The 57,223-nt window shown below is 56.5% G+C and carries 54 protein-coding genes, 2 tRNA genes and 1 rRNA gene (1 of these 57 cut by a window edge); 27 read left to right on the plus strand and 30 right to left on the minus strand.

The window, feature by feature from the left end; genetic code table 11:
• Positions 1-3 precede the first annotated feature (3 nt).
• The 3 genes from rrf to dkgB all read left to right on the plus strand — a co-directional run bounded on the left by rrf (position 4) and on the right by dkgB (position 1,221).
• Positions 4-119 (plus strand): 5S ribosomal RNA (rrf, locus tag MKS11_RS21615).
• Between the two features lie 57 nt (positions 120-176).
• Positions 177-253: transfer RNA gene (locus tag MKS11_RS21620), tRNA-Asp, on the plus strand.
• Between the two features lie 164 nt (positions 254-417).
• Complete coding sequence (gene dkgB / locus MKS11_RS21625) at positions 418-1,221, plus strand: 2,5-didehydrogluconate reductase DkgB (RefSeq protein ID WP_087771497.1); 804 nt, start codon at positions 418-420, stop codon at positions 1,219-1,221.
• A 32-nt stretch (positions 1,222-1,253) separates the two neighbouring features.
• Here dkgB and yafC read toward each other — a convergent pair whose 3' ends face one another.
• Positions 1,254-2,159: a DNA-binding transcriptional regulator YafC gene (gene yafC, locus MKS11_RS21630; RefSeq protein WP_004204612.1), complete on the minus strand. Its 906-nt coding sequence runs from the start codon at positions 2,157-2,159 to the stop codon at positions 1,254-1,256.
• Positions 2,160-2,263: 104 nt separating this feature from the next.
• Between yafC and MKS11_RS21635 the strand changes: the two genes are divergently transcribed.
• The 3 genes from MKS11_RS21635 (at position 2,264) to MKS11_RS21645 (ending at position 5,214) form a co-directional block, all read left to right on the plus strand.
• Positions 2,264-3,454 (plus strand): MFS transporter, encoded by a 1,191-nt coding sequence (locus tag MKS11_RS21635; RefSeq protein WP_043521489.1) that lies wholly within the window; start codon positions 2,264-2,266, stop codon positions 3,452-3,454.
• 102 nt (positions 3,455-3,556) lie between these two features.
• Entirely contained in the window at positions 3,557-4,354 is a 798-nt protein-coding gene (locus MKS11_RS21640; RefSeq protein ID WP_074194120.1) for an endonuclease/exonuclease/phosphatase family protein, read from the plus strand.
• A gap of 89 nt (positions 4,355-4,443) precedes the next feature.
• Positions 4,444-5,214 (plus strand): class I SAM-dependent methyltransferase, encoded by a 771-nt coding sequence (locus MKS11_RS21645; protein ID WP_064183779.1) that lies wholly within the window; start codon positions 4,444-4,446, stop codon positions 5,212-5,214.
• 59 nt (positions 5,215-5,273) lie between these two features.
• Here MKS11_RS21645 and mltD read toward each other — a convergent pair whose 3' ends face one another.
• On the minus strand, positions 5,274-6,641 hold the full coding sequence (mltD, locus tag MKS11_RS21650) for a murein transglycosylase D (protein ID WP_087771496.1): 1,368 nt from the start codon (positions 6,639-6,641) through the stop codon (positions 5,274-5,276).
• 71 nt (positions 6,642-6,712) lie between these two features.
• Entirely contained in the window at positions 6,713-7,468 is a 756-nt protein-coding gene (gene gloB, locus MKS11_RS21655) for a hydroxyacylglutathione hydrolase (protein WP_284109689.1), read from the minus strand.
• A 32-nt stretch (positions 7,469-7,500) separates the two neighbouring features.
• Between gloB and MKS11_RS21660 the strand changes: the two genes are divergently transcribed.
• Positions 7,501-8,223 carry a class I SAM-dependent methyltransferase gene (locus MKS11_RS21660; protein ID WP_012968892.1) on the plus strand — a complete coding sequence of 241 codons (723 nt, stop codon included), beginning with the start codon at positions 7,501-7,503 and terminating at the stop codon, positions 8,221-8,223.
• Here the strand turns inward: MKS11_RS21660 and rnhA are convergent.
• The gene (gene rnhA / locus MKS11_RS21665; protein WP_004204620.1) at positions 8,220-8,687 is read right to left on the minus strand and encodes a ribonuclease HI; all 468 of its coding nucleotides are present in this window, start codon (positions 8,685-8,687) and stop codon (positions 8,220-8,222) included. The genes MKS11_RS21660 and rnhA overlap by 4 nt on opposite strands.
• A 64-nt stretch (positions 8,688-8,751) precedes the next feature.
• Between rnhA and dnaQ the strand changes: the two genes are divergently transcribed.
• Both dnaQ and MKS11_RS21675 read left to right on the plus strand, forming a co-directional pair.
• Entirely contained in the window at positions 8,752-9,483 is a 732-nt protein-coding gene (gene dnaQ / locus MKS11_RS21670) for a DNA polymerase III subunit epsilon (RefSeq protein ID WP_004204621.1), read from the plus strand.
• A gap of 133 nt (positions 9,484-9,616) precedes the next feature.
• A tRNA-Asp gene (locus tag MKS11_RS21675) sits at positions 9,617-9,693 on the plus strand.
• Between the two features lie 59 nt (positions 9,694-9,752).
• Here MKS11_RS21675 and MKS11_RS21680 read toward each other — a convergent pair.
• On the minus strand, positions 9,753-10,634 hold the full coding sequence (locus MKS11_RS21680) for a LysR family transcriptional regulator (RefSeq protein ID WP_012968890.1): 882 nt from the start codon (positions 10,632-10,634) through the stop codon (positions 9,753-9,755).
• A gap of 103 nt (positions 10,635-10,737) precedes the next feature.
• Here MKS11_RS21680 and eamB point away from each other — a divergent pair, with 103 nt between their 5' ends.
• A complete protein-coding gene (gene eamB, locus MKS11_RS21685; RefSeq protein WP_004204623.1) occupies positions 10,738-11,328 on the plus strand; it encodes a cysteine/O-acetylserine transporter in 591 nt (196 codons plus the stop codon).
• 28 nt (positions 11,329-11,356) lie between these two features.
• Here the strand turns inward: eamB and MKS11_RS21690 are convergent, their stop codons facing one another.
• From MKS11_RS21690 to fadE, 3 genes are all read right to left on the minus strand, one after another.
• The gene (locus MKS11_RS21690) at positions 11,357-12,457 is read right to left on the minus strand and encodes an AI-2E family transporter (protein WP_284109690.1); all 1,101 of its coding nucleotides are present in this window, start codon (positions 12,455-12,457) and stop codon (positions 11,357-11,359) included.
• A 249-nt stretch (positions 12,458-12,706) separates the two neighbouring features.
• The gene (locus MKS11_RS21695; protein ID WP_004204628.1) at positions 12,707-13,477 is read right to left on the minus strand and encodes an amidohydrolase; all 771 of its coding nucleotides are present in this window, start codon (positions 13,475-13,477) and stop codon (positions 12,707-12,709) included.
• A 178-nt stretch (positions 13,478-13,655) separates the two neighbouring features.
• Positions 13,656-16,100, minus strand: a complete 2,445-nt coding sequence (gene fadE, locus MKS11_RS21700; RefSeq protein ID WP_023319786.1) for an acyl-CoA dehydrogenase FadE — start codon at positions 16,098-16,100, stop codon at positions 13,656-13,658.
• A gap of 239 nt (positions 16,101-16,339) precedes the next feature.
• Between fadE and lpcA the strand changes: the two genes are divergently transcribed.
• Together lpcA and MKS11_RS21710 are read left to right on the plus strand one after the other, a co-directional pair.
• A complete protein-coding gene (gene lpcA, locus MKS11_RS21705; protein ID WP_004145825.1) occupies positions 16,340-16,921 on the plus strand; it encodes a D-sedoheptulose 7-phosphate isomerase in 582 nt (193 codons plus the stop codon).
• A 74-nt stretch (positions 16,922-16,995) separates the two neighbouring features.
• Positions 16,996-17,763, plus strand: coding sequence for a class II glutamine amidotransferase (locus MKS11_RS21710; RefSeq protein WP_004204630.1), 768 nt, complete (start codon positions 16,996-16,998; stop codon positions 17,761-17,763).
• Here MKS11_RS21710 and dpaA read toward each other — a convergent pair.
• Positions 17,734-18,474: a peptidoglycan meso-diaminopimelic acid protein amidase gene (dpaA, locus tag MKS11_RS21715; protein WP_002889699.1), complete on the minus strand. Its 741-nt coding sequence runs from the start codon at positions 18,472-18,474 to the stop codon at positions 17,734-17,736. The genes MKS11_RS21710 and dpaA overlap by 30 nt on opposite strands.
• Positions 18,475-18,885: 411 nt before the next feature.
• On the opposite strand from dpaA, the gene MKS11_RS21720 reads away from it, so the two are divergent.
• Genes MKS11_RS21720 through nqrM form a run of 7 tightly spaced genes read left to right on the plus strand, consistent with a single transcriptional unit; the run spans position 18,886 to position 24,946 of the window.
• Positions 18,886-20,229 (plus strand): Na(+)-translocating NADH-quinone reductase subunit A, encoded by a 1,344-nt coding sequence (locus MKS11_RS21720; protein ID WP_064188071.1) that lies wholly within the window; start codon positions 18,886-18,888, stop codon positions 20,227-20,229.
• Positions 20,230-20,232: 3 nt separating this feature from the next.
• Positions 20,233-21,471 (plus strand): NADH:ubiquinone reductase (Na(+)-transporting) subunit B, encoded by a 1,239-nt coding sequence (locus MKS11_RS21725; RefSeq protein ID WP_064188070.1) that lies wholly within the window; start codon positions 20,233-20,235, stop codon positions 21,469-21,471.
• Positions 21,464-22,258 carry a Na(+)-translocating NADH-quinone reductase subunit C gene (locus MKS11_RS21730; protein WP_023319788.1) on the plus strand — a complete coding sequence of 265 codons (795 nt, stop codon included), beginning with the start codon at positions 21,464-21,466 and terminating at the stop codon, positions 22,256-22,258. Before MKS11_RS21725 ends, MKS11_RS21730 begins: the two co-directional genes overlap by 8 nt.
• Entirely contained in the window at positions 22,251-22,889 is a 639-nt protein-coding gene (locus tag MKS11_RS21735; RefSeq protein WP_002889716.1) for an NADH:ubiquinone reductase (Na(+)-transporting) subunit D, read from the plus strand. Before MKS11_RS21730 ends, MKS11_RS21735 begins: the two co-directional genes overlap by 8 nt.
• Before the next feature lie 6 nt (positions 22,890-22,895).
• On the plus strand, positions 22,896-23,492 hold the full coding sequence (gene nqrE / locus MKS11_RS21740; RefSeq protein WP_004177335.1) for an NADH:ubiquinone reductase (Na(+)-transporting) subunit E: 597 nt from the start codon (positions 22,896-22,898) through the stop codon (positions 23,490-23,492).
• Positions 23,493-23,504: 12 nt separating this feature from the next.
• Entirely contained in the window at positions 23,505-24,728 is a 1,224-nt protein-coding gene (gene nqrF, locus MKS11_RS21745; protein WP_004204637.1) for an NADH:ubiquinone reductase (Na(+)-transporting) subunit F, read from the plus strand.
• 2 nt (positions 24,729-24,730) lie between these two features.
• Positions 24,731-24,946 carry a (Na+)-NQR maturation NqrM gene (gene nqrM, locus MKS11_RS21750; protein WP_004204638.1) on the plus strand — a complete coding sequence of 72 codons (216 nt, stop codon included), beginning with the start codon at positions 24,731-24,733 and terminating at the stop codon, positions 24,944-24,946.
• 147 nt (positions 24,947-25,093) lie between these two features.
• Here the strand turns inward: nqrM and MKS11_RS21755 are convergent, their stop codons facing one another.
• Complete coding sequence (locus MKS11_RS21755; protein ID WP_087771494.1) at positions 25,094-25,954, minus strand: glycerophosphodiester phosphodiesterase family protein; 861 nt, start codon at positions 25,952-25,954, stop codon at positions 25,094-25,096.
• A gap of 159 nt (positions 25,955-26,113) precedes the next feature.
• Between MKS11_RS21755 and dinB the strand changes: the two genes are divergently transcribed.
• Together dinB and MKS11_RS21765 are read left to right on the plus strand one after the other, a co-directional pair.
• Positions 26,114-27,169 carry a DNA polymerase IV gene (gene dinB, locus MKS11_RS21760; RefSeq protein ID WP_004204641.1) on the plus strand — a complete coding sequence of 352 codons (1,056 nt, stop codon included), beginning with the start codon at positions 26,114-26,116 and terminating at the stop codon, positions 27,167-27,169.
• Between the two features lie 2 nt (positions 27,170-27,171).
• Positions 27,172-27,618: a GNAT family N-acetyltransferase gene (locus tag MKS11_RS21765; RefSeq protein ID WP_023319792.1), complete on the plus strand. Its 447-nt coding sequence runs from the start codon at positions 27,172-27,174 to the stop codon at positions 27,616-27,618.
• A gap of 48 nt (positions 27,619-27,666) precedes the next feature.
• On the opposite strand, the gene pepD is transcribed toward MKS11_RS21765, so the two are convergent.
• Positions 27,667-29,124 (minus strand): cytosol nonspecific dipeptidase, encoded by a 1,458-nt coding sequence (gene pepD, locus MKS11_RS21770; RefSeq protein WP_042937963.1) that lies wholly within the window; start codon positions 29,122-29,124, stop codon positions 27,667-27,669.
• A 257-nt stretch (positions 29,125-29,381) separates the two neighbouring features.
• On the opposite strand from pepD, the gene gpt reads away from it, so the two are divergent.
• From gpt to crl, 3 genes are all read left to right on the plus strand, one after another.
• Complete coding sequence (gene gpt, locus MKS11_RS21775) at positions 29,382-29,840, plus strand: xanthine phosphoribosyltransferase (RefSeq protein ID WP_002889733.1); 459 nt, start codon at positions 29,382-29,384, stop codon at positions 29,838-29,840.
• 105 nt (positions 29,841-29,945) lie between these two features.
• Positions 29,946-31,190: an esterase FrsA gene (gene frsA / locus MKS11_RS21780; RefSeq protein WP_004204644.1), complete on the plus strand. Its 1,245-nt coding sequence runs from the start codon at positions 29,946-29,948 to the stop codon at positions 31,188-31,190.
• Between the two features lie 57 nt (positions 31,191-31,247).
• A complete protein-coding gene (gene crl / locus MKS11_RS21785) occupies positions 31,248-31,646 on the plus strand; it encodes a sigma factor-binding protein Crl (RefSeq protein WP_002889793.1) in 399 nt (132 codons plus the stop codon).
• Positions 31,647-31,743: 97 nt separating this feature from the next.
• On the opposite strand, the gene csiR is transcribed toward crl, so the two are convergent.
• From csiR to glaH, 6 genes are all read right to left on the minus strand, one after another.
• Positions 31,744-32,436, minus strand: a complete 693-nt coding sequence (gene csiR / locus MKS11_RS21790) for a DNA-binding transcriptional regulator CsiR (protein ID WP_004204660.1) — start codon at positions 32,434-32,436, stop codon at positions 31,744-31,746.
• A 45-nt stretch (positions 32,437-32,481) separates the two neighbouring features.
• Positions 32,482-33,882, minus strand: coding sequence for a GABA permease (gene gabP / locus MKS11_RS21795; RefSeq protein WP_004204661.1), 1,401 nt, complete (start codon positions 33,880-33,882; stop codon positions 32,482-32,484).
• 135 nt (positions 33,883-34,017) lie between these two features.
• On the minus strand, positions 34,018-35,301 hold the full coding sequence (gene gabT / locus MKS11_RS21800; protein WP_284109691.1) for a 4-aminobutyrate--2-oxoglutarate transaminase: 1,284 nt from the start codon (positions 35,299-35,301) through the stop codon (positions 34,018-34,020).
• 12 nt (positions 35,302-35,313) lie between these two features.
• Positions 35,314-36,762, minus strand: coding sequence for an NADP-dependent succinate-semialdehyde dehydrogenase (gene gabD, locus MKS11_RS21805; RefSeq protein WP_043521477.1), 1,449 nt, complete (start codon positions 36,760-36,762; stop codon positions 35,314-35,316).
• Between the two features lie 23 nt (positions 36,763-36,785).
• Positions 36,786-38,054 (minus strand): L-2-hydroxyglutarate oxidase, encoded by a 1,269-nt coding sequence (gene lhgO, locus MKS11_RS21810; protein ID WP_065878132.1) that lies wholly within the window; start codon positions 38,052-38,054, stop codon positions 36,786-36,788.
• A 27-nt stretch (positions 38,055-38,081) separates the two neighbouring features.
• A complete protein-coding gene (gene glaH / locus MKS11_RS21815) occupies positions 38,082-39,059 on the minus strand; it encodes a glutarate dioxygenase GlaH (protein WP_025999352.1) in 978 nt (325 codons plus the stop codon).
• 462 nt (positions 39,060-39,521) lie between these two features.
• Here glaH and MKS11_RS21820 point away from each other — a divergent pair, with 462 nt between their 5' ends.
• Positions 39,522-39,779: a YjhX family toxin gene (locus MKS11_RS21820; RefSeq protein ID WP_002889848.1), complete on the plus strand. Its 258-nt coding sequence runs from the start codon at positions 39,522-39,524 to the stop codon at positions 39,777-39,779.
• Positions 39,780-39,836: 57 nt separating this feature from the next.
• Positions 39,837-40,586 (plus strand): cyclopropane-fatty-acyl-phospholipid synthase family protein, encoded by a 750-nt coding sequence (locus tag MKS11_RS21825; protein ID WP_087771492.1) that lies wholly within the window; start codon positions 39,837-39,839, stop codon positions 40,584-40,586.
• A 40-nt stretch (positions 40,587-40,626) separates the two neighbouring features.
• Here the strand turns inward: MKS11_RS21825 and MKS11_RS21830 are convergent, their stop codons facing one another.
• The 12 genes from MKS11_RS21830 to MKS11_RS21885 all read right to left on the minus strand — a co-directional run bounded on the left by MKS11_RS21830 (position 40,627) and on the right by MKS11_RS21885 (position 53,375).
• Positions 40,627-41,265, minus strand: coding sequence for a glutathione S-transferase family protein (locus MKS11_RS21830; protein WP_042937970.1), 639 nt, complete (start codon positions 41,263-41,265; stop codon positions 40,627-40,629).
• Positions 41,266-41,482: 217 nt separating this feature from the next.
• Positions 41,483-42,745 (minus strand): PTS galactitol transporter subunit IIC, encoded by a 1,263-nt coding sequence (locus MKS11_RS21835; RefSeq protein WP_004204671.1) that lies wholly within the window; start codon positions 42,743-42,745, stop codon positions 41,483-41,485.
• 88 nt (positions 42,746-42,833) lie between these two features.
• Positions 42,834-43,829: a 2-hydroxyacid dehydrogenase gene (locus tag MKS11_RS21840; RefSeq protein ID WP_053810735.1), complete on the minus strand. Its 996-nt coding sequence runs from the start codon at positions 43,827-43,829 to the stop codon at positions 42,834-42,836.
• Between the two features lie 16 nt (positions 43,830-43,845).
• A complete protein-coding gene (locus MKS11_RS21845; RefSeq protein WP_004204674.1) occupies positions 43,846-44,607 on the minus strand; it encodes an SDR family NAD(P)-dependent oxidoreductase in 762 nt (253 codons plus the stop codon).
• Positions 44,608-44,618: 11 nt separating this feature from the next.
• Positions 44,619-46,157, minus strand: a complete 1,539-nt coding sequence (locus tag MKS11_RS21850; RefSeq protein WP_040215249.1) for an FGGY-family carbohydrate kinase — start codon at positions 46,155-46,157, stop codon at positions 44,619-44,621.
• Positions 46,158-46,177: 20 nt separating this feature from the next.
• Positions 46,178-46,729 carry a glycerol-3-phosphate responsive antiterminator gene (locus MKS11_RS21855; RefSeq protein WP_002889866.1) on the minus strand — a complete coding sequence of 184 codons (552 nt, stop codon included), beginning with the start codon at positions 46,727-46,729 and terminating at the stop codon, positions 46,178-46,180.
• Between the two features lie 14 nt (positions 46,730-46,743).
• On the minus strand, positions 46,744-47,535 hold the full coding sequence (locus MKS11_RS21860; RefSeq protein WP_032455606.1) for a class I fructose-bisphosphate aldolase: 792 nt from the start codon (positions 47,533-47,535) through the stop codon (positions 46,744-46,746).
• Between the two features lie 510 nt (positions 47,536-48,045).
• A complete protein-coding gene (locus MKS11_RS21865) occupies positions 48,046-48,297 on the minus strand; it encodes a zinc ribbon domain-containing protein (protein ID WP_064190037.1) in 252 nt (83 codons plus the stop codon).
• A 176-nt stretch (positions 48,298-48,473) separates the two neighbouring features.
• The gene (gene lpdA / locus MKS11_RS21870) at positions 48,474-49,871 is read right to left on the minus strand and encodes a dihydrolipoyl dehydrogenase (protein ID WP_087771491.1); all 1,398 of its coding nucleotides are present in this window, start codon (positions 49,869-49,871) and stop codon (positions 48,474-48,476) included.
• Entirely contained in the window at positions 49,861-51,381 is a 1,521-nt protein-coding gene (locus tag MKS11_RS21875) for a 2-oxo acid dehydrogenase subunit E2 (protein ID WP_087771490.1), read from the minus strand. Before MKS11_RS21875 ends, lpdA begins: the two co-directional genes overlap by 11 nt.
• Before the next feature lie 3 nt (positions 51,382-51,384).
• Entirely contained in the window at positions 51,385-52,404 is a 1,020-nt protein-coding gene (locus MKS11_RS21880) for an alpha-ketoacid dehydrogenase subunit beta (protein ID WP_044521157.1), read from the minus strand.
• Positions 52,405-52,415: 11 nt separating this feature from the next.
• Positions 52,416-53,375 (minus strand): thiamine pyrophosphate-dependent dehydrogenase E1 component subunit alpha, encoded by a 960-nt coding sequence (locus tag MKS11_RS21885; protein WP_017901009.1) that lies wholly within the window; start codon positions 53,373-53,375, stop codon positions 52,416-52,418.
• 254 nt (positions 53,376-53,629) lie between these two features.
• Between MKS11_RS21885 and MKS11_RS21890 the strand changes: the two genes are divergently transcribed.
• Complete coding sequence (locus MKS11_RS21890) at positions 53,630-56,395, plus strand: LuxR C-terminal-related transcriptional regulator (RefSeq protein ID WP_064190040.1); 2,766 nt, start codon at positions 53,630-53,632, stop codon at positions 56,393-56,395.
• Positions 56,396-56,933: 538 nt separating this feature from the next.
• On the opposite strand, the gene MKS11_RS21895 is transcribed toward MKS11_RS21890, so the two are convergent.
• Positions 56,934-57,223, minus strand: partial view of a primase-helicase zinc-binding domain-containing protein gene (locus tag MKS11_RS21895; protein WP_210177931.1) — the end only. The gene runs 2,044 nt beyond the window's last position; only the last 290 of its 2,334 coding nucleotides appear in the window; the start codon falls outside the window, past its right edge — the gene reads right to left on this strand; the stop codon is at positions 56,934-56,936.

The raw sequence follows: 57,223 nt of genomic DNA on the forward strand, positions 1-57,223 counted from the left end.
TTGCCTGGCGGCACTAGCGCGGTGGTCCCACCTGACCCCATGCCGAACTCAGAAGTGAAACGCCGTAGCGCCGATGGTAGTGTGGGGTCTCCCCATGTGAGAGTAGGGAACTGCCAGGCATCAAATTGCAGTAAGCCGGGGTGACAACCGGTGGTCATAAAGCGAAAAAATTCGGTGGAGCGGTAGTTCAGTCGGTTAGAATACCTGCCTGTCACGCAGGGGGTCGCGGGTTCGAGTCCCGTCCGTTCCGCCACTTAATAAGAGCCCTGAGCATTTGCTCAGGGCTTTTTTGTTTCATCTGTTCCCGATTATTGCTAAACCAGCAAAAATCCTCTGCATTAATCGCTCTTTTTCCCCTCCACACCATCCGCCATAATTTCATCCGTTAACCGAAATGAACAAATAACGAGGAAAAACATGGCAATCCCTGCATTTGGTCTTGGCACCTTCCGTCTGAAAGATGATGTTGTTATCGCATCCGTAAAAACCGCGCTGGAGCTGGGCTATCGTACTATCGACACCGCGCAAATCTATGACAACGAAGCCGCGGTGGGTCAGGCTATCGCTGAGAGCGGCGTGCCGCGTGATGAGTTGTTCATCACGACCAAAATCTGGATCGAGAACCTGAGCAAAGACAAACTCATCGCCAGCCTGCAAGAGAGCATGCAGAAGCTGCGCACTGACTATGTTGATCTGACGCTGATCCACTGGCCGTCACCGAACGATGCGGTGGCTGTTGAAGAGTTTATGGCCGCTCTGATGGAAGCGAAGACGCTCGGCCTGACCCGTCAGATCGGTATCTCCAACTTCACTATTCCACTGATGGAGCGCGCGATTGCCGCCGTTGGCGCTGAAAACATTGCTACCAATCAGATTGAACTCTCGCCGTATCTGCAAAACCGTAAAGTCGTCGATTGGGCGCGTGAGCACGGTATCCATATCACCTCTTATATGACCCTGGCCTACGGTAAGGCACTGAAAGATGAGGTGATTGCCCGTATCGCGGCGAAACATAATGCGACACCGGCGCAGGTTATCCTGGCATGGGCGATGGGCGAGGGGTACGCGGTAATCCCGTCCTCGACGAAGCGTGAGAACCTGGCCAGCAACCTGAAGGCGTTGGATCTGCAGCTGGATGATGAATATCGCCAGGCGATCGCTGCGCTGGATTGCAACGATCGGCTGGTGAGCCCGGAAGGTCTGGCGCCGCAGTGGGATTAATCTCCCGCTTCCGGCATGCCTATCAGAGGGTACTACGACAGCTCCTTCGGGAGCTGTTTTACGTGTTCGCTTAGAAAATCAATAAACGCCCTGATACGTGTACTGACGGCTCTGTCGCTGTAGTACACCGCACTGAAGGGCATCTCCACCGGCAAGCGTTTGTCGGCCAGTAGTTCAACAAACTCCCCGCTGGCTATCTCTTTATCCACCATATAATCCGACAGACAGGCAATACCGTTGCCGGTCAGACACAGTTGTTTGAGGGTTTCCCCACTGTTTGATGACACCGCCGCCTCAATCTCTAACAACTGACCATCGCAACAGGAGACTGGCCAGGTGTTCAGAGAGACGGGTTCAGTGAAGCCCAGACACTGATGTTGTTTCAGATCTGACGGATGCTGCGGCACACCGTAGCGCGAGACATACGCTGGCGAGGCGACGATCTTACGATAGCTGGTGAACAGCGGTCGGGCGCGCAGGCTGGAATCCGTTAAGGTTCCGGCCCGTATCGCTACATCCACTTTCCGTTCAATCAGGTTAATAAACGTCTCTGAAGAGACGAGCGACAGCGTCATTTCCGGGTAACGCTCGCGAAACGGCTTCACCAGCGGCATGAGAAAATGCAGCATCACCGGCGTCGCGGCATCCACCCGCAGCAAGCCCCGCGGCGTCGTGCGCGTTTCCAGCAGGTCATTTTCTGCCGCCGCCATCTCCTGCAATACCACCTGCATCCGCCGAAAATAGCGCTCGCCTTCCTCTGTCAGACTGAGCTGGCGGGTGGTCCGATTAAGCAGGCTGACACCAAGCTTTGATTCGAGCTTTTTGACTGCCCGGCTGACGGCAGAGTTGGCCTGACCCAGCTGTTCGGCTGCCCGGCTGAAACTCCCGCTTTCCACTACCGCCACAAAGATGGCGATCTCCTCGGATGTGGCTCTCATTATTGCACCTGTAGCAAAATTCTATTGATACTTTGATAGTTTTTGTTATTTATACAACCCTTCATACTACGTGTCATCTTAATCCTGATGCTACGGAGTAAATTATGCCACTGGCGCTATTTGCCTTAACCATCGGTGCCTTTGCAATTGGCACCACTGAATTCGTGATTGTCGGCCTGGTCCCGACGATTGCCCAACAACTCTCTATCTCTCTACCTTCTGCGGGACTGCTGGTCTCTATCTACGCGCTGGGCGTGGCGATCGGCGCCCCGGTGCTGACGGCATTAACCGGGCGTATGCCGCGTAAACAGCTGCTGCTGGCGTTGATGGTCCTGTTTACGGCGGGTAATGTGCTGGCCTGGCAGGCTCCAGGCTATGAAACGCTGATCCTGGCGCGCCTGCTGACCGGCCTGGCGCACGGCGTGTTCTTCTCTATTGGCTCGACAATCGCCACCAGCCTGGTGGCAAAAGAGAAAGCAGCCTCGGCCATCGCCATTATGTTCGGCGGCCTGACGGTCGCGCTGGTGACCGGCGTTCCCTTTGGCACCTTTATTGGCCAGCATTTCGGCTGGCGGGAAACCTTCCTCGCGGTATCGATTCTCGGGGTGATTGCGCTAATCAGCAGTCTGATTCTGGTGCCGAATAATATTCCGGGCCGCGCCAGCGCCAGCCTGCGCGATCAGCTTAAAGTCTTAACCCATCCGCGCCTGCTGATGATCTATGCCATTACCGCGCTGGGCTATGGCGGCGTGTTTACCGCTTTTACCTTCCTTGCGCCGATGATGCAGGAGCTGGCCGGCTTCAGCCCCTCAGCGGTGAGCTGGATCCTGCTGGGCTATGGCGTCTCGGTGGCTATCGGCAACGTATGGGGCGGCAAACTGGCCGATAAGCATGGCGCCGTCTCCGCGCTGAAGTTTATCTTCGCCGCGCTGGTTGTGCTGCTGCTGGTGTTCCAGCTGACCGCCAGCGTTCACTATGCCGCGCTGGCAACGGTGCTGGTGATGGGCGTTTTCGCCTTCGGCAACGTGCCGGGTCTGCAGGTCTATGTGGTGCAAAAAGCAGAGCAGTATACCCCGGGGGCTGTCGACATCGCTTCCGGTCTGAATATCGCCGCCTTCAACGTCGGCATCGCGCTGGGATCGATCGTCGGCGGACAGACGGTCGAGCGGTACGGTCTGGCGCAGACGCCGTGGATTGGCGCGGTGATTGTGCTGGTCGCTTTGCTGTTGGTGGTTCTGAGCGGGCGTTTAGATAAATTGCCGCGCCGTTCGGCAGCGCTTTCTCCCGAAGGCTAAGGGTTTCTCGCAAATTGCATTGAAAGTGTATGGGAAAATCCCTATAACAGAAGAACCAGTCGTCGTCGGGCTGGTTTCTGTTATCGAGGATTAATGCCCAAATTGCGAAAGAACACCTACGCCATGCGCTATGTCGCCGGACAACCTGCGGAGAGAATATTGCCTCCGGGGGCGTTTGCGGGCGTGAGTCCGGTTTATTCCGCCGGCACGCCGTTAAGCAGCGATGAGAAGATCCGCGTGCTGGTGTGGAATATCTTCAAGCAGCAGCGTGCAGAGTGGCAGTCGGTCCTCAAAAATTTCGGCAAAGATGCGCATTTGGTCCTGTTGCAGGAGGCGCAAACCACCCCAGAACTGGTCAGGTTCGCGACTTCAAACTATCTGGCCGCCGATCAGGTGCCGGCGCTGGTGCTGCCCCAGCATCCTTCCGGCGTGATGACGCTGGCCTCCGCTCACCCCATCTATTGCTGTCCGCTGCGCGAGCGCGAGCCTATTTTGCGATTGCCGAAATCGGCCTTAGTGACCGTCTATCCGCTGCCCGATGCGCGGTTGTTAATGGTGGTCAATATCCATGCCGTCAACTTTAGCCTTGGCGTCGATGTCTACAGCAAGCAGTTGCTGCCGATCGGCGATCAGATTGCCCATCACAGCGGGCCGGTGATTATGGCCGGGGACTTCAATGCCTGGAGCCGGCCGCGAATGAACGCGCTGTACCGCTTTGCACGCGAGATGTCGCTGCGTGAAGTTCGTTTCTCTGACGACCAGCGCCGTCGCGCGTTTGGTCGCCCGCTCGATTTTGTGTTCTACCGTGGGTTAAGCGTGCACGATGCTTCCGTGCTGGTAACCCGCGCCTCCGACCACAACCCGCTACTAGTCGAATTCAGTCCCGGCAAGCCTGATTAATTTAAGGTTGGTCAGGCCTGCCATGGGGCAGGCCTGTGCATGCATAGTGCTGCCTTTTATTACTCAAAAAACCGTAAGGACAAGACAACATGACAACACGCTCTCACCATGACAACGTTGAAAAGCAGTTCGGCTCCCAGGCCAGCGCCTATCTGACCAGCGCCGTACATGCCTCTGGTCGCGATCTGCAGCGGCTGGCGGAACGTCTGGCTGATTTTCCGCAGGCGAAAGTGCTGGATATGGGCTGCGGGGCAGGGCACGCCAGCTTTACCGCGGCGGGACAGGTTGCCGAGGTTACCGCCTATGATTTATCGAGCCAGATGCTGGAAGTGGTTACCGCGGCGGCAAAAGAGAAAGGCTTTAGCAATATCGTGACCCAGCAGGGGTATGCTGAAACGCTGCCGTTCGCTGATGCCAGCTTTGATGTGGTGATTAGCCGCTACTCCGCGCATCACTGGCATGATGTCGGCCAGGCGCTGCGTGAGGTGAAACGTGTTCTCAAGCCGGGCGGGGTGATGATCGTGATGGACGTGATGTCGCCGGGCCATGCGGTGCGTGATGTCTGGCTGCAGACCGTGGAAGCCCTGCGCGATACCTCGCACGTGCGTAATTATTCCAGCGGCGAGTGGCTGACGCTGGCGACGGAGGCGGGGCTGGTGATTAATCGGCTGTTGACCGATCGCCTGCCGCTGGAATTCAGTTCGTGGGTGGCGCGGATGCGTACCCCTGAGCCGCTGGTGGAGGCGATTCGTTTATACCAGCAGAGCGCCTCGGCGGAGGTGAAAGCCTACTTTGAGTTACAGCAGGATGGTTCCTTTACCAGCGATACCATCATGTTTGAAGCGCATAAAGCGGTTTAATACAGACAACAAAAAAGGCACCGGGGGAAGTCGGTGCCTTTTTATCGAACCCTGACGTATCAGGACTCTGGTCGATCGCTGTTTTTCACAAACAGGGTTAGCTGATCGCCAGGCCGCAGATTGTCGGTATCGCTGTTCCAGCGCATGACGTCGCGAATATTAACGCCATGACGTTTGGCGATGCTCGACAGCGAGTCACCTTTGCGAACGCGATAGGTGATGCTATCGCTGTTATTCGCCAGACGCTGCGCGCTGCTGCCGGCGCCGATAACCAGATTTTGTCCAACCTTCAACCCAGAGCCGCGCAGGTTATTCCACTGCTGCAGATCGCGGGTCGTCACACCGAGACGGGAAGCAATCCCGGAAATGGTGTCGCCGGAACGCACCTTATAGCTTCGGATGGTCAGCGGCGTATTATCCGCGAGCTGCGTCGGCTGTACGGCGGCAATGTCGCCAGAGGCCAGCGATTCACGCAGTTGGGCTGCGTGCTTCTGCGGCACCATGACATACTTTGGCCCGCTAGCGCCCAGCGTTGACCCCTTTACGCCGGCGTTGAAGGTCTTCAGCTTGCTGACCGGCATACCGGCCATATCCGCGAGCTGAGAAATCTCAACCGGACTGTCGAGGCGAACGCGCGCCAGCGCACGGCTTTCATCAGCCGTAGGCAACTTTACGCCGTAACGTTTGCTGTTTTTGAGGATGTCGCTCAATGCCAGCATTTTCGGTACGTAGACTTTCGTTTCATGCGGCAGAGACAGCGACCAGAAATCGGTGGGTTTGCCACGCGAACGGTTCGCTTTCACTGCCTTCATGACCCGACCTTCGCCGCTGTTATATGCCGCGACCGTTAACAACCAGTCGCCGTCGAACATTTTGTTCAGACGTTGCATCATGTCCAGCGCCGCGGTTGTCGATGCGACAACGTCACGACGCGCATCGTAACTGCGGGTCTGTTTTAAACCATAATTGCGCCCTGTGCTCGGAATGATCTGCCAGATGCCTGCGGCATTGGCGCCAGACGTCGCGTGTGGGTCAAAAGCGCTCTCCACTATGGGTAGTAATACCAGTTCCATTGGCATGTTACGTTTCTTAACCTGCCCGGCTATCCAGTACATATACGGCTCTGCCCGTAAAGTTACATCGTGGAGATAGCTCTTATTTCTCAAGTACTTCTGTTTTTGCTCGCGAATCCGGGGGTTATCCGGTATTCCCATCTTTAGCTCGTCGCCTATGGAAGTCCACAGATCCTGGTCTTGCGCGTAGAAGGTTCCATCATCTAACCAGCGCGCTTGACTTGTGAACTTGCCTGCTTCCCCTTGACCAGCCGCAGAAAGGCTCTGTGCTCGCTGTTCGACGGTGCCATCGTGCTTAGACGCCTGGCACCCCACCAGCAGGACAGAGGCGAATAATATCGCTCGTGCCTTCATGTGTGTGTCAATAGTTGCTTAAAAGACGACCAAGGATAACGGCGAAGTTAGCCGATGACAAGAATTAAATGTCAGAATTCGTTTTTCTTTGACCTTAACCACGCAAATCGCGCCACAGAGTGTTGCAATTTTGTTTCTTTGTTAATTTTATCAATTAAATCAACATCATTTACGCGTAAAAATAAATTTATACGCCGCTCGTTTTTCAGAATTACGGGTAGTGTCTTTTGTTTTTTTGCACGTAACTCATTAACTTTATGATAGTAATCGTTTATGTCCCTATCATCAGGCAGGATACTCAACGCAAACTTCATATTCGCTAACGTATATTCATGTGCGCAACATATAATGGTTTCTGCAGGAAGGGCGTTAATTTTCATAAATGATTGATACATTTGCTCTGCGGTGCCTTCGAACAGCCTTCCGCAGCCGCCGGAGAACATTGTGTCGCCGCAAAACAGATAAGGTTCGCTGTAGTAACAGATATGTCCTAATGTGTGACCTGGCGTGGAGAAAATGGAAAAATCGTGACCCAGAATTGACAACCGATCGCCATCGTCTACTACCTGAGTAACCCCCTTATCCTGGGTTTCTGCCGGCCCGTAAACCACCAGAGAGGGGAATTTTTCACGTAATTGTTTTACGCCGCCGACGTGATCCTGATGGTGATGGGTCAGTAAAATGGCCTCGGGCTGCCACTGGTTTTCCTCGATTGCCGCCAGAACCGGCGCGGCCTCGCCCGGGTCAACGATGATGCAGCGGCCGTGATTCTCAATGAGAACCCAGATGTAGTTGTCCTGAAACGCGGGAATACTGATAAGATTCATAAATTACCTCTAAAGCGTAGCGGAAGGTGGCAATGAAGCCGGCAAGGATACCTCATACAGTGACAGCGCCTGAGCATTGGTCCAGTATGCCGTGGGGCGAATACTATCGCGAAACGCTTGAACAGCAGATGAAGCCATGGCTGGCTAAATTATATGGCTTTCATCTGCTTAAGATTGGCAATCTGAGCGCGGAAATCAATACCGAAGCTTGCGCCATCTCGCACCAGGTGAATGTCTCGCTGGCGGGAAACCCAATGCAGGTCCGGGCCGACCCGCTGCATTTACCCTTTGCCGAAAAGTCCGTCGACGCCTGCCTGCTGGCGCACACCCTGCCGTGGTGTAGCGATCCGCATCGTCTGCTGCGGGAGGCCGATCGCGTCCTGATCGATGATGGCTGGATGATCCTGACCGGGTTTAATCCGGTCAGCCTGATGGGGTTGCGTAAGCTGGTGCCGCTCCTGCGCAACGGTACGCCGTACAACAGCCGTATGTTTACGCTGATGCGCCAGCTGGACTGGCTGTCGCTGCTCAACTTTGAAGTGCTGCACTATGGGCGTTATCAGGTTTTACCCTGGTCGCGGCATGGCGGCAAACTGCTGAGCACCCATCTGCCAGCGCTGGGCTGTTTGCAATTGATTGTCGCCCGCAAACGGACCATTCCGCTGACGCTCAATCCGATGAAATCCGGTAAAGCGAAAACCCAGCTGCGGCCGGCAGTCGGCGCCACCCGGCAGTGGCGCAAGGGGCAGAATTAGCTCTCCGGCTGGTAGCCGATGTCGTCCTGAGTGGGATGGGAGGCCGCCGCGCGGGCCAGCTCGTCGCAGCGTTCGTTTTCTGGATGGCCGGCGTGGCCCTTCACCCACTCCCATTTGATCTTATGCTGGCCAAGCGCGGCGTCCAGCCGCTGCCAGAGGTCGACATTCTTTACCGGTTTTTTCTCAGCCGTTTTCCAGCCGCGCTTTTTCCAGTTGTGGATCCACTGGGTGATCCCCTGGCGGACATACTGGCTGTCGGTGCTGAGCACCACTTCGCAATGCTCTTTTAACGCTTCGAGAGCGACGATTGCCGCCATCAGTTCCATGCGGTTATTGGTGGTCAGACGGTAGCCGGCGCTGAAGGTCTTTTCGTGCTGGCGGTAGCGCATGATGGCGCCGTAACCGCCGGGTCCTGGATTTCCCAGGCAAGAGCCGTCGGTGAAAATTTCTACCTGTTTGAGCATCTCTGGTAGACTTCCTGTAATTGAAATCGATTTGTAAACGATAAGTCTGACATAAATGACCGCTATGAGCACTGCAATTACGCGCCAGATTGTTCTCGATACCGAAACCACCGGTATGAACCAGATCGGGGCGCACTACGAAGGACACAAGATCATTGAGATCGGCGCCGTGGAGGTGATCAACCGCCGCCTGACCGGTAACAATTTCCACGTCTATCTGAAGCCCGATCGGCTGGTGGATCCGGAGGCGTTCGGCGTGCACGGGATCGCCGATGAATTCCTGCTGGATAAACCCACCTTTGCCGATGTTGCCGATGAATTTATGGATTACATCCGCGGCGCGGAGCTGGTGATCCATAACGCCTCGTTCGATATCGGCTTTATGGATTATGAGTTCGGTAAGCTGAACCGCGGCATTGGAAAAACCGAGACCTTTTGTAAAATCACCGACAGTCTGGCACTGGCGCGGAAAATGTTCCCCGGCAAGCGCAACAGTCTGGATGCGTTATGTTCGCGCTACGAAATAGATAACAGCAAGCGTACTCTGCACGGGGCATTACTCGATGCCCAGATCCTTGCCGATGTCTATTTGATGATGACCGGCGGCCAGACGTCGATGGCGTTCTCTATGGAAGGCGAAAGCCAGCAGCAGGCGGGAGAGATGGGCATTCAGCGCGTCGTCCGCGCCGCCAGCCAGTTACGGGTAGTTTATGCCTCTGATGAAGAACTGGTGAACCATGAATCCCGCCTCGATCTGGTACAAAAGAAAGGCGGAAGCTGCCTGTGGCGTGCCTGATAACCACTAAAATGGATTAAAAGTAGGCGGTTGGGCGATTTTTGCAGCAAACGATTCAAAACGGTAGAAAAAGCGTTGACGGGGTAGAGGGGAATCCGTAATATTCGCCTCGTTCCCAACGGAACAACAACGCGGAGCGGTAGTTCAGTCGGTTAGAATACCTGCCTGTCACGCAGGGGGTCGCGGGTTCGAGTCCCGTCCGTTCCGCCACTATTCAGAAAGCCTGAATCAGCAATGATTCAGGCTTTCGTCGTTTTCGTCGCCGAATTTCAGCGCGCCTCTTGTTCCTCCTGCATACACTGCATGAATACCCGCATCGCAGGACTGATTGCTTTCCCGGCGTGATGGGCGCAGAGCGCATGGATCGTCAGCGGCGTCTCGCTGAACGGCAGCTCGACCAGCGTCCCGCGTTTGAGTTCCTCCTCTACCGCAAAGCGCGGCAGGAAGCTCACCCCAAGATTGCCCGCCACGCACTGTTTGATGCTTTCAATACTCCACAGTTCGATGGTGTTCTCCATGGTAATGCCGCGCTGGCGCAGGGTACTTTCAAAAATCTGCCGGAACACGCACTGGGGCTCGTTGATGATAAAGCTCAATGGGATATGCTGCCGCGGGCGCAGGAAGTCGACCGGCGCCTGATCGACTGACGCGACCAGCGCCAGCGGCTGCGGGCCAAGTTCCATCATGGTGAGTGCATCATCGTTGCCAACCCGGTAAAACACCCCCAGGTCGACTTCGTCAGCGAGCAGCGCATCACGGATGCTGTAGCAATTGAGCGACTGTAGTGACAGGCGGACCTTCGGGGCGCGTTGCTTAAAACGCTGCAGCACCGGCGGCATTTTGTACGCCAGCAGGGTTTCACCAGTGGCGACGCGAAGTTCGCCGCCGGGTTCATCGTCCTGGCGCGCCGCCTGGCGAATCGACGCCATCACTTTGGTCAGATCGTAGACGTGCGGCAGGACATTCTTACCCGCGGCGGTGAGACACATCCGCCGGCCAATTTTCTCAAACAGCGGGATAGCAAGCTCCTGCTCAAGCTGCTGGATATGAAAGGTTACGGTGGACTGGGTGCAGCACAGTTTCTGCGAGGCGCGCAGAAAGGATCCTTCTTCGACAACCGTTTTGAAAGTGATAAAGCGTCGCAGATCCATATTTCCTCTTTATATCGACATTCTCGAATTCAGAATGAAAAAACATTCATTTTTTTAAATTATCAGCTTCGGGTACTGTCTGCCAGTCAAGAGGAGAAAACACGTGACACCTACCCTGATTAGCGCATTTTTAACTTACACCCTGATCACCGCCCTGACGCCCGGGCCGAATAATATTCTGGCGCTGAGCAGCGTCACCGCGCACGGCTTTCGACGGAGCATGCGGGTTCTGGCCGGCATGAGCCTGGGGTTTGTGATCATCATGCTGATTTGTGCCGGGCTGACGTTCACTCTCGTTACCCTGGATGAGGGGATAACCTCCCTGCTACGCTGGGTCGGCGCAGGGTATATCCTGTGGCTGGCCTGGCACATTGCGCGTAGCGACCCGGCCAGCGGTGGGCAGGAGGAGCGGCCTGTCAGCTTCTGGGCCAGCCTGGGGCTGCAGTTTGTGAATGTAAAAATTATCCTGTACGGCATCACGGCCCTGTCGACCTTTGTTCTGCCGGTGACTCGCGAGCCATTCTGGCTGGTGATGATAAGCCTGTTGCTATCAGTAATAGGCGTTGCCGGCAATCTTTGCTGGGCGCTGGCCGGTCATCTGTTTCAGCCGGTGTTCGAACGCCATGGAAGAGGGTTAAATCTGCTGCTGGCGCTGCTGCTGGTCTGGTGCGCGGTACGAATGTTTATGGAATGAATTAAGGGAGCGTAACGCTCCCTTGAGGTTATTTATCCTGCGGCAGAGCGGGTTGCCCTTCATTTACCCAGGTCATGAAGATCCTATAACCGATGGCCAGCAGGGTGGCGCCGAGAAACATACCGAGAATGCCGTTAGAGGCCATTCCGCCGAGGGCGCCCAGCAGCACTACCGGCATTGGCGCGTCGACTCCGCGCCCCAGCAGCAGAGGTTTGAGCACGTTATCGGCCATACCGGCGACGATCAGCAGGATGGTGTAGAAGATATCCATTCCGGTACTGTGGGTGCCGAGACTCCACATTAGCGCAATGGCCGGGGCCGTCACCAGGATCACCGGCACCTGGGCAATGCCGAGGATCAGGGCCAGAATAAAGAAGATCCCGACGGCGGGAATGCTGGCCATCAGCATGATCACGCCGACCAGCAGCGCCTGGATCAATGCCACCCCGATAACGCCCTGGGCGACCGTGCGGATGGTGCTGGTGCACAGGCGGGTGAGGGTCACGCCTTTATTTTCATCGGTAATACGGATGGCAATACGCTGGGCGCTGATGGCGCCCGCGGCGCCCCAGGCCATCATAATGCCCGAGACGATAAACGAAATAATAAAGCCAATCAGTCCGCCGCCCATGCTGGCTAATATGCTGAGGAACTGTTTGGCAATATCGCCGATTTGCGAACGGTAATTGCTGAGCAGTCCCGGGAGATCCACGGAAGCCCGCATCCACAGGGCGCTAAGCCGCTCGCCAACGATCGGTAAAGAGGCAATTCGTGAAGAGGGCGGGGGAATGGTAAAGCTCTGGCTACCCATCTTGTCAATCATGGCGCTGACGCTTTCCGCCAGCGAGGTGATCATTAGCACCGTGGGGATAACAATCAGTAAAATACCTAACAGCACCAGCACCACCGACGCCAGTCCCTGTTTGCCCGCTAACAGTCTGGCAAAATACTGATGTAAAGGATAGAGCGCCACGGCCAGAATCAACGCCCAGAGCATCATATTGACGAAGGGAGAAAAGACGGTAAAACAGAATGAGGCCAGCGCCAGAATAAGACCGAACCGAATAAACATATCGAGAAAGCGGGTGACCAGCCGTTTTTCTATTAACTGAAGATTATTATTATCCATTTTCCATTACGCTCATTAAATATTCATACGCCAACGCTCAGCCGGGTTCAACAAAACAAGCTGGCAATAGAAAACTCATGATTTACAAAGCAGAAGTGAATTGAAAATGATCTCCGCCCGTTTGGTTGTGGGGTCTTTTAATGAGTGTAGAACAGAAATGAAAGGCGCCCTGTAAATATTCTGTTGGGCGCTGCAAGAGGAAATTCCGCTTTCTTTTCCCGCAGAAGGGGGGAAGAAAGCGGAGGGGGATTAATCCAGAGTAAAAGGATCGGCATCGCGCCAGGCGGGGAATTTTTCACGATATTCCTGCAGGGCGCTCAGCGACAGTTCGGCGTCAAGACGAGTGGCCTGATGCGGATCGGCGGTGGCGACAATCTCCCCCTGGGGACTGATAACCCGGCTATCACCGCGGTAATGATGACCGTTGCCGTCGGTGCCGACCCGGTTACAGCCGGCGACGTAGGCCTGGTTCTCAATCGCGCGGGCGACCAGCAGCGACTGCCAGTGCAGAGAGCGCGGCGCCGGCCAGTTCGCCACATACAGCGCCAGATCATAATCGTTAAGGTTACGCGACCATACCGGGAAGCGCAGGTCGTAACAGACCAGCGGCAGGATCCGCCATCCGCGCCATTCAAAGACCACGCGCTTGTCCCCGGCCTCATAGTGATGGTGTTCATCCGCCATACGAAACAGGTGCCGTTTATCATAATGATGAACTGTGCCGTCAGGCTCGACCAGCAGGAAGCGGTTAACGGCCCCGCGCTCAGTTTGCAGCGCGGCGCTGCCGGCGATCAACGCCTGGGTTTGCGCCGCCCGGGCATGCATCCACGCCACCACCTCGGCCTCGGGTAAAGACTGTTTTGCCGCTTCCATCGCAAAGCCGGTGGTAAACATCTCAGGTAAAACAATGATATCGCGCCCGACAATCCCTTCCAGTTGGCGATCAAAATGGCGCAGGTTAGCAGGGCCGTCCATCCAGACCAGCGGTTGTTGCAACAGCGTAATTTTCAGGCCAGGCACAATGGTCAACTCCATTCTCATGAGGGGGTTAGGTTAACTGTAACACCTTATCAGCCTCGCGGCGGTCCGCGGAATATTTTGTTAAAAAAATGCTACTAACAGGAACCACGGGTGAAGGCGAGACGAAAAAAAGGCGGGGAAAATTCCCCGCCCGGCCTGTGATGTGGTTGTTGCTTTATTATGCGGCTTCAACGTTGCGAACTTTTTCCGGCAGCTTTACCGGCTGGGTTGCCAGCTCCTCTGGCGCAAAGTCGTCGACGTTAATGCTGCGCAAGCGACTGTGCTCTGCTCGGGTCAGAATGGCGGCTTCATCCTGATTAATTAAGCCTTTCGCCAGGGCATGGGTGGCCAGTTCGTCGAGACGGGTGAACGGCAGATTTTTACCCAGTTCTTTACAGATACGCTGATGGATAGGATCGGCCGCCATCACTTCCAGCAGCGCCTCTTCCAGCAGGCCGACCGGGTTATGCTCGCTCGGCGTCAGGTACTGACCGCGACCGATGCGGGAGCGGGTGGCGCTGGGCACCTGCAGAATTTTAGCGACTTTATGGTCCAGCTTATCCGACGGCGCATGATGATGACGACCGGTCGGGAAGATGACCAGCCGCATTGCGCCAGCCACCAGACGGTTGGGGAAGTTTTTCAGCAGATCGTCGATGGCCTGCTCGGCCTGATGCAGCGCATCCTGCACCCCCCAGTGAACCAGCGGCAGATCGGCTTCGTTGCGTCCTTCATCGTCATAGCGTTTCAGCACCGCCGAGGCCAGGTACAGCTGGCTTAACACATCCCCCAGACGCGCGGAGATACGTTCGCGACGCTTGAGACTGCCCCCCAGCACCGCCATCGAGACGTCTGACAGCAGCGCCAGGTTCGCGCTCAGGCGGTTCATTTGCTGATAGTAGCGGCGGGTGACGTCGCGGGTCGGCGCGCTGCTGGTGCGTCCGCCGGTCAGGCCCAACCAGAAACTCCGTACTTTGTTGCTGCCGACATGGCCGATATGTTTGAACAGCAGCTTGTCATAGGCGTTCAGGTCGTTGTTCTGCGCGGCGGCCATCTCCTCCAGCACGTACGGATGGCAGCGAATCGCACCCTGACCGAAGATCATCATGCTGCGGGTCAGAATGTTCGCCCCTTCCACGGTGATGGCGATAGGCGCGCCCTGATAGGCCCGGGCGAGGAAGTTGCCTTCGCCCAGCATAATGCCTTTCCCGCCGGTAATATCCATTGCGTCGATAATGGAGCGCTGGCCGCGGTGGGTGCAGTGATATTTCACGATCGCGGAGAGCACCGCCGGTTTCTCGCCGAGCATAATGCCGTAGGTGATAAGCGACGCCGCAGCGTCCATTACATAAGCATTACCGGCAATGCGCGCCAGCGCCTCTTCAATCCCTTCCATTTTACCGATCGAGATTTTGAACTGGCGGCGAATATGGGCGTAAGCCCCGGTAGCCATAGCCACCGATTTCAGGCCGCCGGTGGAGTTGGACGGCAGAGTAATACCGCGTCCCACCGACAGACATTCAACCAGCATGCGCCAGCCCTGACCGGCCATCCCCGGCCCACCAATGATGTAATCGATCGGCACGAAGATATCTTTGCCGCGGGTTGGGCCGTTCTGGAAAGGGACGTTAAGCGGGAAGTGACGACGGCCAATTTCCACGCCCGGGGTGGAGGTCGGGATCAGCGCGCAGGTGATGCCCAGCTCTTCTTCTCCCCCCAGCAGACGATCCGGGTCAGAAAGTTTAAACGCCAGTCCCAGCACGGTGGCGATAGGCGCCAGCGTAATGTAGCGTTTGTTCCATGTCAGGCGCATACCCAGCACCTGCTGGCCCTGCCAGTCACCCATGCAGACCACGCCGGTATCCGGAATGGCGCCGGCGTCAGAGCCCGCTTCCGGGCTAGTGAGAGCGAAGCAGGGGATCTCCTGCCCGCGCGCCAGACGCGGCAGATAATGGTTTTTCTGCTCTTCGGTACCGTAATGCTGCAGCAGCTCGCCCGGCCCCAGTGAGTTCGGGACGCCGACGGTGATCGCCAGAATGCCGGAGACGCCAGAGAGCTTCTGCAGCACCCGCGACTGGGCATAAGCGGAGAACTCAAGCCCGCCATACTCTTTCTTAATGATCATCGCGAAGAAGCGATGCTCTTTCAGATACGCCCACAGCTCCGGCGGCAGATCGGCCATTTCGTGGGTGATGGCGAAGTCGTTGGCCATCCGGCAGGCTTCTTCCACCGGGCCGTCGAGGAAGGCTTGCTCTTCGGCGGTCAGACGCGGCTGCGGATAGTTATGCAGCTTGTGCCAGTCAGGGTTGCCGCGAAACAGATCCCCTTCCCACCAGGTGGTCCCGGCGTCGATGGCTTCTTTTTCCGTACGCGACATCGGCGGCATCACCTTGCGGAAAGCGCGAAACGCCGGTGCGGAAATCATGGATTTACGCATAGGCGCAAAGTTAAACGGCAACAGAATGATCGCCAGCGGCAGCAGCAGCCAGATATTCCACAGACCGGCCGCGCCGAGCGCTGCGGTCCAGGCGAGCAAGATCACGCTGCTGAGCAGCAGGCTGACCCGGTGATAGAAGAGCGCACCGAGTAAAACAACGGTTGCAACAATACTCAAAATCATCATAGAGAAATGCTCCCTGTGCTTGTAGGAGGTCTGACCACTTGTGATGTATTGGTTGTAGTGCATGCTTTTTTATTTAGCAATGTGTTTACAAAATAATTACAACCTTGCTCACATTGTTGTATGCAAAAGCGGCACATAAAATCAAAAGGGCGGGGGATAACGCTGCCTGCTGCTTCTCGCTTCGGCGGCTATCCGGTACACTGCCAGGGTTATTCCACTCATACTGAAGGATTATCCTCATGTACCAGGATCTTATTCGTAACGAACTGAACGAAGCCGCGGAAACGCTGGCTAACTTTCTGCAGGACGAAGCCAATATCCATGCTATCCAGCGTGCCGCTGTCCTGCTGGCGGATAGCTTTAAGGCGGGTGGTAAAGTGCTGTCCTGCGGTAACGGCGGTTCCCATTGCGATGCGATGCATTTTGCGGAAGAGCTGACCGGACGTTATCGCGAAAACCGCCCGGGTTATCCGGCCATTGCGATCTCCGACGTCAGCCATCTCTCCTGCGTGAGCAATGATTTTGGCTATGAGTATGTATTCTCCCGCTACGTTGAATCCGTCGGCCGCGCGGGCGATGTGCTGCTTGGCATCTCCACCTCCGGCAACTCCGGCAACGTTATCAAGGCCATAGAAGCCGCGCGGGCGCAGGGGATGAAAGTGATCACCCTGACCGGTAAAGACGGCGGTAAGATGGCCGGGAGCGCCGATGTTGAAATTCGCGTGCCGCACTTTGGCTACGCCGACCGCATTCAGGAGATCCACATCAAAGTGATCCATATCCTGATTATGCTGATCGAAAAAGAGATGGCGAAAGGCTAACAGGCAGGTGAGTGTGTACTGTTGACGGCGGCCTCGCTTCGGCGCCGTCGTGATTTGTGATGGTGAGGTGATCTATGTGCGAACTGCTCGGGATGAGCGCCAATGTGCCAACAGATATCTGTTTTAGCTTTACCGGGCTGGTACAGCGCGGAGGCGGGACGGGGCCGCATAAAGACGGCTGGGGCATCACCTTCTATGAAGGCAAAGGCTGTCGCACATTCAAAGATCCGCAGCCGAGCTTTCAGTCGCCGATCGCGAAACTGGTCCAGGATTACCCGATTAAGTCCTGTTCCGTCGTCGCGCATATCCGCCAGGCCAACCGCGGGATGGTGGCCCTGGAGAATACGCATCCGTTCACCCGCGAGCTGTGGGGGCGCAACTGGACCTACGCGCACAACGGGCAGCTCAAAGGCTATAAATCGCTGAAAACCGGCAATTTCCACCCGGTAGGTGAAACCGACAGTGAAAAGGCCTTCTGCTGGCTGCTGCACCGCTTAACCGAGCGCTACCCGCGTACGCCGGGCAATATGCTGGGCGTATTTAAGTATATCGCCACCCTGGCGGGGGAGCTGCGTGAGAAAGGGGTGTTCAACATGCTGCTATCGGACGGACGCTATGTGATGGCGTTCTGCTCGACCAACCTGCACTGGATCACCCGGCGGGCGCCGTTCGGCGTGGCAAAACTGCTGGACCAGGATGTGGAGATCGACTTTCAACGCGAGACCACACCCAACGATGTGGTCACGGTTATCGCCACACAGCCGCTGACGGCCAATGAGACCTGGCATAAGATCATGCCAGGCGAGTGGGCGTTATTTTGTCTCGGGGAGCGTATAGTTTGAGGCCAGCTGCGGCTGGACAACCTCGTGGCTGAGCGGCTTGCTCACCACATAGCGGCCGTCGGTCACTGATACGACCGGCGGTTTGTGGGTCTGCTGGAAATAATCATAGCCAGGCTTCAGCTGTTTCCAGAAATCCGCATAGTAGGAGTATTTGTGGCGTTCCATATTGGCGTTGGTCATGCGGAACGGATAGATACTCACCTGCACGCTTGGCTGACCGAAGACTAAGGCGCCGGTCACGAACTGGAAGATCTCATCGATCCCGCTGTCGGTCATGGCGTAGCAGCCGACTGATACGCAGTCGCCGTGGATCATCAGGTATTTCCCTTCATAACCATGGGCGCGATCGTAGGCGTTCGGGAAGCCGATATTAATCGCTTTATAGAAGCGACTGTCGGGTTTGAGCTGGCTGCGGGTGACGTTATAGAACCCTTCCGGGCTCTTGAAATCGCCCTGGCGCTGTTTCGGGCCCAGGCCACCGGAGTAGTTGCAGATCCGATAGCTGTCGAGGAGCTGGTAGGTCTCACCCATTTTGACGTAAAGGTCGAGCATGCGCTCTTCTTTAAAGATCTCAATGTAAACCGGTGAACCCATTAATTGCTGCTTATATTCTTTGCTAACCGGCGTCGTCGGGCTGTTGCTGCTGAGCAGCCCGGCAAATGACACGCACGGCAGCAGAAGCATCGCAATAAATAATGCGATTTTGCGCATACTGCTTGTTCCTTGATAAAACAAAATAGCCACATTGCCAGGACGGCAAGAGAGACCCGAAATCAGAGTTTTCTGGATTTAGAGCGCTCACATTAGCATCACGGCATTTTTTCGCAAGGGCGACGTGGCGGCGTTTACAATTCCGCCTCACTTTATACCCTGACGCCGACGAAAACACAGTGAGAACTTTGCGCAATAGCTCGCATTTTAGAAGCACTTATCGCCCCTTGCGCTACAGCCGCCGCTCACGAAATGTTACACTTGCGCCGGTTCATCACCAGAGTAAGAAAGGATGCTTCTCTTCCGTCCTGAGCGCTACTGGCGCCGTTTTGCCCTTTCTTCTCTACCATTCTGTCAATAAGCTGGCCCCGGCCTGCGTCGGGGTTGAGGTTACGGATACCTGCTAACGATATGATTAAAATCACGAAAGGGCTGGATTTGCCCATAGCTGGCATGCCATTACAGCAGATTTCTTCCGCGCCAGCGGTGAAGCGCGTCGCGCTACTCGGCGAAGAGTACGTCGGCATGCGTCCCGCCATGGCGGTCAAAGAAGGCGATCGGGTCAAAAAAGGTCAGATCCTGTTCGAAGATAAAAAGATCCCCGGCGTCTGCTTTACCGCCCCGGCGAGCGGGGTCGTCAGCGCGATCCACCGCGGTGAACGGCGCGTGTTGCAGTCGGTGGTGATTGATATCGAGGGCAATGACGCGGTGGCGTTTACCCGTTACGCCGCGGACGCGCTGGCTGAACTGCCGCGCGACACCGTGCAGCAGCAGCTGTTGGCGTCGGGCCTGTGGACGGCGCTGCGCACCCGGCCATTCAGTAAAACGCCGCGCCCGGGCAGCGTGCCGGCCGCTATCTTTGTTAACGCCATGGATACCAATCCGCTGGCGGCGGAGCCGCAGCCGATTATTCTGGCCGAACGGGCCGCTTTCGACGCCGGCCTTACCGTGCTGACGCGTCTGACCGACGGGAAAGTCCACGTCTGCCAGCCCAGCGGCGGTAAGCTCGGCGGTCATCCAGCTGGCCAGGTCTGTTTTAACCAGTTCACCGGGCCGCACCCGGCGGGGCTGCCGGGAACGCATATTCACTTTCTGGAGCCGGTGAGCCTGAATAAGCAGGTCTGGCACCTCAATTATCAGGACGCGATCGCCATTGGTAAGCTTTTCCTTGAAGGTGAGCTGAACTGCGAGCGGGTGATTGCGCTCGGCGGCCCGCAGGTGAAGTCGCCGCGGCTGGTCAAAACGACGCTGGGCGCCAGTCTGGACGATCTGCTGGCGGGCGAGCTGGAGGAGGGGGAAAACCGCGTCATTTCCGGCTCGGTGCTCAGCGGCACCCGCGCCCATGGCCCTCACGCCTTCCTTGGGCGTTTCCATCTGCAGGTGAGCGTGGTCAAAGAAGGGCGGGAAAAAGAGCTCTTCGGCTGGGTGATGCCGGGCAAAGAGAAATTCTCGATAACCCGCACTACGCTTGGCCATTTCTTCAAGCGCAAGCGCTTTCATTTCTCCACCGATACCCACGGCGGCGAGCGGGCGATGGTGCCGATCGGCAACTACGAACGGGTGATGCCGCTGGATATCCTGCCGACCATACTGCTGCGCGATCTGCTGGCCGGGGACACCGACAGCGCTCAGGCGCTGGGCTGTCTGGAGCTGGATGAAGAAGATCTGGCGCTCTGCACCTACGTCTGCCCCGGGAAGTATGAATATGGCCCGGCGCTGCGCAGCGTTTTAACCCGGATTGAGCAGGAAGGATAAGAGATGGGCTTAAAGCATCTGATTGAAAAACTTGAGCCGCATTTCACGCACGGCGGCAAGCTGGAAAAATATTACCCGCTGTATGAGGCGGCGGCGACCATCTTCTACACTCCAGGCCAGGTCACCCGCGGCGCGGCGCACGTGCGCGACGCCATCGACCTCAAGCGGATGATGATCCTCGTGTGGTTTGCCGTATTCCCGGCGATGTTCTGGGGGATGTACAACGTCGGGCTGCAGACCATTCCGGCGCTACATAAGCTTTACGGCGCCGAACAACTGCAGCAGGCGATCGCCAACAACTGGCACTACAGCATCGCCCAGTGGTTAGGGGTGAGCTTCAGCGCCGACGCCGGCTGGCTGAGCATGATGACCTTAGGCGCGGTCTTCTTCCTGCCTATCTATATCACCGTCTTTATCGTCGGCGGCTTCTGGGAAGTGCTGTTCGCTATCGTGCGCAAGCATGAGATCAACGAAGGCTTCTTTGTCACCTCGATTCTGTTTGCGCTGATCGTCCCGCCCACGCTGCCGCTGTGGCAGGCGGCGCTGGGGATCTCCTTCGGGGTGGTGATCGCTAAGGAGATTTTCGGCGGCACCGGGCGCAACTTCCTCAACCCGGCGCTGGCGGGGCGCGCGTTCCTGTTCTTCGCCTATCCGGCGCAAATCTCCGGCGACCTGGTGTGGACGGCAGCGGACGGTTTCTCCGGCGCGACGCCGCTCTCCCAGTGGGCCAGCGGCGGCGGTGAAGCGCTGGTTAACGTCGCTACCGGCATCCCGGTGAGCTGGATGGACGCCTTCCTCGGTAATATTCCGGGCTCGATTGGCGAAGTCTCCACGCTGATGATCCTGATCGGCGGCGCGATCATCCTCTTTGGCCGCGTCGCGTCCTGGCGCATCGTCGCCGGGGTAATGATCGGCATGATCGCCACCGCCACCCTGTTTAACGTTATCGGCTCCGACACCAACCCGATGTTCGCTATGCCATGGTACTGGCATCTGGTGCTCGGCGGCTTTGCCTTCGGCATGATGTTTATGGCGACGGACCCGGTATCCGCCTCGTTTACTGATAAAGGGAAATGGAGTTACGGCGTGCTGATCGGCGTGATGTGCGTGCTGATCCGCGTGGTGAACCCGGCTTATCCGGAAGGGATGATGCTGGCGATCCTCTTCGCCAACCTCTTCGCACCGCTGTTCGACTACCTGGTGGTGCAGGCCAATATTAAGCGGAGGAAGTCGCGTGGCTGAGAAGAAAAGTAACGATAGCATCGGCAAAACGCTGCTGGTGGTGCTGGTGCTTTGTCTGGTCTGCTCCATTGTAGTAGCGGGCTCGGCCGTGGGGCTGAAATCCCGCCAGCAGGCGCAACGGGCGCTGGATAAGCAGCGCAATATCCTGGCAGTGTCAGGGCTGATGCACCCCGGTATGGATGCGGATGCGGTAGCGGACACCTTCGCGGCGCGCATTACCCCGCGACTGGTGAATCTGGCCACCGGCGAACTGCTGGAGAAAGACCCGGGTAAATTTAATCAGGCCCAGGCGCTGAAGGATCCGCAGCAGAGTATGGCCCTGGACGCCAGTCAGGATCCGGCTGGTATAAAGCGACGCAGCAACCTGGCGGAAATCTACCTGGTGCGTGACGCGCAGCAGAAGATTGAGCAGGTGGTGTTGCCCATTTATGGCAACGGCCTGTGGTCGATGATGTATGCCTTCGTGGCGCTGGACGTCGATGGCCGCACGGTAAAAGGCATTACTTACTACGATCAGGGCGAAACGCCGGGGCTGGGCGGCGAAGTGGAGAACCCGAACTGGCGCCAGCAGTTTGTCGGCAAGCAGGTGCTGGATGACAACGGCATGCCGGCGCTGAGAGTGGTCAAAGGCGGCGCGCGCGCTGGTGACCTGCATGCGGTTGATGGCTTATCGGGCGCCACGCTGACGTCAAATGGCGTACAGCACAGCTTTGATTTCTGGATGGGTGAACTGGGCTTTGGTCCGTTCCTGAAAAAGGTGCGTGAAGGAGGGCTGAACAATGGCTGAACAGAGCGATATGAAAGAGGTGAAGCGCGTGCTAGTGGGCCCGCTCATCGCCAATAACCCCATCGCCCTGCAGGTGCTGGGCGTCTGCTCCGCGCTGGCGGTCACCACTAAACTGGAAACCGCCTTCGTGATGACCATTGCGGTAACCCTGGTGACGGCGTTCTCCAGCATGTTTATCTCGATGATCCGCCACCACATTCCCAACAGCGTGCGCATCATCGTGCAGATGGCGATCATCGCCTCGCTGGTTATCGTGGTGGATCAGCTACTGCGGGCTTTCGCCTATGAGACTTCCAAGCAGCTGTCGGTATTCGTCGGGCTTATCATCACCAACTGCATCGTGATGGGCCGCGCCGAAGCTTACGCTATGAAGTCGCCGCCGCTGGCCAGCTTTATGGACGGTATCGGCAACGGTCTCGGCTACGGCGCGATCCTGATTATCGTCGGCTTCCTGCGCGAGCTTATCGGCAGCGGCAAGCTGTTCGGGATCACGGTGCTGGAGACGGTGCAGAACGGCGGCTGGTATCAGCCGAACGGCCTGTTCCTGCTGGCGCCGAGCGCGTTCTTCATTATCGGTTTACTGATTTGGGCTCTGCGTAGCTGGAAGCCTGAACAGCAGGAAAAGGAGTAATCGATGATGGCTCATTACATTAGCCTGTTTGTCCGCGCGGTGTTCGTTGAAAACATGGCGCTGGCCTTCTTCCTCGGGATGTGTACCTTCCTCGCGGTGTCGAAAAAGGTCTCCACCGCCTTCGGCCTCGGCGTTGCGGTGACGGTGGTGCTGGGTCTTGCCGTACCGATCAACAACCTGGTGTATAACCTGGTGCTGCGCGACGGCGCGCTGGTGGAAGGGGTGGACCTCAGCTTCCTGAACTTCATCACCTTTATCGGGGTGATCGCCGCGCTGGTGCAGATCCTCGAGATGATCCTCGATAAGTACTTCCCGGCGCTATACAACGCGCTGGGGATCTTCCTGCCGCTGATTGCAGTTAACTGCGCGATTTTTGGCGGTGTGTCGTTCATGGTGCAGCGTGATTACAACTTCCCGGAATCCATCGTCTACGGCTTCGGCTCCGGCATCGGCTGGATGCTTGCGATTGTGGCGATGGCGGGGATCCGTGAAAAGATGAAGTACGCCAACGTGCCTGCCGGCTTGCGCGGGTTAGGGATCACCTTTATTACCACCGGGTTGATGGCGCTGGGCTTTATGTCCTTCTCAGGCGTGCAGCTATAAGGGCGAATAAGTATGGAAATTATTCTTGGCGTCGTGATGTTCACGCTGATTGTGCTGGTGCTGTCGGGGCTTATCCTGGCAGCGCGCTCAAAGCTGGTGAACGCGGGCGACGTGGTTATTGAGATCAATAACGAAGCGGATAAGCAGATCCGCACCCCGGCGGGGGATAAGCTGCTGAACACGCTGTCGAGCAACGGGATTTTTGTCTCCTCCGCCTGCGGCGGCGGCGGCTCCTGCGGCCAGTGTCGGGTGACTATTAAAGAGGGCGGCGGCGATATCCTGCCGACCGAGCTTTCGCATATTACCAAACGTGAAGCCAAAGCCGGCTGCCGTCTGGCTTGCCAGGTCGCGGTGAAGCAGAACATGAAGATTGAGCTACCGGAGGAAATCTTCGGTGTGAAAAAATGGGAGTGTGAAGTTATCTCCAATGATAACAAAGCCACTTTCATTAAAGAGCTCAAGCTGCGGATCCCGGAGGGGGAGGTGGTGCCGTTCCGCGCGGGGGGCTATATTCAGATCGAATGCCCGCCGCATAAAGTGGCCTATGCTGACTTCGATGTTCCGGATGAATACCGCTCGGACTGGGACAAGTTCAACCTGTTCCGCTACGTCTCTGAGGTGAAAGAGCCGACCCTGCGCGCCTACTCGATGGCTAACTATCCGGAAGAGAAGGGTATCATTATGCTCAACGTGCGCATTGCGACGCCGCCGCCGAAGGTGCCGGATGCCCCGCCGGGGATCATGTCGTCCTATATCTGGTCGCTGAAGCCGGGCGATAAGGTGACGATTTCCGGGCCGTTCGGCGAGTTCTTTGCCAAAGAAACCGACGCCGAGATGGTGTTTATCGGCGGCGGCGCCGGGATGGCGCCGATGCGTTCGCATATTTTCGACCAGCTCAAGCGCCTGCACAGCACACGCAAAATTAGCTTCTGGTACGGAGCGCGCTCGCTGCGCGAGATGTTCTACGATGATGAGTTTGAACAGCTGGCGCGGGATAACCCGAACTTTACCTTCCACGTCGCGCTCTCCGATCCGCTGCCGGAAGATAACTGGACGGGGCATACCGGCTTTATCCATAACGTTCTGTACGAGAACTATCTGCGCGATCACCCGGCGCCGGAAGACTGCGAGTTCTACATGTGCGGGCCGCCGGTAATGAATGCCGCGGTGATTAAGATGCTGAAGGATCTGGGCGTCGAGGACGAGAATATTCTGCTCGACGACTTTGGAGGCTGACGATGCTGACGGTGTTTGTCGCAACCTTTGTGATTTTTGCGCTGGTGATCCTCGGGATGTCGCTGGGCTACCTGGTGAAGCGCAAGAGCATTCAGGGCAGCTGCGGGGGGATCTCCTCGCTGGGGCTGGAGAAAGTCTGCGACTGTCCTGAGCCCTGCGACGCGCGTAAGAAACGTCTCGCCCGCGAGGCGCAGCGCCAGCAGCGGCGTATTTTGTAATCTTTGGCCATTTTGGCCCGGAGGCGCTGCGCTTGCCGGGCCAGCGGCTTTGGTTTTGTAGGCCGGGTAAGGCGCCAGTCGCCACCCGGCAACAACATGCCAGCAACGTGAGGCCGCTTTCGCGGCCTTTTTTATCCCTTTGCGCTCTTACTGCCAGCTTTTCGCCTGCGCCGGGGAATCGACCATCACGCCGTCAGCGCCCAGCTCCTTCGCCGTACGGTAATCTTCCGCACTGTTGATGCCGAAGAAGATAATCTGCGCTTTGCCCTGTGAGCGGAAGCAATCCATCGCCTCTTTATCCCAGGTGAGCGTCGCCGGGGAGATCCCTTCTCCAAGGGTGAATTTCTCCACCACCTCTACCTTGCGCTTCAGCTCCAGCCCATACCACTGTTCGCCTTCGCGCTGGCTGGCAGGTTGGCACTGATGGCTGAGCGAAATACTGGCGAGCCTGGTGCGGGTTTCGCTACGGGTGACGAAGCGGGGAATAGCCGGCGGCAGCGCGGCGATATAGCGGTCTTCGGTGGAATAGACCCGTACGCGATTGAGGCTGTGCGTGGCTTTTAACACCGCAAGCAGGCGCTCGCCCATCACGGTCGGGTCGGCATCAGGAGATTTAATGTCGATGTAGAAGAACGTGTGCGGCCATTGCTGCAAAACGGCTTGCAGCGTGGGAATGGTGGCCTGCTTGCCGCGCCAGGGGTGGCTGTCATCACCCCATTTCCAGCCGGCATCGACTTTCGCCAGCTCGGCGGCGGTCAAACTGGAAACTTTGCCCTTGCTATTGGTCAATGCGGAAAGATCGCTTGACCGGTAGAGCACCGGCACGCCGTCGCGGCTTAACTGCACGGTGACCCAGATGGCCTCAGCGTTATTCTCCAGCGCCAGCTTGATCGCTGGCAGGGTATTTTCCGGCGCATCGCCGGTGCCGCCGCGGTGGGCAATCAGCTGTGGGGCTGCCCAGGCGCTGGCGGTGGCCAGCAGGCAAAGTGCGGTAAGTATTTTCTTCATGATTACACCTTCCAGATTCATCCGTTAACTTTATGAAAATAAACATAATTCATTGCATTTTTATGTTTTGACCGCTTTTTTAGCCGATGAAATAAAAAAAGCATCAAATTCGCAGCGAGTTTTGCTATGCTGTATGGGTATACAGTGTTGAGTCTGACGATGCGTAAAATTATCCATGTCGATATGGACTGTTTCTTTGCGGCGGTGGAGATGCGCGACAACCCGGCGTTGCGCGATATCCCCCTCGCAATAGGCGGCAGTCGGGTACAGCGTGGCGTGATTAGTACCGCGAACTATCCTGCGCGCAAGTTTGGCGTGCGCAGCGCTATGCCGACGGCGACAGCGCTCAAGCTGTGCCCGCATCTCACACTGCTTCCCGGCCGCTTCGATGCCTACAAAGAAGCCTCGAACCATATCCGCGAAATATTCTCCCGCTACACCTCGCGCATTGAGCCGCTGTCGCTGGATGAAGCCTATCTTGACGTCAGCGACAGCGTGCATTGTCACGGGTCGGCCACCCTGATAGCCCAGGAGATCCGCGAAACCATTGAACGGGAGCTGCGCCTCACCGCCTCGGCGGGGGTCGCGCCGGTAAAGTTTCTTGCCAAAATCGCCTCTGACATGAATAAACCCAACGGCCAGTTCGTTATCGCTCCCCATCAGGTGGCTGAGTTTGTGCGGGCGCTGCCGCTGGCGAAAATACCCGGCGTCGGGAAGGTATCGGCAGCGAAGCTGGAAAATATGGGCCTGCGTACCTGTGGCGATGTGCAGAACAGCGATCTGGCCATGCTGCTTAAGCGCTTCGGTAAATTTGGCCGTATTTTGTGGGAGCGCAGCCACGGGATTGATGAGCGGGAAATCCATAACGACCGGCAGCGCAAGTCGGTGGGCGTGGAGCGCACCCTGGCGGAAGATATTCACGAATGGCCGGAGTGCGAAGCGATAATCGAAAACCTCTACCCGGAGCTGGAGCGCCGGCTGGCGAAGGTTAAACCGGACCTGCTGATCGCCCGTCAGGGGATTAAACTGAAATTCAATGACTTCCAGCTGACCACCCAGGAGCACGTCTGGCCGCGGCTGAACAAAGCGGATCTGATTGCCACCGCGCACAAGGCCTGGGATGAGCGCCGTGGCGGACGTGGCGTGCGTCTGGTTGGGCTCCACGTAACGCTGCTCGATCCGCAGCTGGAAAGGCAGCTTTTATTAGGGATTTAACCATGCACATTCGCCCTTACCACGACAGCGATTTACCACTGCTCTGCCAGATCTTTCTGCGCGCGGTGCGGGAAACGGCCAGCCGGGACTATACCCCGGCGCAGATTGCGGCCTGGGCGCAGGTGGATGAGACGCGATGGCGGCAAAAGCTGGCTGATTCAATCGGGCTGGTGGCGGAAGTAGAGCATCAACCGGTTGGCTTTATCACCGCCATCGGGACGCATATCGATTTACTCTTCGTCTCGCCGGATCATGGCCGGCAGGGTATCGGCGGCGCGCTTATCGAGGCGCTCTGCGCTCAGTATCCTGCGCAAATCCTGACGGTGGACGCCAGCATTACGGCAAAACCCTGTTTTACAGCCCATGGCTTTAAGGTGGTGGCTGAGCAGCGGGTAGCGGCGCGCGGAGAGTGGTTTATTAACTACCGGATGGAAAGCGCGGGTCGCTAAGGTGAGGCGGGTGAAAAACCGGCGGCGGACTGCCGCCGGTGGTGGTGCTTATTTAGCCGGAATGGCTTTCAGCAGCTCGGTCAGCAGCGTCCAGTACTGGCCGACGCTTTCGATATGTACCTGCTCATCCGGAGAGTGCGGACCGGTAATGGTCGGCCCGATGGAGACCATGTCCATTTCCGGATACGGTTTTTTGAACAGGCCGCATTCCAGACCGGCGTGGATGATCTGGATGTTCGGCGTCTTGTTGAACAGACGCTGATAGGTCTCGCGCACCAGGTGCATCACCGGCGAATTGGCGTCCGGTTGCCAGCCAGGGTAAGCGCCTTTGGCTTCGGTTTTCGCCCCCGCCAGCTTACCCAGAGAATCCAGCATGCTGACCACGTAGTCTTTGCCGCTGTCGATCAGCGAGCGGATCAGGCAGTGGATCTGTACGTTGTCATCGGTCATGGTGACGACGCCGACGTTCAGCGAAGTTTCCACTACGCCTTTCGCCACGTCAGAGTTGCGGATAACCCCGTTCGGCGTGGCGTTCAGCAGGCGGATGAAACCGTCGCGGGAAGCCTGAGTCAGCGCCGCTTTGTCGTTATCGACCGCTTCCACGAGCACCACCAGGTTCTTCTCTTTGGCCTCCAGCTCGTTTTTCAGCAGCGCCTGGTAAGTATTCACCAGCGCTTTCAGCGCATCGGCTTTATCCGCGGCGACGGCGACAGTAGCGTAAGCTTCACGCGGGATGGCGTTGCGCAACGTGCCGCCGTTGAAATCGACCAGACGCAGATCCAGCTCATCGGCGTGGCCGGCGAGGAAGCGCGACAGCAGCTTGTTGGCGTTACCCAGACCAAGGTGAATATCACCGCCGGAGTGGCCGCCTTTCAGCCCTTTTAAGGTGACTTTAAAGCTCTGGAACCCGGCCGGAATCGCTTCGCGGGTCAGCGCCAGGTTAGAGGTGAAATCGATCCCGCCGGCGCAACCCATGTAGATTTCGCCTTCTTCTTCGGAGTCGGTGTTGATCAGGATATCGGCCTGCAGCCAGTTGGCCTGCAGACCGAAGGCACCGTCCATGCCGGCTTCTTCGGTCATGGTCAGCAGCACTTCCAGCGGGCCGTGAGCGACGCTGTCGTCGGCCAGTACCGCCAGTGCGGACGCCATCCCGATACCGTTGTCCGCGCCCAGCGTGGTGCCGCGCGCTTTCACCCATTCGCCGTCAATGTACGGCTGAATCGGATCTTTGGCGAAGTCGTGGACGGTGTCGTTATTTTTCTGCGGCACCATATCGAGGTGCGCCTGCAGCGCTACCGGCTTACGGTTTTCCATACCGGCAGTCGCGCCTTTACGAATCAGAATGTTGCCAACCTGGTCGCGTTCCGCGTGTAAGCCTTTTTCTTTTGCCCAACCCATAATGTGCTCGGCGAGCTGTTCTTCGTGATAGGACGGGTGCGGGATGGAGCAAATCTTGGCAAAAATATCCCAAAGCGGCTGCGGGGATAGTTGAGACAGTTCAGACACGGTAAGTCTCCTTACAGACTCCTGCATACAGCGGTTGCAGGACGAGGGTTAGCGTTAAAATACACAACAAGCCCGGGCTTGCGCGATGGGGTTGAGAATACCACTTTCCACCGCCGCAGGTAGTGTAAACAACGCAAAAAGCGTTGCGCAAACCGCTTAACACTGGTTTTTAGTGCGTCAGATCTCTATAATCTCGCGCAACCATTTTCCCCCTCGAACATTATTTAAGCCGTATTACACAGGCTGGGACACTTCACATGAGCGAAAAATACGTCGTCACCTGGGACATGTTGCAGATTCACGCCCGCAAACTGGCCAGCCGTCTGCTGCCGGTTGAGCAATGGAAAGGCATTATTGCCGTTAGCCGCGGCGGACTGGTACCGGGAGCGTTACTGGCGCGTGAACTGGGCATTCGTCATGTTGATACCGTATGCATCTCCAGCTACGACCATGATAACCAGCGCGAGCTGAAAGTGCTGAAACGTGCGGAAGGCGATGGCGAAGGCTTTATTGTTATCGACGATCTGGTGGATACCGGCGGGACCGCTGTGGCGATCCGCGAAATGTATCCCAAAGCGCACTTTGTCACCATTTTCGCCAAACCGGCAGGCCGTCCGCTGGTGGATGATTACGTGGTTGATATTCCGCAGGATACCTGGATTGAACAGCCGTGGGATATGGGCGTGGTGTTTGTACCGCCTATCGCAGGTCGTTAATTCTTCAGGACAGTGCTATTTACCACGCCCGGCTTGCCGGGCGTGGTTTTTTTTATCCTTTAGCAGGTTACAATATCCGGAGTGGCACTACGACGGAGACTGCACATGTCACAGGCTAACCTTAGCGAAACGCTGTTTAAACCTCGCTTCAAACATCCAGAAACCTCTACGCTGGTGCGCCGGTTTTCTGCCGGAAAACCCCAGGCGATGCAGTCAGCGCTGAGCGGCAATCACGTCGATCACTGGTACCGTCTGATCAATCGCTTAATGTGGATCTGGCGCGGCGTAACCCCGCAAGAGATTCTCGATGTGCAAGCGCGCATTGTAATGAGCGAGGCCGAACGAACCGATCCCGAGCTGTTCGATACCGTTATCGGCTATCGCGGCGGCAACTGGATTTTTGAGTGGGCGAAAGAAGCCATGCAGTGGCAGCAAAAGGCCGGGCAGGAAGCCGATCCTTTGCTGAGCGGCCGCCACTGGCTGCATGCTTCGAACCTGTACAGCATTGCCGCTTATCCGCATATCAAAGGCGATGAGCTGGCGGAACAGGCGCAGGCTTTAGCCAACCGGGCGTATGAAGAGGCCGCCCAGCGGCTGCCTGGCGCCCTGCGCGAGCTGGAGTTTACTATCCCTGGCGGCTCGCCGATAACCGGCTTTTTGCATATGCCGAAAGGCGAGGGGCCGTTTCCGACGGTGCTGATGTGCGGGGGGCTGGACTCGCTGCAGACCGATTATTACAACCTGTATGAAAACTACTTCTCACCGCTCGGCATTGCCATGCTGACCATTGATATGCCCTCCATCGGCTTCTCATCAAAATGGACGCTGAATCAGGACACCAGCCTGCTGCATCAGCACGCGCTGCGCCATCTGGAAAATGTGCCGTGGATTGACCATACCCGGGTCGCCGCCTTCGGCTTCCGCTTTGGCGCCAATATCGCGGTGCGTCTCGGTTACCTGGAGCCGCAGCGGCTGAAGGCCGTAGCCTGTCTGGGGCCGGTGGTCCACGGTCTGCTGGTGGATCCCCTGCATCAGGGGCGCGTGCCGGAGATGTACCTCGACGTGCTGGCCTCGCGGCTGGGCATGCATGACGCATCCGATGAAGCGCTGCGCGTGGAGCTCAATCGCTATTCGCTCAAAACCCAGGGACTGCTGGGGCGCCGTTGCCCGACGCCGATGCTCTCCGGCTTCTGGAAGGATGATCCGTTCAGCCCTGAAGAGGAGTCGCGGTTAATCACCTCGTCATCTGCCGATGGCAAACTGCTGGAGATCCCGTTTAACCCGGTGTATCGCAATTTTGATCACGCATTGCGACAGATCGCCCGCTGGATCAATCATAGATTTGGTTAATTTATTGCTAAATTCTATTGGTTTGGTAAAACAGTTGCATCACTAAAGGAGATCGCAATGACGTTACCGAGTGGACACCTGAAAAGTAAGTTGATCAAGAAATTCACGGCGCTAGGGCCTTACATTCGCGAAGAGCAGTGCCATGACAACCGTTTCTTTTTCGATTGCCTGGCAGTTTGCGTCAATGTTAAGCCCGCGCCGGAGAAGCGTGAATTCTGGGGCTGGTGGATGGAAATGGAAGCACAAGAGTCACGTTTCACCTATAGCTACCAGTTTGGTCTGTTCAATAAAGAAGGGTCATGGCAGGCGGTCGACATTGACGACCCGGAAGTGAGCGACAGACTGGAAAAAACGCTGCGCGAGTTTCACGAGCGCGCGGCAGCGCTGCTGACCACCTTTAATCTGAAGCTGGAACCGGCCGACGATTTCAGCGAGCCGGTTCGTCTGCGGGCCTGATTGATCTACGGATACGATTTCTCCACGCCCGTGCGGCGTGGAGGAGCGTGACGAAGACGTTGCCGGCATCCCCGTACTTTCTACCCCGCCGCCTGACTCACACTACCTGCGGCTGCAGCTTGCCGGCCATCGCCTGCTGAATAATCGGAATCGGAGTCAGTAAGTGCTCGCGCATCAGCGCGCTGGCCTGTTCAGCGTCGCGCGCCAGAATAGCGTCCACCAGAGTCTGATGCTGGACATGCTTATCTTCCAGCATCTCCACCGACAGCACAGTGGTGCGCAGCCAGATGAAGCGGTAGCGGGCCGCCAGGTCGAACAGCCGTTCGCGCATCTGCAGCAGATACTGCGAACCGCAGCCGGCGACGATGGCGGTGTGAAATGCCTGATGGCGCTGGTCCCATTCATCGAGTAAGTGCTCACTCGCTTCGCACGACTCCAGCTTGTTGAGCAGATGGGCGCGGGCCAGCAGCTCGGCTTCCCACTCATCGCCGCCGCGCTCAATGGCGAGGCGCACCAGCATGGCTTCCATGTTGGCGCGCGCGTCGAAGATATCGAGAAGCTCCTGTTCCGACATGGGCGCTACCCGATAGCCTTTCTGATTGACCACCGTCACCAGCCGCTCGGCCACCAGCTGCGAAAGCGCCTCGCGCAGCGGACCGACCCCCAGGGCATAGCGCGAGGTCAACAGGCTCATCCGCAGCTTCTCATCGGGTTGGTAGACCCCGCGGATGATGTCGTTTTTTAACCAACGGTACCCGTCAATGGCCGTCGCCTGGGAAATGGCGGTCATGTTCTTACTCCTGAATACTCTTCCCGGCGGGCGCCGGGAAGAGGGTTAACGCGTATTTTGCAGCGGCAGTTTTTGCCACAATACCAGCTTTTTCCAGCGCGACATAATCGGTACCGTACAAATAATTCCCAATGCTAACAGGCCGGTAGAGATCACCTCCAGCTGCTGCGCCGGACGGAACAGCATCACCACCAACACGAAGGTGATAAAGGCGATCACCAGCCAGGTCAGGTACGGATAGAGCCACATTCTGAGACGGATTTCGCCGCCTTGCGCCTGAAGGATTTTACGCATCCGCAGTTGCGAAACGGCGATCACCAGATAGACCAGCAGAGCGATGGCGCCGGAGCTGTCGATGAGGAATTTAAACACCTTGGCAGGCGCGTAGTAGTTCACCACCACGGTGAGGAATGCCGCGCCGGTGGAGAGCAGCACCGCCACGTACGGCGTTTTGCTGCGGTTGGTCCGCCCCATGATGGCCGGCGCATCGCCGCGGCGGCTCAGGGAGTAGAGCATCCGCGAAGCGGTATACAGCGCCGAGTTCAGACAGCTGGTGACCGACAGGAGGATCACGCCGTCCATAATCAGCTTGGCATAGGGAATATGCAGCAGCTCGAGCACCGAGCGGTAGGAGCCGATGCTCTTCAGCCCCGGCATATTCCACGGGATGAGGGCGACGACGATAAAGATCGAGCACAGATAAAAAATAGAGATACGCCAGATCACCGAGTTAGTGGCGCGCACGATATGTTTATCCGGAGTATCTGATTCGGCGGCGGCAATGGTGACAATCTCCGCGCCCATAAACGAGAACATGGTGATCAGCATCGCGCTGAGCACCGCGCCGAAGCCGTTGGGCATAAAGCCGCCGTGATCCCACAGACGCGAAATGCCGCTCACCTCGGCATAGGGATAAAAACCGGTAATGGCGACCGCGCCCAGTACGATAAACGCCAGAATAGCGACCACTTTGCACAGCGCCAGCCAGAACTCGAATTCGCCGTAGTTTTTGACGCTCAGCAGGTTACTGCCGGTGAGGGCGAGGGTGATGACCAGGGAGAACAACCACACCGGGACGCCCGGCACCCATGAATGCAAAATAATCGCCGCGATATTGGCTTCCAGCGGAATAACCAGGACCCAAAACCACCAGTACAGCCAGCCGATGGTATACCCCGCCCAGCGGCCGATGGCTTTATCGGCGTAGGTGGAAAAGGAGCCGGTATCCGGCGTGGCGACCGCCATTTCGGCCAGCATACGCATAATCATCACCACCAGCAGCCCGGCAAACAGATAGGCCAGCAGCACCGCCGGGCCCGCCTCGGCAATGGCGACGCTGGATCCGACAAATAAACTCGCGCCGATCACCCCGGCGATAGATAACATTGTGACGTGGCGCGACTTCAGTCCCGCCCCTAAATCCTGTGATTGCGACAGTTGCCCCATCATTTACCCTCTCGAAGTGTGTCACCTGGGAGAGCGCCCCGACATTCCCGCGCCGGGGCACGCGTATAATTATTGTTTTGCAGGTCTCGTCTTCATTCCCTTACTAACGTACTTCGTGTCCGCATATCTGTTGTTTTATGCCTGTTTCGCCTCGGTAAAGCAGTCGGCGATGATCTTCAGCCCCTGCTCGATCTGCGCCTCTTCGATGGTCAGTGGCACCAGGATGCGCAGTACGTTGTAGTACGGCCCGCAGGAGAGCAGGATCAGGCCTTTGTCGCGCGCGCGGGCGACGATATCCGCCGTGAGTCTTGCATTCGGTCTGCTGTGGTCGCCTTCTTCAAACAGCTCGATGGCGATCATCGCTCCCAGACCGCGGACATCGCCGATCTCCGGATGATTTTCAGCGATCGCCAGCAGGCCCTGGCGCAGGGTATCGCCGAGCTGGTTGGCTTTTTCCAGCAGGTTTTCCTGCTCGAAAATCTGCAATACCGCCAGGGCGGCGGCGCAGGCGATGGGGTTGCCAGCGTAGGTGCCGCCCAGTCCGCCGGGGGCGATGGCGTCCATCACTTCCGCGCGGCCGGTGACGCCCGCCAGCGGGAAACCGCCGGCGATGGATTTGGCGAAGGTGGTGATATCCGCCGCGACGCCCATCTGCGCCATGGCGAACAGGGTACCGGTGCGGCCCGCGCCGCTCTGAACCTCATCGGCGATGAGCATAATGCCGTGCTCGTCGCACAGGGCGCGCAGGCGCTGCATAAAGGCCGGGGAGGCGGCATAGAATCCGCCTTCACCCTGCACCGGCTCGATAATGATGGCGGCGATATCTTCCGGCGCGGCATCGTTTTTGAAGATGCGATGGATGCTGGCGATCGCCTCGTCATCGCTGACGCCGTGCAGCGCGCACGGGTATAGGGCGCGATAGACGTGGCCCGGCATTAAGCCCATACCGGCGGAGTAAGGATTCACTTTACCGGTCAGCGACAGGGTGTAGTGGGTACGGCCGTGATAGGCGCCGGTGAAGGCGATAGCGCCGCTGCGCCCGGTTGCCGCGCGGGCGATCTTCACCGCGTTCTCCACCGCTTCCGACCCGGTGGTGACCAGCAGGGTTTTCTTGGCGAAATCACCTGGCACCTTCTGGTTCATCTTTTCGCACAGCGCCAGGTAGGGCTCGTAGGCCAGCACCTGGAAGCAGGTATGGGACAGCTTTTTCAGCTGGTCCTCCACGGCGGCGACAATCTGCGGATGCAGGTGGCCGGTATTGAGCACCGCGATACCGCCGGCAAAATCGAGATATTCCCGCCCTTCGACGTCCCACACCCGGCAGTTCTCCGCGCGCTCGGCGAAGATAGGATGGATCTGGCCGACGCCGCGCGGGACCGCGTCGCTGCGACGCGCCATTAATGCTTTATTGCTGTTCATCCGACACTCCTGTTAAAGGCCAATACACATGTATTTGATTTCTAAGTAGTCTTCGATACCGTACTTCGACCCTTCGCGGCCGAGGCCGGAGGCCTTAACGCCGCCGAACGGGGCGACTTCGGTGGAGATAATGCCGGTATTGATGCCGATGATGCCGTACTCCAGCGCTTCGCCGACGCGGAACACGCGGCTCAGATCGCGGGCGTAGAAATAGGCGGCGAGGCCGAACTCGGTATCGTTGGCCTGGGCAATGACGTCGGCTTCATCTTTAAAGCGGAACAGCGGGGCCAGCGGGCCGAAGGTCTCCTCTTTCGCCACTTTGGCGCTGTCGGGAACGTTGACCAGGATGGTCGGCTGGAAGAAGTTGCCGCCCAGGGCGTGCGGTTTGCCGCCGGTGACCACCTTCGCGCCTTTGGCGATGGCGTCGGCAATGTGTTCTTCAACTTTGGCGACGGCTTTCTCGTCGATCAGCGGGCCGGTGGTGACCCCGTCCTGCAGGCCGTCGCCAATGCGCAGTTTTTCCACCGCCTGCTGCAGCTTCTCGGCGAAACGTTCATATACCCCGTCCTGGACGTACAGGCGGTTGGCGCAAACGCAGGTCTGCCCGGCGTTGCGGAACTTCGACGCCAGCGCCCCCTCGACGGCTTTGTCGAGGTCGGCATCGTCGAAGACGATAAACGGCGCGTTGCCGCCCAGCTCCAGGGAGACTTTTTTGATGTCTTTCGCGCACTGCTCCATCAGCTGGCGGCCAATCTCGGTCGAGCCGGTAAAGGAGAGCTTGCGCACCAGCGGGTTACTGGTCAGTTCGCCGCCGACCGCGCCGGCTGAGCCGGTGACGACGTTGAACACCCCGGCGGGGATCCCGGCGCGATTGGCCAGTTCGGCCAGCGCCAGCGCGGAAAACGGCGTCTGGCTGGCCGGTTTCAGGACCATGGTGCAGCCCGCAGCCAGCGCCGGGCCCGCTTTGCGGGTGATCATCGCCGCCGGGAAGTTCCACGGGGTGATGGCGGCGGTAACGCCGATGGGCTGCTTAATCACCAGCAGGCGCTTGTCGGCCTGGTGTCCAGGAATGGTGTCGCCGTAAATGCGCTTACCTTCTTCGGCGAACCACTCAATAAAGGAGGCGGCGTAGCTGATTTCACCTTTGGCTTCCGCCAGCGGTTTCCCCTGCTCGAGGGTCATCAGACGAGCGAGATCGTCCTGATTCTCCATCATAAGATCGAACCAGCGGCGCAGAATGTTCGCCCGCTCTTTGGCGGTGAGGGCACGCCAGGCGGGAAGGGCGCGGTTAGCGGCCTCGATCGCTTGTCGGGTTTCGTCGGCGCCCATTTTCGGCACGCTGCCGAGCTGCTCGCCGTTGGCCGGGTTGGTCACCGCAATCACGTCGCCGTTGGGCGCATCGCGCCACTGACCATCAATCAGCGCCTGCTGGCGAAACAGAGTCATATCGTTGAGTTGCATAATCGCTTCCTGTCTTCAGGGGGTTAACGGGTAAAAGCGGCGTGTAATGTCTCCACGCTACGTGCCGCACGCAGCGTGCGTCCGGGATTGCTCTGGCTGGCCAGCAGGGTCTGCACCTTGCTGACGATATGCGCGCCGATCGGGATAGCCGACGTCGCCGCCGGCGACGGCGCGTTACAGGTGTGAATGGAACGCGCGGTGGTGACAAAGAGAAAATCGTCGATCAGTTTGCCCTGCGGCGACACCGCCTGCGCCCGCACGCCGGCCGGCCACGGGCGCAAATCGCGCAATGTCAGGCTCGGGCAGTATTTCTGCACCAGCCGCAGATAGCCGCTTCTGCACAGCGAATTTTTCATTTCGCCCAGCCCGGAGCGCAGGTTGTTTTGCAGTACCCGGCGAATGCCGGGCGAGGTGAGGATCTCCAGGGTATCGGCCAGCGAAATATCGCGCTTGCGATAGCCTTCGCGCTTCAGGGCCAGCACGGCGTTGGGGCCGACGGTGACGCTGCCGTCGATCATGCGGGTCAGGTGGACGCCGAGGAACGGCATCGCCGGATCGGGGATCGGATAGATCAGATGGTTGACGATCTGATTGTGCTCCGCAGCGAGCTGGAAATACTCCCCGCGGAACGGGCAGATGATAAACCCGGGATCGACGCCGAGCATTTTCACCAGTCGATCGGCCATCAGCCCGGAACAGGTAATCAGCGTCGAGGCCTCATACTCGCCGCCCTGGCGGGTGTGGACGACCACGCCGCTGGCGTGTTCTTTCAGGGCGCTGACTTCGGCGTTGTAGACGATGGCGCCGCCTTTCGATTCGAAGTTCTTCGCCATCGCCGCCGCCACGTCGCGGTAGCTGACGATGCCGCTGGAAGGGACGAAGATCCCGCCGAGCCCGGTAATGTTCGGTTCGCGCTCGCGCAGCTCCCCGGCGCTCAGCCATTCCCGCTGCAGGCCGTTGGCGGCGGTGCGATCCCACAGGGCGCGCATCCGCTCCATCTCCAGCGGCGAGGTGGCGACCAGCATCTTGCCGCAGACGTCATAGCGGATGCCGTTCTGCTCGCAAAAGGCCTTGGTAGCGCGGTTGCCGGCGAGGCAAAACTGCGCCTTGAGGCTGCCGGGGGTGTAATACACCCCGGCGTGGATCACGCCGCTGTTGTGGCCGGTCTGATGGCAGGCCGGGCCGGACTCTTTTTCCAGCAGCGCAATGCGGGCGTCCGGGTAAATCTCAATTAACTGCATGGCGGTCGACATGCCGATGATGCCGCCGCCGATAATCACGAAATCATACATCCGCTCAATTCCTTCGCCTGAAAACCCTTATTGATGAGTCTGGTAATGATTCGTGGAATACGCAAAGTAGCCGCGCTGGCGCATCAGCTCGCGGCGCAGGTCCGGGTGCGGCGTAAAGCGGTCGCGGCCGTGCAGCCAGAACAGGTTGTTAATCAACAGAAATTTGCCTACCGGCACCGGTATAGAAAGAATGTTTTTGCTGGTCTCCAGCGCGTCGGAGAGGCGGCTCAGCCAGGTGCCTTCTTCGAAATCTTTCGGCTGGACGAACTGGTCGATATAGCGCATCACCGGGCGACCCAGCTGGTCGACGTCGAACACCGGGTGGAAAACATCTTTGCTGACGTTTTTGCTCGGCGGCGCGGCCCAGCGCATCGGGCGGCGGGCGAGCGGGTCGCGGAAGAATTCGTCGAGGTGCTCCCAGTCGTCGAGATGCAGCAGCAGGGAATTGCCGCCCTGCATGTTCTGCTCGTCGATCTTCATCATTAGCACGTAGTCGGTTTGCTCTTCGACGTAGGTACCGTCGTTGTGAAGCTCCATCACCCGGTGCGGCTGGCGCAGGTAGCTGTCGGAATTATCGACGTTTTTCACCACGAAGCGGGCGTAATACTGGCCGCTCATGGCATCGAAGTTGGAACGGCCAATCAGGTGGGCGACGGCGGTGGCCAGCTTGACCATCTCTTCGGCCTGGCTGACGTTATCGATCCCTTCGCCGTTGATCAGCAGCGCGCCTTCCGCGCGATCGAGCAATGTTTTGATCAGCAGCGGCTGCAGCTGGTTGCCGCACAGATCGTCGAGGATCTTGCCCACCTGGAAGCGTAAGAAAGATTTGTACTCCAGCGCCTGCACCGGCCACTGCGCGACCTGCTGCAGAAACTGGGTGGTGGTGTCCGCGGAAAAGGTGAGCTCCAGCAGGCGCGGCGACTGGGCGGAAGGGGAGACGGTAAAGCCAGGGTATTGCTGGGCTAACGGCGCGGGTGTCGGTTTTACTGCGGTCAGGGCGTTCATCAGGATCGTTCCTCGCTGTAAGGTCAGGGTGATGTTCATTTCGTAGCCATAAATTAAAAATATCTACATTTTTATAAAATGCGTACGAAATAGCCTTTTTGTTTCCATTTTGTGATCTGACAACAATTATTTAACAATGCGGGAGGGGGATAAGGTGGTGGTGAAAGTTGAGGAATAGAGCGAGCGGCGGATAGCGCAAAAAATGGGGGTAGGCTGACGGGAAATCGTAATACCGGTCACAGTTTTTAATCTGCACAATACCCTTACCAGATGAAGGTGTTAATATTCAGCCGGTAAATACCTTTCAATGCTCACCGAGGCTTCGATGCTGGAGAATGTCATTATCAGATAATCAGCTTCCCGACCTGCCCAGGCCGGACTGATTATCGCTGCGCTTAAACCTTACGCACACACCTGCGGGTGTAGGCATGTTTTCGCACATGATAATGAACAGGTTTCAGTATGAATTTATCCCGTCAGGAACAACGGACCTTACACGTACTCGCCAAAGGTGGCCGTATTGCGCACGTCCGCGATACCTCCGGCCGCATTACCGCCGTCGAATGCTACACCCGGGAAGGGCTGTTGCTGAGCGACTGTACCCTCGCGGTCTTCAAAAAGCTCAAAACCAAAAAGCTGATTAAGTCGGTGAATGGCCAGCCGTACCGGATCAACACCACCGGTTTGAATAACGTTCGCGCACAGGCGGACAACCGCTGATACAGCGACCCGGGCAGGGTCGCTGCCCGGGCGTATGGCTCTCAAGGAGAAACACCCATGATCGATATCCCTCGCATTTTTACTATCAGTGAAAGCGAACACCGTATTCATAACCCTTTTACCCCGGAAAAGTACGCCACGCTGGGACGGGCGCTGCGAATGGCGCCGGGCGCCACCATTCTTGACCTCGGCAGCGGCTCCGGCGAGATGCTCTGTAGCTGGGCGCGCGATCATCAGATCGTCGGCACCGGGGTGGACATGAGTCTGCTATTCAGTCAGCAGGCGGCCGCCCGGGCAGAGGCGCTCGGGGTGAGCGACCGGGTGACCTTCATACACCAGGATGCCAGCGGGTATGTCGCCAGTCAGCCGTGCGATATTGCCGCCTGCGTGGGGGCAACGTGGATCGGCGGCGGAGTGGCAGGCACGATTGCGCTGCTGAAGCAGAGTCTTAACCCAGGCGGCATGCTGCTTATCGGCGAGCCATGGTGGCGCAAACGCCCCGCCACTGCGGAAGAAGCGGTTGCCTGCGGCGCGCAGTCACCCGATGACTTCCTGACGCTGCCGGCGCTGGTCGCTCACTTTGGCGAACTAGGCTATGACGTGGTGGAGATGGTGCTGGCCGACCAGGAGGGCTGGGATCGTTATGAAGCGGCGAAATGGCTGACGATGCGCCGCTGGCTGGAGGCCAATCCGCACGATGACTTCGCGCCGGAGGTTCGCCAGCAGTTGACCACTGCGCCGCTACACCACGTCACCTGGACCCGGGAATATCTCGGCTGGGGCGTGTTTGTCCTGATGGCGCGTTAACCGGTATGTCGGTAGCGTCAGGAGGCGCTACCGACCATTTTCAGACCTTCAGCTCGTCGTAGCTGACCATGACGTGCTGGCGAAAGGCGGGCCGTGCGGTTAGCCGTGCATAATACGCCGCAAGGTGGGGGAGGGGACGACGGGTGATATCGATTGCAAAGTAGCGGTACAGCACATGGCCAAACTGGATATCGGCCAGGGTGAACGTATCGCCCACCAGATAGCGACTGCCGGCGAGACGTGCCTCGGCAACCGCCAGCTTTTGCTCCAGGGCCGTCACCGCCGCGGCGATGGCCTGCGGATCCCGCTCGGCGGCGGGCGTGCGCACCACGCGCCAGAACACCGGCGCCGTAAAGCCGAGGGCGATATTCTGCTTTGACCACTCGGCCCAGCGATCAACCTCAGTACGAGCCAGCAGTTCGCCCGGCCAGAAGGCGTCGTCGGCGTAGCGACTGGCTAAATAGCGAAGGATCGCGCCGGTTTCCCACAGCGGCGGATTTTCGTCATCCTGCAGCACTGGCACCGTACGATTGGGATTGAGCTGATAAAACGCCTCGCTGTCGGTACCGCCATAGCGATGCCCCACGTCGAACCGGAGATAATCCAGCCCAAGCTCGCCAACACACCACATCAGCGCCTGCACGTTAGAGGAGGTTTTTCGGCCCCAGATGGTCAGCATCGGGATCTCCAGAGAATAATGAAAGAAGGAGCATAGCAGGTTGGGTTGAAAAGAGGAGGGGGCACAAAAGAAATGAACCACCTCGCCGCGCAGGGGGCGGACGCGCTGGTCAGATGTTCAAACCAGGGGCGTAGCTGAGCCAGCTATTCAGTGCACAGTATAAGAGGAAGAAACAGAGGGCAGCAGTTTGCCCTCTGTTTACTTGTGTGGTCTTGTACTAAGGTGTGGCGCTAAAAAACTCGCCAAACTTGACGGCCAGCCAGCCGACAGGCGTCGTGGCGCCGCCGACGATATTGGTGATCTCGGCCATCCCTTCCGGCACTGGAATATGCGAGTTCACCGCCGCCTGAGTGTATTCTTGCGAAATGTCCGTCCCGACATACAGGATGCAGGTCACGATCAGGGTTCCGGTTATGAACATGCGGAACATATTTCGTTTACAGAACGGCGTAACCATTGCCAGCAGGAACATTAATGAAGCCAGATCGACAAAGGGCAGTACGCGGTTGCCGGGCAGAATGATAGACAGCACCACAGCCATAGGGATTAACAGCAGACCGGTCGCCAGTACCGAAGGTTCACCGATCAGTAACGCCGTATCCATCCCGATGTAAAAATCGCGCCCCGGGAATTTAGCCTTCAGTTTTGCTTCAGCGGCATCACGGACAATCAACAATCCCTGCACCAGAATTTCAATCATTTTAGGCAGTAGCAGCATGGCGGCTGAAACCTTAATGGCCAGTGAAACGGCAGCAGAAACGTCATATCCCGCCAGGAAGGCCAACAGCAGTCCCAGCACAAATCCCAGGGTAAGAGGCTCGCCAAAAACGCCGAATTTTTTATTAATACTTTCCGGATCGAAATTGATTTTATTGATAAGCGGGATCTTATCAATGATGTAATTACAGGCAATGCCAAACGGCACGTAAGCTATACAGGTAAGATGTGGGAATGATATCCCTTTAAGATTATAGTTTTTTTGTAAATATGGAGCCGTTAAATCTGCCGCCAATAGCGTCAACACAAAAATAGCGAATGTAATACCGACCGAAAGCCAGTAATTTCCCGTTCCGGCATAGACCACAGACCCCATGATCAGGAAAATCCAGTAGTTAAAAATATCGATATTCACCGTTTTGGTTAATTTCAACAGAAGCATAGCCAAGTTGATGACGATAAAGCCCACCACGACGGGCAGCATCAGCGGCGAACCCCAGCCAATGGTCGATGCGGTAGGCCAACCGGTATCAACGACCGTTAACTGCAGGCCGATACGCTCAACCATCGCCTGCGATGCGGGGCCCAGATTTGTCAGCAGCAGGCCAATCACCAGCCCCACCCCTTCAAAACCAATGCCTACCAGCATTCCTGCTTTAAATGCCGTACCGATTTTAACGCCAAAGCAAAGCGCGATAATAAAGAATATTACTGGCATCATTACTGATGCCCCCAGACTAATAATGCTGTTGATAATATCCATAATGATTCCTTAAAAGGCGGGCGAATTGGGCACGAGTTAACCCGTGCCCTTTGGGCCCTGTTAATACCTTTAATGGTTCTTTTAGTATTTAACTGAGTTTCTTTAAAAGGATCTCAGCGAAGAGTTTGGGCGAATTACTGAATGCGTCAATGGTACTCCCGGCAATATGCGGCGTAATGGTCACGTTATTCAGTGTATAGAATGCACTGTCGTCAGGGAGTGGCTCGTCATCAAAGGTATCAAGCGCGGCGCCCATGATTTGCCCGGATCTGAGCGCATCAATCATCTCTTTTTCATTGATTAACCCGGAGCGTGCCGTGTTAACAATGATGGCACTGCGCTTCATTAGCGCGAAATGGTGTGCGTTAATCAGATTTTCGGTTTCCGGCGTCAGGCGAGCATGTAACGAGATAACGTCGGCGCGTTGTACCAGTTCGTCCAGAGAATCGACTTTCTCATAACGTTCATGGTCTGCAACGTACTTATCGTAAAAGATAATCTCCGTGCCAAAGCCGCTGAGAAATCCCGCGACCAGTTGGGCAATATGACCGAGGCCAACCAGCCCCACGACTTTTCCGCCAAGCTCCGGGATCGCCTGATGGTTCGGACTGTCTTTACGCCAGTATTTGTCACGCAGGGCATCGTGTGAACGGGCGATATTGCGCATTTCCGCCAGGATCATGCCGACCGTGAATTCGGCGACGCTGCGAGCGTTACGCCCCGGTGTGTTTATCACCTCAACGCCCCGGGCGTTCGCCACCTGAAGATTCACGTTTTCCACGCCACCGCGGAGCACGCCTACATATTTCAGCTTTGGTAGTTTATCGAACACCGCAGTATTGACGGGGGCAAACTGAGTGATCAGGATGTCAATATCATCCGTTCCCTGAAGCAGCGCTTCCGGTAAGGCCACCGCTTCTGCTCCTTCCTGTTCAACCCGCAGATTATCTTCCTGAAGTTTCTCAACGGAGTCATGTGACCACTCGCGTATTTCCACTTCAATTCCCTTATCCCTGAGCGCTTTTAGTCCTGATTCCATCATCGCTGCATTGATAAACAGATCGGCAATTGCCAGACATTTCATAATGATTCTCCCTAGATTAACGCATCAACATACCGCCGGTAACGTCCAGAGTTGCTCCCGTCATATAGCTGGTCTTAGGAGAAACCATGAAGACTCCGATGTCGGCAATTTCTTGCGGCTGGGCCACGCGGCCCACCGGAATACGACTGACGTAATAGTCAGGGTTTTGCTCAATGTTCTTACGGATCATCGCAGTATCCATGATCCCGACGGCGATATTGTTCACATTGATTTTTTGTTTGGCGACTTCCCGCGCCAGAGAGATAGCAAAGGCGACCAGGCCGGCCTTACTTGCCGCGTAGTGCGCATGTCCCGTCGTGGAGCCGTGGAACGCGGCCTGCGAGGTAATATTCAGAATGCTGCCCATCTGGTCATGCTGCAGGCAGTGATTTACAAACAGCTGGCTGAGATGGAAGATGGCTTTCAGATTGACATTCATCACCAGATCCCAGTCCTGCGGGCTGATCTCGGTGACGTAGCCGCTCAGCCAGATCCCGGCGTTATTCACCAGAATGTCGGCTTTGCCCAGTCTGTCGATACAGGTGGCAAACAGATTTTCCCGGCTCTGCTCGTCAGAGAGATCGGTTTTGACCGCAATGATCTCTACGTTCGCGCTGGCCTTCACCGTTTCGATCAGCCGTTCGGGATGCTCTTCCTCACGCATATAGGTAAAGCAGATATTGACGCCTTCTTTAGCGAGAGAAAGAACAAACTCTTTCCCAAGGCCGGTTGCGCCGCCTGTCACGATGGCCGTACGATTCGTTAAATTCAGATCCATTTTTTCCTCACTTAGTGCGCGATGTAGTTGCTGCAGCTTTTCCACGGCGACTGCATTTCTGATAACAGGTTTTTATAAAGCTGGTATTTGGTCTGGTAGACCCGGTGGTTTTCCGGATTAGGGGAGACGGTGCGTGAGACATGGACCATGTCGTTTGAGGCCGCAAATACCTCTGCAAACCAGCCCACCATAACGGCGGCGGTCATCGCGGTACCCAGGGTCCCGTGCTCTTTGACGTCAACGATTTCCAGCGTGGCCTGGAAGATATCGGCGAATATCTGCAGCCAGACCGGGGAGTTCGTGACGCCGCCAGCAATACGAATAGTGCGGCTTAACTTCGGGTTAATATTGCGTAAGCGCTCGGTGTGGTAGAGATGGCTGAAGGCCACGCCCTCATAAATCGCCCGCAGAAAATGGGCTTTTTTATGGAAGCTGTTGACACCGATAAAGCCGGCCGAGGCGTCGGGAATGGTGTTAGAGCCAAACACGAACGGAAAGAACAGCAGGTGACTTTCATCCGGCGTCGTTGATGAAACCAGCTTATTGCACAGGTCATAGACCGACGATCCTTGTTCGGCGGAGGTTTTCCGGTCGCTCTCCATAAAGTTGTTAATAAACCACTCCAGGTTGCTCGCGGAGGTGGGGCTGGCCTCGGTGATGAGCCATTTACCTTCAATGGGATAAATGGAGGTCATAAACAGATCTTTATCAATAACCGGGTGGTCGGTAACGTATTCGTTTATGCTCCAGGTGCCGGTGACGATCGCCATCTTATCGAGACTGTTAATCCCCGAGGCAATGGAAGAGGCCGAGATATCAAACACCCCGCCAGAAACCGGCGTACCTGCGCATAAACCGGTCAGACGGGCCACGTCGTCAGTGATTTTTCCGCAGCATTCTGTTGAGCGTTTGATGGGGGGCAATTTGTCCCGCAGTTCATCAAGTCCCCACCATGCCAGTAGTTCATCGTCATACTGGCAGTCACGTACGTTGATCAGGTTGGTCCCTGAGATATCGGTCAGCTCAAGAAAAGCCTCTCCGGTCAGGTAAAAACGGATCAGGTCCTTGACCATAAAAATATAACGCGCTTTTTGCAGCGTCTCGGGCTCGAACTCCTTCAGCCATGCCAGCAGGGCGACAGGTTGTCCGGCCCAGATGGACTGCATTGTTTTTGGCAAAATGTCGGTAAGGAATTCTGGCGAGCGTTGCCATCTCTCAACGTACTCTTTTGCCCGGCTATCGGTGGATATAATGCCGTTACGCACCGGGTGACCTTCTTCGTCGACCAGATACAGACCGTTACCATGACCGGTGACGGCCACTCCTTTTATCTGGCTGGCGTCGATACCTGATTGCGCAATCGCTTTTTTAATCACTTCGACATTAGCGGCCCACAGCTCATCGATACTGCGCTCTGTGTGGAATTCCCGGGGTGTCAGCATCTGTGTGGATTTTGAGGCGATGGCGAGCACCTGTCCTTTACGGTCATAGATGGCTGCCTTGGTGACGGTTCCACCATTGTCGATGCCCATGACGTATTCATCTTTCATTCGCGTGGACTCCTTATTGGTTACCATAAGCCGGGCTCGCTGGTGGTTATCCCTTTAAATCCGGCATGGAATATTTTATCTACAAGGTATTTGCGCTTAACAAAGCCTCCGGCGATGAATACCACATCAAAGCCTTTCAAATTTCGGCTAATCAACTCCAGACACTGGCAGGCATATTCAGCAGGTAAGATTTCAATTGCGTCCGGTGGACTGTGTTTAACAATATCGAGCGACTGATCAAGCGATCGCGAGTCGATAAGTAAAACTCGATATACGGTCAGCAATCCCTCTTTTTTTGCGTAGCGTAGCGCGGAGAGATTGGAAGAAATAACACCATCAACCTTGTAATAATTTTTCAGCAGATTGATCCCCGCCTGATCCGGTTTGAAGCCGCCCAGTAATTCAAGGTGAACGAGGACCTTCTTACCGCTTTGATGGCATTTGCCAATCAGCGACTGCAGATTGCCGATATTCGCTTCGGATAGCAGCACATATTCTGACTGGCAGGATAATGCTTTCTCAAAGTATTTATACTTCCTGATGGAAGGGATGATGGTGTTATTTGAAATCATATTAATTTCCGATGTTATTTAGCCATGTAGAGGCTGTATGCATCTTCCGCTGTTGCGTTTTCATGGATGATGGCATTCAGGCCTGCTACCACTTTCGCTGGCTGCGGATCCTGGGTAATGTTCCGTCCCACAGCCACGCCTTTCGCACCCATCTGCATACAGTGCTGAACAAATTTGAAGTAACCGTCGATGCCGGTTTTTGGCCCTCCTAAGGCAAGCACCGGCACGCCAGCAGCTTCAACGATCAGTCGGTCCTCTGGTGAACCGGTAAAACGCGTTTTGATGACGTCCGCGCCCAGCTCCACCGCTGCGCGGGCCGATGCAGCGATGATGGCCGGATTGTTAGAGTCATCGCTGGTGACGGGATAACCATACGGGAGCGATTCGACAATCAGCGGTACGTTCCAGCGATCCGCTGCCTGCGCGAGTTGCATCGCCATAATGTGGGTTTTTTCTTCATTGAAGGCGCCGGGGAAGGTCATGCAGACCACGCCCTCGGCAGCGACTTTAAGCGCATCTTCGACGGAAAAAACGGGGGTAGTATCGGGAACGGTATTGTCAAAGATACTGACCGTGCTGTCGACGCGTAAGACAACGGGAACGCTGTTTAATGCTTCCCGATAATTCTTCAACATGCCGTACGTGACGAGCGCACAATCCAGGCCGTGTTCCACCAGAGCAGGGAGCTGATTTATCGTATTATCAATACCATTTGTTTTCGTGGAAAAATAGTAGCCATCCAGCGCTAAGGTCACGGATTTACCATCTTTTGCGAATATTCTTGCGAGACGACGTTCTTTAGACATTTATTTACTCCTGAGATAAAAAAACAAAAAAAAGCCCTCAGAGACTCGCGTCTCTGAGGGCTTTCTGTTCACATACCCTTTTGATAATGGTTCGGGATTCCAAAGCATTATCAATGCAATTTTTTAGCAAAGTGAGAAAGGTTTAACTTTTTTAAATTAAATCTGTTCTCCTGCGTGATTAAATAACTAACACACGCGATAACTTATTGTCCAGTTGGTATCGTTGAAATGAGAGATTCATCACATCAATATGTTGTATTCCATGAGAAGTGCCGGGTTAAATACAGAAACAGAACCTTTAAAAACCAGGCAATAACGCATCCGGTCAAGGGTGAGAACGCCAGGCGTTTATTTCATCCGCATGAAGATCGCATCCATGCATGCCTATGCCTGCAGGTCGTCATCTACAACGCGCATTTATTCCTGTCCGGATGGCGTACAAAAACGCTATAGCAATGTTGTCGGCATGGCGATCTGTCCTTACTGATTTCATCCTGCCGCCCGGGCAAATTACTCGTCCGCTTTGTGCGCCCAGGCAGGCATCGCCGTCAGATAACGTTTTGCCCGTTTCCGTGATTCCGCTACGCCCACCTTTTGCCAAGAGTCGAGAAAAGCCGCCAGACCGGATACGGCCTCTTCCCAGGATTTCAGATTACCGTCGCTGTCGCTGCAATACGCGCAATATATATCGCTGGCCCCTTGCGCATCAGGTGCGGACATCGGCATTCCGCAGGCCTGGCAAAAACTTTCGTGCTGTGTCATAGATCGCTCCTCCTGTCGTTTGGTTGTCTACTAAACATACAGAATTTACGCATGGCGCTTAGCGTTTCAGATCAATAGATCCTGCCGTAACCGTTGTTGGGGATTTTCTGCCGGGGAGTGCGGGAGGGATAACGGGAACTTACTCCGTATCGCACAGCTATCGCCTCCCTTATTTTTTATTGATGCAACGGTTGATCGCAGGCCGCGAGTATGGATTCATGCATCGCTTCGGAAAGTGTCGGATGCGCAAAGATCATCGACAGGAGACTTTCGTCTGTGGCCTCCAGGTGACGGGCGATGCCAAAGCCCTGGATCTGTTCCGTGACCTGTGCGCCAACCATATGCGCGCCCAGCAACTCGCCGGTTTCAGCATCGAAAATCGTCTTCACAAAACCCTCTGTCTCGCCGCTGGCCAGCGCCTTACCATTGCTCTGATAAGAGAACTTACCGATCCTGACGGGCCGTCCCCTGGCCAGGGCCGTCGATTCCGTCAGGCCCAGACTGGCAACCTGAGGCCGGGCATAAGTGCAACCGGGCACATAGTCGCGATCAAGCGGATGGGCGCCTTCGACACCGGCCAGTGTCTCAACGCAGATCACGCCTTCGTGGCTGGCCTTGTGCGCCAGACACGGCGGGCCGGCTACATCGCCGATGGCATAAAGCCCGAATACGTTAGTGCGACAAGCCGCGTCCGTCTTGATAAAACCGCGGTCTAACTCAACGCCCAGCGCTTCCAGCCCCAGATCTTCAATATTCGGCTGTACGCCGACCGCCAGCAGCACACGTTCGACATCCTGGGAATATTCGCCGCCGGTGTTTTTCAGTGTGCAGCGCACCCCGGTATCGGTGAGCTGTACTTGCGTCACCAGGGTCTGGGTATGGACCTGAATACCGCGTTTTTCGAATGACTTACGCACTGCTGCAGACACCTCGGCATCTTCCACTGGCAAAATCTGCGAAGCTAGCTCGACCAGCGTCACTTTACAGCCCAGATCGTTATAAAGGCTGGCGAACTCGACGCCAATCGCCCCTGAACCGATGATTAAGAGCGATTTGGGTAATAGCTTAGGCCGCAGCGCCTCGAAATAGGTCCAGATATATTCGCCATCTGGCGTGATGCCTGGTAATGCGCGTGGCCGGGCGCCGGTTGCCAGGATCACGTGATCGGCCCGGTAATCGCGCGCTTCACCGCGTGCATCCTCGACCGTGATTTGCCCCTTGCCGCGCAGCCGCGCTGTGCCATCAATGACCTGCACGCCATTTTTCTTCAACAGGTACGCAACCCCTGCGGTGAGCTGTTGCGATACGGTACGGCTAAACTGCACCAGTTTTTGCAGATCGACGTTCACCTCGCCCACGCTGATGCCCAGCTGACTGGCATGGGTGATAGTGTGCGCAACCTCAGCGCCATGCAGCAGCGCCTTGGTTGGAATGCATCCCCAGTTCAGGCAGATGCCGCCCAGATGCTGTTTTTCCACTAATGCGGTACGAAACCCTAGCTGACCGGCACGGATGGCGGCAACGTATCCCCCAGGACCACCGCCGATGATCAGCACATCGTATTTATCGTGCATAGCTCGTCTCCTGGATAAACATCAAGGTCGGGGTTTCAATCAGTCGCTTGAGTTCCCGGAGAAAAGCCGCACCTGCCGCGCCATCGATGACCCGGTGATCGCAGGATAGCGATACCGTCATTTGGTGGCGCGCGACGATTTGCCCGTCGCGTACTACCGCCCGGAGCTCGCCGGCGCCAATGGCGAGGATTGCGCTTTGCGGTGGATTGATGATGGCGTCAAACTGCCGGACGCCGAGCATTCCCAGATTTGACACGCTAAAGGTCCCGCCCTGGAACTCTTCCGGCTTCAGCGTGCCCGCTTTGGCTCTGGTCACCAGCGAGTGAATTTCGTTCGATATGTCGCTAATCGATTTCCGGTTCGCCGAGCGAACAATAGGGGTAATTAGCCCGGCGGGCAGCGCAACGGCCACCGAAATGTCGGCATCAGCAAAGCGGCGGATACTTTGTGTCGCTTCATCAAACTGGATGTTGACGTCAGGCACGGCCACCAGAGCCAGGGCGCAGGCCTTCACCAACAGGTCATTAACCGAAATCTTGACGCCGGGTACTTCGCGGTTAATGTCCTGACGTAACGCTAACAGTCGTTCCAGATCGAGATCGACGTTCAAACGGAAATGGGGAGACTGTTGCTTGGACGTTTGCAGGCGAGAAGCGATAGCCCGCCGCATACCGGACATCGGGATGCTCTCAAAGGGTGCCGGGGCACTCTCCTGCACAGGGCTGGTCTGCGGGTGCTCGTCGAGTAACAACGCCGCGGCCAGCACATCATCGCGACTCACTCGACCGCGTGAACCGCTGCTTCGGCAGTCATGTAAGTTGATACCCAGTTTGCCGGCCAGACGGCGCGCCAGCGGGGTGGCCGATACCTGGCTATCATCGGCATGCGAGCGGGGCGCTTTGCTGCGACGAACAGGGGGCGTCGGGGAGGCCAGGCGACCGCCGGCGGCAAGGATCGCGCTTTCCAGATCAGAAACAGAGATACGATCCCCGCGCCCGCTGCCGCGGACTTTTTTCAGGTCGACACCCCAGCGGGCAGACAGTCTTAACGCATGGGGCGTGGCATTAACCTGAGTCACATCGGTCACGCCTTGCAGACTGACGGGGATGTCGGTCTGCCCAACGGGGGGCTCGGGGCTGTTGGATGGCGGCGAAACAACGGAAGGTGGCTTAGCGCCTGCCTGTGCGGCAGCCTCCGTGCCAGGGGCTGCGGATTTCGCCGTAGCCAGAGTGGCAGCGAATTCGTCCAGGTCAGCATCGCTGACCGAAGCGTCAGCCGCCAGGGCCAGCACGGCGCCTACCTGAAGCGTCTCACCCTCGCGGGCGAGTATCCGACGTAACGTACCGGCAAAGGGGGCCTCCAGCACATTGACGATTTTACTGGTTTCAATCTCACAGATTTCCTGCCCTGGGGTGAAGCTGTCACCCTCCTGGATTGCCCACCGAGCGAGCAAGCCTTCTTCCATGGAAAGCCCCCACTTTGGCATTTCAAGCGTCTTGATTTCGCTCATCGGTTAATCCTCCAGCACTTGACGGACGGCGGCTTCGATACGTTCTACGCCAGGGATCCAGAGTTTTTCGAGAGCAGGGGAGAACGGGACCGGCGTGTGTGGCGGCGTCACCAGCAGAACGGGCGCTTTGAGGAAATGGAATGCCTGGGACGCGATCAGCGCCGCGACATCATGAGCAAAACCGAAGCGTGCCGCGGATTCGTCGACAATCACTACCCGCCCCGTGGACGCCACCGATTCCAGAATCCCTTCCTCATCCAGCGGCGAAATGGTCCGCGGGTCGACCACCTCGACCGAGATCCCCTCTCTGGCCAGTTTGTCCGCCACCTGATTGGCTTTATGCACCATTGCCGACAGCGCAATGATGGTGACGTCCTCTCCTTCGCGGGTATAGTTGGCTACACCTAGCGGGATGGTATAGCTCTCGTCCGGTACCTCGCCCTTGAGGTCGTACAGCATTTTATGCTCGCAGAATACCACCGGGTCGTCGTCGCGAATGGACTGGATTAACAGACCCTTGACGTCATAAGGCGTCGAGGGCACCACCACCTTCAGCCCTGGGGTGGTGGCAAAGATATTATAGGGTGACTGTGAATGCTGGGCCGCGGCGGAAAACCCCGCGCCGATCATACCTCGCATCACCAGCGGGGCCCTGGCTTTGCCACCAAACATGTAGCGGAACTTAGCCGCCTGGTTGTACAGCGCATCGTGACTCACGCCAAAAAAATCCATGAACATCAATTCCGCGACCGGCCGCAGACCCGTCGCTGCGGCGCCGGCCGCCATACCGATAATGGCCGACTCGGTAATGGGCGTGTCGATCACCCGATCGGAGCCGAACTGCGTCCACAGCCCTTTAGTGACCCCAAGCACACCGCCAAAGGCTTCTATCTTCGCCTCTTCGGGCGCATTTCCGCCATGACCGCCACGTAAGTCTTCACCGATCAGCACCACGCGTTCATCGCGTTCCATTTCCTGGGCCAGGGCTTCCTTGACCGCTTCACGATAAGTTTTAATCGCCATAGTTATCACCCTCAGTATGAGACATAAACGTCTGTCAGCAGGTCTTCCGGAGCCGGATAGGCAGCGGCGCGGGCCTTCAATACCGCATCGTTGACCAGGCCTTCTACTTCCTCGTCAATCGCCGTCAGTTCTTCCTGGGTGATATGCTGCTTGACCTTAGCGGTGAAAATCTTCAGCGGATCATGTTGTTCACGCAGGCGTTGCACTTCACCTTCCGCGCGGTATAGCGCGGGATCGCCCTCAAAATGACCATGCCAGCGGAAGGCTTTGGCCTCAATGACGCTTGGGCCACCGCCTTCTCGCGCACGCTTGACCGCCTCTGAGGTTGCCTCATAAACGGCAAAGAAATCGGTGCCATCAACGGTCACTGCCGGCAGGCCGAAGCCAGCGGCGCGTCGGGCGATATCACGCCCACCCACGGCGTAGTCGTGACCGGTCCCTTCGCCGTAACCGTTGTTCTCGAAAATAAAGACGGCTGGAAGCTGGAGCACGACGGCCATATTGATGGCTTCAAAGACCAGGCCCTGATTAGAACCCCCATCGCCCGTAAAAGAGACACCGACGTTGCCGGTTTTTAGCGTCTTTGCCGTTAGCGCGGCGCCGATGGCCAGGGGAGGGGCTCCCCCAACGATAGCGTTCGCTCCCAGCATTCCTTTCGACAGATCGGCAATGTGCATCGACCCGCCCTTACCGCGACATAACCCGCTGTCCTTACCGAATATTTCGGCCATCATGCCGTGAATGTCACAACCTTTAGCAATACAGTGGCCATGTCCACGGTGTGTTGAACCAATGAAATCTGCGCTCGTTAAATTTTCGCAGACCCCCACCGCGATGGCTTCCTCGCCGGTGTAAAGGTGAATGAAGCCCGGAATATCACCGCTGGTATTTTCCTGATGCAACCGCTCTTCAAAGGTCCTGATCTCCCGCATCTTGCGGTAAGCCTGCAATAACGCCTGTTTGCTGAGCATCGTTTAATTCTCCTCAATAAAGGTCACCCAGGCGGGGCCAACAGACAGGGCGGATAACCCTGGCCACACCCATGCAATGAATCTACGAGCGGTTAAAGGGAGTGCGAAGCCACCTTCATGGGGGGGTAGGTGGGGGTTTTCATGCTTGAGGTCAAACTTTCTAAATTTTGTGTAGTAATAAAGTTTGGCTGTCCCATGTCATCCCGGGGGCTGGCGTACAATTGAAAAAAAACAAAGCGAGTAGATAACCACGGATGAAGCCATTGGATTTAGAAAGTCGCCAATCACCCTCACTGGTCTCCGGGCCATTGCGGCTGACGCGAGGCTTGCCGCTAATCCTGACCAAATTCGTCCCGCCTCGCTCCTCGATACAATTGCTGGAGCGCCCCCGGCTGCTTCAGCTTCTCAGTCCCGTTCAGCAGTGCCGGCTGGGCGTCGTCTGCGCCGGCGCTGGATTTGGCAAAACCACGCTGTTGGCGCAATGGCATCAGCAGATGGTCGCCCAGGGCGAACGTATCGCCTGGCTGAGCCTCGATGAGGATGATGATGACGTATGGCAGTTTATTCCTTATCTGCTGCAAGCATTGCGTCCACTCTATGCTGACTGGGACGCCGATTTCTGGCGTGACATGGAAGAACAGAAGCTCTCCAGCTCCGAGCAACTGCTGGCCGGGCTCATTAACCAGCTACACTACTGCCCGCATGACGTGTACCTGATTATCGACGACTTCCACGTGATTAACGATCGTGGGGTCTATGAAGCGCTGGGGTATTTAATCAAGCATGCGCCTGCCGCCTTGCATCTGATCATTGGCAGCCGTTTCCACCCGAATCTTGCGCTGAGCCAACTGCAGGCCCAGGACCAACTGGTGGAGATCTATGATCGAGACCTGCAATTCACGCTCGAAGAAACAAAACACTATTTTAGCCGCACGGTTGCGCTACCCCTCAGCAACCACCATGCACAGCGGCTACAGTCTGTGACAGAGGGCTGGATTGCAGGGATGAAGATCGCTTCATTGTCGGCAGAATTACAGCATGATCCCGAGCATCTGTTGCGCAATATGCATGGAGGAACACGGTCCATTGCCCGCTATCTGAAAGAGGTGGTACTGGACCCGCTGCCGGAAGAGGTTCTCGATTTCCTGGTGAAAACGTCCTTCCTCAGCCGGTTAAATGCCGAACTATGCAATGCAGTGACAGGACGTGATGACAGTCAAGCGATGCTGGCATGGATTGAGCGACACAACCTTTTTTTGTCAGCCCTTGACGAACAAGGCTACTGGTTCCGCTACCATCCTCTGTTGCAGGAAAATCTTCGGACTATGCTGCAGCAGAACAACGCTATTGACCGCAAACAGCTACATGAATTAGCCAGTCATTGGTTCGTCGAACAGAAGCTGTGGTCTGAGGCGGTACGCCATGCGCTCAGCGCAGGCAAGCCGGTGCATAGCCCCGTGCAGGATGGCGCAAGCGCTCAGTCACTGGCGGAAGAAGGGGATATCGATACCCTGATCTCATGGATGCATCATTTACCGCCCAGCACCGATCCTTCGCGCATTGACCTGCAAATTAACCTGGCCTGGGCACTGGCGCATTATTTCCACTTTGATGAGTCGAGGCAGCTGCTTGATAACCTCGATCAGATGGTACTTCATCATCGTGAGGATTTAACTCGCAGCACCTGGTGTAAATTGCGCGTTGTGCGGGCAATTTGCGAAGCCTTTGCGGAAAACATCCCGGAGAGTCTGGCTATTGTTCAGCCGTTGCTGGCCGAAGTGCCCTGCGGTGACACCTGGGTTGATGGTCTGATATGCAATATTCTCAGCTATTGCCATGTTGTTAACCAGCGCTATCACGACGCGCTGGAGGTTCAACAGCATATGCCCTCTCCGGAAAGTCCTTTAGATAATCTGTTTGTCTCGGTTTATCGCGCGTTTATCATTGCCCAGTGCCATCTTTGTCAGGGCGATCTGGGAAAAGCCGGGTGGTATGCAGAGAAAACGTTGCGCCAGGCTGAATGTTATACCGGTACCCAGTCGACCAGTGGCGCGACGCTGGCGCCGCTGCTGGCGGAGATAGCCTATGAATGTCAGAGGGGTGACTCGCCCGATCATCTGTTAGCCGACCGGCTCGAATTCATCGACCGATTCAGTCCACCCGACGCGCTGAGTCGTTGCTATACCTATCTCGCGCGTCAGGCTCTGGATGGCGATATGCCGTATGAGGCCGAGCGATTGCTGGAGCATGCGCAGCGCCTTGCGGTGTCTCGCGGCTGGCAACGGCTCCAGGCCATGATGTTAGCCGAGCAGGTGAGGGTGCGACTGCAGCGCGGCAATTTCACAGGCGCAGAGCAACTGCAGCGACAGCTTGAACAAATGTCCGCCAGCTTCAGAATGGATGCCGAACATCCCTGCCAACGCGCTATCGTTATGTCTGCATCCCTTAGCCGCAGCCGGCTTCTTCTCGCCAGAGGCCTGGCGCCGCAAGCCTGTATTCTCCTGGCTGAGATGGTCTCCGATCAGGAAAGCCGGGGGGACAGGTTAACCGCAGCACGTCTGCGTACGCTCTGGTCATTGGCCTTGTGGCACAGCGGCAAAACTGCGGCAGCGCGCACGACATTTCAGCCAGTGCTGCAGCTGGCTGAACAACAGCATCTCAAAGGCCTCTTTCTTGACGCTGGCGATACCTTGCAACCTTTGCTTATCGGTATGAACGATTCCTCTTCGGCTTGGACAGAGGAAAGGGGAGTGCAAGGTCCCTGGGCAGACAAGCGCGCGCCTGCAGACAGAACACCGTTTAATAGTGGAAGTCCTGATATTCATGAGGAGCTCAGCGAGCGAGAGTTGCAGATATTACAGCTGATCGCTGAAGGTCAGATGAACAAAGAAATCGCTCGCTCCCTCGCTATTTCTGCCGAGACGGTCAAATGGCACATCAAAAACATCTACGCGAAGCTTAAAGTGAATAGCCGCACTCAAGCGATGAGCCGGGCGCTGGAGATGAAATTACTGGATTAATGGTTTGAACAGGGGGGGCTGGGCGCAGAATATTATTCAAACGAGCCACTTTCTTAACGGGCTATGAGCCATGGATAAGTGAGGTACTTGTAAGTCCATGGGGAGCTCTCTGAACAGTGATGGCAGTTTTGATGCCCAGGCTCAGCGATATGAACATTGGTTTTAAGGAGGCGACGCCAGGGGAAAGTCATCCCAGAGAGGCTTTAGGGGAGTGTTTTCTGTAACGTTTTGATTGAAGTGGTGCGATAATAGGAATGAAAAATAGATGTCAAGGCATTGTTTTTAAATGATTTATTTTTATCGAAAAATAATCCTATACACATAGCTATACACACTGGCAAAGGCGTTCAAAAATCACTCATCTCAATATCCAACAAAATACTTTTTCTTGAGCAAACCATTCATACTGTTCACCACCAGATTATTACTATTAATATCAATAAAATAGAAGTTAACAATATAGTGTAGAGTGAACACCAAACTCTACATTTAGCCTTGAGGCATAAAAAAACCCGGCATTCGCCGGGTCGATGAATCGTTAAGTAGATACAGGATCATCGCATTTAGGTAGCCAGTCAGCATTGCTTTCCTCCCTGAGGGCCAGGTTAGTCTGCATTCCCTGATTGGTCCGCCGCTTCTCGTACTGCAGCCCATACTCTTTCAGCATTAACGGCAGCCCCTTGCCAAACATGGTCAGACTGAGCGTGTTTTTATAGCCGTTAGCCTCCATATAGACCAGATAGGCATGGTAAAGGTATGTACGAGGCTGACGTGGGACAATGTTAGCATTACCCATAAACATGCCCGTGGTGTCAGGCAGGACTTCAA

It is taken from the genome of Klebsiella sp. K5-45, assembly GCF_030128605.1.
Lineage (GTDB): Bacteria > Pseudomonadota > Gammaproteobacteria > Enterobacterales > Enterobacteriaceae > Klebsiella > Klebsiella quasipneumoniae.

Coding starts and splice junctions, on each gene's coding strand:
- dkgB (WP_087771497.1), top strand. CDS start 418: ATGGCAATCCCTGCATTTGGTCTTGGCACCTTCCGTCTGAAAGATGAT.
- yafC (WP_004204612.1), bottom strand. CDS start 2,159: ATGAGAGCCACATCCGAGGAGATCGCCATCTTTGTGGCGGTAGTGGAA.
- MKS11_RS21635 (WP_043521489.1), top strand. CDS start 2,264: ATGCCACTGGCGCTATTTGCCTTAACCATCGGTGCCTTTGCAATTGGC.
- MKS11_RS21645 (WP_064183779.1), top strand. CDS start 4,444: ATGACAACACGCTCTCACCATGACAACGTTGAAAAGCAGTTCGGCTCC.
- mltD (WP_087771496.1), bottom strand. CDS start 6,641: ATGAAGGCACGAGCGATATTATTCGCCTCTGTCCTGCTGGTGGGGTGC.
- gloB (WP_284109689.1), bottom strand. CDS start 7,468: ATGAATCTTATCAGTATTCCCGCGTTTCAGGACAACTACATCTGGGTT.
- MKS11_RS21660 (WP_012968892.1), top strand. CDS start 7,501: ATGAAGCCGGCAAGGATACCTCATACAGTGACAGCGCCTGAGCATTGG.
- rnhA (WP_004204620.1), bottom strand. CDS start 8,687: ATGCTCAAACAGGTAGAAATTTTCACCGACGGCTCTTGCCTGGGAAAT.
- dnaQ (WP_004204621.1), top strand. CDS start 8,752: ATGAGCACTGCAATTACGCGCCAGATTGTTCTCGATACCGAAACCACC.
- MKS11_RS21680 (WP_012968890.1), bottom strand. CDS start 10,634: ATGGATCTGCGACGCTTTATCACTTTCAAAACGGTTGTCGAAGAAGGA.
- MKS11_RS21690 (WP_284109690.1), bottom strand. CDS start 12,457: ATGGATAATAATAATCTTCAGTTAATAGAAAAACGGCTGGTCACCCGC.
- fadE (WP_023319786.1), bottom strand. CDS start 16,100: ATGATGATTTTGAGTATTGTTGCAACCGTTGTTTTACTCGGTGCGCTC.
- lpcA (WP_004145825.1), top strand. CDS start 16,340: ATGTACCAGGATCTTATTCGTAACGAACTGAACGAAGCCGCGGAAACG.
- MKS11_RS21710 (WP_004204630.1), top strand. CDS start 16,996: ATGTGCGAACTGCTCGGGATGAGCGCCAATGTGCCAACAGATATCTGT.
- dpaA (WP_002889699.1), bottom strand. CDS start 18,474: ATGCGCAAAATCGCATTATTTATTGCGATGCTTCTGCTGCCGTGCGTG.
- MKS11_RS21720 (WP_064188071.1), top strand. CDS start 18,886: ATGATTAAAATCACGAAAGGGCTGGATTTGCCCATAGCTGGCATGCCA.
- MKS11_RS21725 (WP_064188070.1), top strand. CDS start 20,233: ATGGGCTTAAAGCATCTGATTGAAAAACTTGAGCCGCATTTCACGCAC.
- MKS11_RS21735 (WP_002889716.1), top strand. CDS start 22,251: ATGGCTGAACAGAGCGATATGAAAGAGGTGAAGCGCGTGCTAGTGGGC.
- nqrE (WP_004177335.1), top strand. CDS start 22,896: ATGGCTCATTACATTAGCCTGTTTGTCCGCGCGGTGTTCGTTGAAAAC.
- nqrF (WP_004204637.1), top strand. CDS start 23,505: ATGGAAATTATTCTTGGCGTCGTGATGTTCACGCTGATTGTGCTGGTG.
- nqrM (WP_004204638.1), top strand. CDS start 24,731: ATGCTGACGGTGTTTGTCGCAACCTTTGTGATTTTTGCGCTGGTGATC.
- MKS11_RS21755 (WP_087771494.1), bottom strand. CDS start 25,954: ATGAAGAAAATACTTACCGCACTTTGCCTGCTGGCCACCGCCAGCGCC.
- dinB (WP_004204641.1), top strand. CDS start 26,114: ATGCGTAAAATTATCCATGTCGATATGGACTGTTTCTTTGCGGCGGTG.
- MKS11_RS21765 (WP_023319792.1), top strand. CDS start 27,172: ATGCACATTCGCCCTTACCACGACAGCGATTTACCACTGCTCTGCCAG.
- gpt (WP_002889733.1), top strand. CDS start 29,382: ATGAGCGAAAAATACGTCGTCACCTGGGACATGTTGCAGATTCACGCC.
- frsA (WP_004204644.1), top strand. CDS start 29,946: ATGTCACAGGCTAACCTTAGCGAAACGCTGTTTAAACCTCGCTTCAAA.
- crl (WP_002889793.1), top strand. CDS start 31,248: ATGACGTTACCGAGTGGACACCTGAAAAGTAAGTTGATCAAGAAATTC.
- csiR (WP_004204660.1), bottom strand. CDS start 32,436: ATGACCGCCATTTCCCAGGCGACGGCCATTGACGGGTACCGTTGGTTA.
- gabP (WP_004204661.1), bottom strand. CDS start 33,882: ATGGGGCAACTGTCGCAATCACAGGATTTAGGGGCGGGACTGAAGTCG.
- gabT (WP_284109691.1), bottom strand. CDS start 35,301: ATGAACAGCAATAAAGCATTAATGGCGCGTCGCAGCGACGCGGTCCCG.
- gabD (WP_043521477.1), bottom strand. CDS start 36,762: ATGCAACTCAACGATATGACTCTGTTTCGCCAGCAGGCGCTGATTGAT.
- lhgO (WP_065878132.1), bottom strand. CDS start 38,054: ATGTATGATTTCGTGATTATCGGCGGCGGCATCATCGGCATGTCGACC.
- glaH (WP_025999352.1), bottom strand. CDS start 39,059: ATGAACGCCCTGACCGCAGTAAAACCGACACCCGCGCCGTTAGCCCAG.
- MKS11_RS21820 (WP_002889848.1), top strand. CDS start 39,522: ATGAATTTATCCCGTCAGGAACAACGGACCTTACACGTACTCGCCAAA.
- MKS11_RS21825 (WP_087771492.1), top strand. CDS start 39,837: ATGATCGATATCCCTCGCATTTTTACTATCAGTGAAAGCGAACACCGT.
- MKS11_RS21830 (WP_042937970.1), bottom strand. CDS start 41,265: ATGCTGACCATCTGGGGCCGAAAAACCTCCTCTAACGTGCAGGCGCTG.
- MKS11_RS21835 (WP_004204671.1), bottom strand. CDS start 42,745: ATGGATATTATCAACAGCATTATTAGTCTGGGGGCATCAGTAATGATG.
- MKS11_RS21840 (WP_053810735.1), bottom strand. CDS start 43,829: ATGAAATGTCTGGCAATTGCCGATCTGTTTATCAATGCAGCGATGATG.
- MKS11_RS21845 (WP_004204674.1), bottom strand. CDS start 44,607: ATGGATCTGAATTTAACGAATCGTACGGCCATCGTGACAGGCGGCGCA.
- MKS11_RS21850 (WP_040215249.1), bottom strand. CDS start 46,157: ATGAAAGATGAATACGTCATGGGCATCGACAATGGTGGAACCGTCACC.
- MKS11_RS21855 (WP_002889866.1), bottom strand. CDS start 46,729: ATGATTTCAAATAACACCATCATCCCTTCCATCAGGAAGTATAAATAC.
- MKS11_RS21860 (WP_032455606.1), bottom strand. CDS start 47,535: ATGTCTAAAGAACGTCGTCTCGCAAGAATATTCGCAAAAGATGGTAAA.
- MKS11_RS21865 (WP_064190037.1), bottom strand. CDS start 48,297: ATGACACAGCACGAAAGTTTTTGCCAGGCCTGCGGAATGCCGATGTCC.
- lpdA (WP_087771491.1), bottom strand. CDS start 49,871: ATGCACGATAAATACGATGTGCTGATCATCGGCGGTGGTCCTGGGGGA.
- MKS11_RS21875 (WP_087771490.1), bottom strand. CDS start 51,381: ATGAGCGAAATCAAGACGCTTGAAATGCCAAAGTGGGGGCTTTCCATG.
- MKS11_RS21880 (WP_044521157.1), bottom strand. CDS start 52,404: ATGGCGATTAAAACTTATCGTGAAGCGGTCAAGGAAGCCCTGGCCCAG.
- MKS11_RS21885 (WP_017901009.1), bottom strand. CDS start 53,375: ATGCTCAGCAAACAGGCGTTATTGCAGGCTTACCGCAAGATGCGGGAG.
- MKS11_RS21890 (WP_064190040.1), top strand. CDS start 53,630: ATGAAGCCATTGGATTTAGAAAGTCGCCAATCACCCTCACTGGTCTCC.